We start from the raw sequence: 57,671 nt of genomic DNA, 5'->3' as shown, positions 1-57,671 counted from the left end.
GTCCTCGTTCCTCGGACCCCTCACCGTCGTCGCAGAGCTCCTCCTTGGCGAGCGGGTCATGCGTCCGCTCCGGGTGAGTTAGCCTCCATCTCTTGCGGCGGGCGGTGAGCTACGCACCTCCCAACTCGTCCGAGAGGTGCGTGCGGCACCGCTACCACCGGGTGCCGGCGCACTCAGCCGCTGAGGCGTCGCCTCATGAGCGAGGCGACGGCCGCTCCCGCGAGCGAGACGCCGGCGGCCACTCCGAAGGCGGCCACGGCCTTGCCTGTCGGGGAGCTCAACCGGCCGCGCAGCGCGACGGGCCGAGCGAAGAGCAGGACGGGCCATCCTTCCGCCTCGGCCTGCTCGCGCAGGACCTTGTCGGGATTGACGGCGAAGGGATGGCCGACGATGCGCAGCATCGGGATATCGGTCTCGGAGTCGGAGTAGGCGTAGCAGTCGGCGAGGTCATAGCCCTCGGTCTCGGCGAGATCCTCGATGAGCTCCGCCTTGCCGTCGCCGTAGGCGTAGTGGAGGATCTCACCGGTGTACCGGCCGTCCTCGATGACGAGGTCGGTGGCGATGACCCGGTCGACGCCCAGCATCGCCCCGATGGGCTCGACCACCTCGCGGCCCGATGCCGACACGATGACGACATCGCGGCCGGCGGCGTGATGCTCGGCGATCAGGTCTACCGCCTCGGCGTACACGATCGGCTCGATGGTCTCGTGCAGCGTCTCGGCCACCACCTGGCGGACGGTCTGCACATCCCAGCCGCGGACCATCTCGGTGAGATAGCCGCGCATCGCCTCCATCTGCTCATGGTCGGCGCCGTTCGCGGCGAAGACGAACTGGGCATAGGCGCTGCGCAGCACCGCACGGCGGCTGAGCAGTCCCTCGGCGAACAGCGGACGGCTGAACGCGAGCGTGCTCGACCGGGCGATGATCGTCTTGTCCAGGTCGAAGAAGGCGGCGGTGCGGCCCATGCCACCAGGGTACGGGGTCTGATCGGGAGGCGGTGCCGATGTTGTCCACAACCCCGCGCGAGAGGCCTTGCCGATGTCGGCGGTCGCGGTGACGCTGAGGCCATGTCATCCATCGGGGTCATCAGCCAGAACACGTCGCTCATCGAGCGCGGCCGTCGCTGGGGCGCGGCCGTCGGCGCGGAGGTGGTCGATGCTGCGGAGGCCTCAGCGGTCCGCCGGGTGTGGCGTACAGCCGGTGCGATCGTGGTCGGCGGTGACGAGCTCGCGGCGTTGGCCACCGCGGGGCTCGCGCGTCGCGACCACGTGCTGGTCGTCGAGGAGGCTCCGGCTGAGGGACTGTGGCGCGATGCGGTCACGGTGGGCGCTGTGGGGGTCTTCGCCCCACAGGACGACGATGCCGTCACCGGTGCGCTCACTGCCGCGCTCGACGGTCGTGGAGCGGCGTGTGTCCTGAGCGTCGTCGGGCTCACCGGAGGTATCGGCGCATCCACTCTCGCGGTCGGGTGCGCTCAGCTCGCCGGGCAGAGAGGCATGCGGGCCCTGGCCGTCGACGCCGATGCCGAGGGCCCGGGCCTGCACACCACGGCCGGCAATGAGAACACCCCCGGACTGCGATGGCACGACATCGCCCGGGCCGACGGGCACGTGGCCGCGCGGGCGCTCGCGGAGGCTTTCCCGATGGCCGCGGGATCGGCCGTGCTCTCCTTCGGGCCGGAGGATCGCCCTCCGGTCGCTCCGGGGCCCGTGCTCTCCGCGGTCGAGCGCGGATTCGATGTCGTGATCGCCGATGTGCCGAGGCACGCGGTCTCGACGGAGCTGGGGGCCGACATCATCGCTCGCTCCGTGGCCCTCGTGTTGCTCGTCCCCGAGAACGTGACGGGCGTCAGCGCCGCGCGCCGTTCGGTGGCCCGCTGGCGAGAGCTCAACGATCGGCGCCTGGTGGTCTCCCGTGCCGTGCGCGCCGGCCTCGGGCCCGGTGACGTCGAGCGATCCCTCGGACTTCCGGTGCTCACACGCCTGCGCCGCGATCGCCGTCTCGCCGAGGACGTCGAGGCCGGCCGCGGCCCGGTGCGATCGCGGTCGCTGCGGCGCGTGGCGGGTCGTGTCCTCGATGCGGTGGGAATCGAGGACGCGTCATGACGCCCGACCCGCAGATGGTCGAGACGGTCCGGCGCAGGCTGGCCGCCACGGGCGAGGAGGCCACACCGGCCACGGTGGCGGCGGCGGTCGCGGCCGGACACGGTGTGGTGGGCACGCAGCAACTCCTGGCGGTGGTCGACCTGCTGCGCGCCGAGGCCCTGGGCGCTGGTCCCCTCGAGCCCCTGCTGAGGCTTGAGGGCGTCACCGATGTGCTGGTCAACGGCCCCGACGAGGTGTACCTCGACCGTGGGCGCGGGCTGGAACCACAACGGATCGGCTTCCCCGACGATGCGGCGGTGCGCCGTCTCGCGCAACGTCTGGCCGCGCATGCCGGGCGTCGCCTCGACGAAGCGAGCCCGTGGGTGGACGCGCGGCTCCCGGACGGCACGCGTGTCCATGCCGTGCTCGCGCCGCTCGCACGCCCCGGCACCACGATCTCGCTGCGGATCCCCGCTCGTCGATCGTTCTCCCTGACCGAGCTCGTGCGCACCGGCGCGATCGACGAGGAGGGCGCCGCCCTGCTGCGTGCGCTGGTCGCTGCTCGGGCCGCCTTCGTCGTCACCGGCGGAACGGGCTCGGGCAAGACCACGGTGCTGGCGGCGCTGCTGGGCGAGGTCCCGGCGGACGAGCGTCTCGTGGTGGTGGAGGATGCCAGCGAACTGCGACCCGACCATCCGCACGTGGTGGGTCTGGAGGCGAGGCCACCCAATGTCGAGGGTGCCGGCGCGGTATCCGTGCGCGATCTCGTGCGACAGGCGCTGCGCATGCGACCGGATCGGCTCGTGGTCGGGGAGGTGCGCGGCGGCGAGGTGGTCGATCTGCTCGCGGCGCTCAACACCGGTCACGAGGGCGGCTGCGGCACCGTGCACGCCAACGCACCGGGGGTCGTCCCCGCTCGGTTCGAGGCGCTGGGCGTGGCCGCCGGCTTGGCTCGCGATGCTGTGCACAGCCAGCTCGCCGCTGGGTTGGATGCTGTCGTCCACGTGGGCCGTGCCGCCGGTCGCCGTCATATCGCCGAGATAGCGGGGGTGACCCGCTCGCCGGGCGGCCTCGTCGAGGTCGTGACGGCGTGGTGTGCCCGTCGAGGGCGTGTCTCCGAGGGGTCGGACGTGCTCGGCCAGGTGCTCGCCCGATGACCACCACGGCGATCGTCAGTGCCGTCTGCGCCTCCGGAGCCGTCTGGTGCCGGTTCTCGGCGTTGCGGGCTCGCGTTCAGCGGCCCGAACCACCGCCGCCCGGGGTTCTCGTCCTGCTTACGGGTGCTCCGGCGACCCTGGCGGTGGCGATCGTGATGACACCGGCGCTGGCTCTCCTCGGAGTCGGGAGCGCCGCGGTCGTCGCCACGACCGCGCTGCGTTGGCGCAGGAATCGCCAGCGGGCTCGACGCCAGGCGCGGGCCGGGCAGGTGACCGAGCTGATCCTCGTGCTGGCCGCGTCCCTGCGCGCCGGGCTCCCTGCCCCTGCCGCTCTGGGGCATGCGGCCGAGGACGAGCCGGTCGTCCGTTCGGCGGCGACGGCCGCGCAGCGTGCGGCCGATGTCCCGCGGGCATTGCGCGCGGCACGTCGCGGCCCGGGTGACGACGGCCTCGAGCGGTTGGCGATCGCCTGGCAGGTCGCCGACCGCACCGGCGCGCCCCTTGCCGGGGTGCTCGACCGGCTGAGCGAGGTGGAGCGCCAGGAGCGCGATCTTCGTCGTGAGGTCGCCGCGGGTATCGCTCCGGCGCGTGCGACCGCTGCGCTGATGGCATTGCTGCCGGTCTTCGGGCTGTTGATCGGCTCGGGATTCGGCGGCGATCCTCTCTGGGTGGTGATCACGGCACATCCAGTCGTTGCCTTCTCGGTGGCTGTGGGCGCGGGGTTGGCCTGCGCGGGCGTGTTGTGGATCGATCGGATCGCCGATGGAGCGGAGACCTCGTGATCGCCGCGATCTGTGCGGCGCTGGCGATGTGGTGCGGCATACCGGCACGTCCTCGACACCGCACGCGGGTGCGTCAGGGACGCCGGGTGTCACGGCTGCGCCCCGAACACCTGGCCTGGGCGATCTGCCCGTTGCTCGGCCTGGTGGTCGCCGGCCTCCTCGGCGCCGTGGTCGGTGCGATCGCAGCGCCGTTGGCGGCCCGATGGATCGCCCGGCTGGAACCCGCGGCTCGCCGCCGCGAACGCTTGCGCGTGGCCGAGCAGTTGCCCTTGGCCGTCGAACTGCTGGTCGCCGCCATGGATGCGGGGGTGCCGCTGCGTCGCGCGCTCGAGTCGGTGGCCGCGGCCGTGCCCGAACCGCTTCGCGGCCAGCTCATCGCCGTCACCCGGCGGCTCGCCGTCGCCGGCGACGACACCGCGGTGTGGGCGGAGCACCTTCAGGGGCCGATCGCACCGCTCGCTCGTTCCCTGATACGCGCGGAGCGTCATGGCGTCCCGGCGGGCTCGGTACTGCAGGACAGCGCCCGCGAGCTGCGCCGCGAACGGCACGCCGAGCGCCGTGATGCCGCGCGGCGGGTGGCGGTGCGCACGGCCGCGCCATTGGGGGCATGTTTCCTGCCGGCGTTCTTCCTGGTCGGCATCGTGCCGATGCTGGCGGGAGCGCTGTCGTCGATCTCCTGGTGGTGAGGTTATCCCCAACTCGGCGGATGCCGAGTGTCGTCCCCAGATCGGCGACGACACCGCAGGCAGCGGGCCGCGGGCGTCATCTTCTGGTGTCAGTTGTTCACGACCCATCGGAGGTTGATCATGTTCCGTCTACGTCGCCGCGCCCAGGAGCGCGGCATGTCCACCGCTGAGTACACCGTCGGCACCCTCGGCGCCTGCACCATCGGCGGTGTCTTGGTGAAGGTCGGCCAGAGCGAATGGTTCGGCGATCTCGTCACCGGCCTGCTCGACAAGATCCCGAGCCTTCTCCCGTTCTGACCGCTGTCGGCCGGCGGCGCCCCCGCGCCGTCGGCCGGGAAGGAGTGATCATGCAGCACAGAGGTGTGGGGCAGCGTCGCGAGCGCGGCATGTCTACCGCTGAGTACACCGTCGGCACGCTCGGCGCGGTCTCGATCGCGGGGCTGCTGGTGTCGAACAACCCGATCAGCGATTTCGTCACCACGGTGTTCCGCGAGGCAGTCCGGATCGTGGTCGCCGGGGAGGTCGAGGATGTGCTCACCTTGCCGCGGCTGATCATGCGTGCCGTGGGCGACGTCCTGCCATGGTGAGCCGTGAGCGGGGCATGGTGACGGCCGAGACGATGATGGTCGCGCCCTTCGTCGTCGCGGTCGTGGTCGCCGGGATCTGGCTGGTCTCCTTGGGCGTCACGCACGCCCGGGCCACCGATGCCGCGCGTGAGGCAGCCCGATCGCTCGCGCGCGGCGACTCCCAGGAGGTGGCGGAGCGGCACGCTACGGATGCGGCTGCTCGCGGTTCCCGTATCGAGATCAGCCGGCAGCGCGATGCCGTGGAGGTCACCGTCTCCACCCCCGCGCGGCTCCCGCTCTTCGGTGGGGTCGGCACCACCGTGTCGGGACGAGCGGTGGCGAGCCTGGAATGAGGACAGAACACGGGAGCGCCACCGTGTGGGCGGCCTTCATCGTCACCGGGATCGTGGTCGTCGCCGTGGTCGGGTGGCAGATCGCGCAATTGGTCGGCCTGCGACATCAGGCGAGTGCCGGGGCCGATCTCGCCGCATTGGCGGCCAGCCGGGCGAGTCTGGCCGGCACGGCGCCGTGCGATCGTGCCGAGCAGGTCGCCCGCGACAACGACACGATCCTCGTCCGGTGTCGGATGGACGCCGATGTGGCCACCGTGACCGCACGAGCGGAAAGCCCACGCTGGTGGGGCGGACAGTGGGCCGTCGAGCAGCGAGCTCGTGCGGCGCCCGTCAGCTATCTGCCGCCGTGACGTCCCCAGCGAGCTCGCCGAGGAGGGCGCCGAGCAGGCGGACCGCACCAGTCTTGTCGAGGGGGTGATTGCCATTGCCGCACTTGGGCGACACCACGCAGGAAGGGCATCCGTCACGGCATCCGCACGCCGCGATGGCGTCGCGCGTCATCGTCAGCCATTCCTCGGCGGCGGCATAACCCCGCTCGGCGAACCCGGCCCCGCCGGCATGGCCGTCGTAGACGAAGACGGTGAGGGTGCCAGTCTGCGGATGCAGCGCCGTGGACAGCCCGCCGAGATCCCATCGGTCGCACGTCGCGACGAGCGGCAGCAGCCCGATCGCCGCGTGCTCGGCCGCGTGAGCGGCGCCGGGGATCTGCTCGGGATCCAGGACCTCGGCCACGGCAGCCTCGTCCAGGGTCCACCAGACCGCGGTGGTGGCGAGCCGTCGCTCCGGCAGTTCGAGGGGGTTTTCACCGATCACCCGCCCGGTCTGCCGGTCGCGGACGGCGTAGGAGGTCACCTGATGGGTCACCTCCACATCGCCGAAGCTCAGGGTGGCCGCACCCGCTCGGCGATTCTCACGGGACTGCACGATCGTGACGGTCGTCGCTGCCCGCGCGGAGGTCGAGTAAGGCACATCCCCACGTCGCACCACCGCGATGCCGTGGTCGACGTCGTACTCCTCGACCGTGAACATCTCCTGCTGATGGACGTAGACGGCACCCTCGTGCACCTCGCCGTCGGCGGAGGCTGCGTCGACCGTGCCCACGAGGCGGCCGGTGTCCGCGTCGACGATCTGCACCGGGGAGCCGCCCGAGGACCGCAGGTCCGCCAGGTCGCTGGCGCGATCGCGGGAGGTCCAGTACCAGCCGTTCGCGCGTCGGCGCAGCAGACCGGCTGCCTCCAACGCGGCCACGCCCTCCTCGGCGCGAGGCCCGAAGATCGGCAGGTCCTCAGGGGTGAGGGCGATCTCTTGCGCCGCCGCGGCGAGATGCGGTCCGAGCACGTACGGATTGTCCGGGTCGAAGACCGTCGCCTCCACCGGAGCGCCCAGTACGGCCTCGGGATGGTGCACCAGGTAGGTGTCGATCGGCTCGTCGCGGGCGATGAGCACGTGCAGGCTTCGGTCGTCCACGCCTCCGCGCCCGGCCCTGCCGAACTGCTGGAGCAGGCCGGCGCGAGTCCCCGGGAACCCGACGGTGACGACCGCGTCGAGCCCGGCGATGTCGATCCCCATCTCCAGGGCGTTGGTGCTCGTGAGGGCGAGCAACTGGCCCGACCTCAGCCGCTCCTCCAGCTCGCGGCGCTCCTCGGGCAGGTAACCGCCGCGATAGGTGGCGATCCGCTCGCGCAACTCCGGGGCGACCTCGCCGAGCCGGTCGCGGGCGATCGAGGTCAACTGCTCGGCCCCTCGCCGCGATCGCACGAAACACAGCGTTCGAGTGTCCTCGACGGCCAGATCGGTGACCAGCTCGGCGGCCTCCGTGGTGGCCGACCGGCGGGCCGCCGGACCGTCATCGCGTCCCGGCAGCAGAGGAGGCTCCCAGAAGACGGTGGTACGAGGGCCGCGAGGAGACGCATCGTCGACGACGGCTTCGAGGTCGAGACCGATGAGCCTGCTCGCCGAGTCGGCCGGATCGGCGACCGTCGCCGACGAGGCGATGAACTGCGGCGATGCCCCGTAACGGTCGCAGACGCGCCGCAGCCGGCGCAGCACCTGGGCCACGTGGGCACCGAAGACGCCCCGGTAGTGGTGACACTCGTCGATCACCACGTACTGCAGCCCGGACCAGAACCGCGCCCATCGCTCGTGACCGGGCAGGAGGGTGTGGTGCACGGTGTCGGGATTGGTCAGCACATAGGTCGCATGATCGCGGGCCCACGCCCGTTCCTCTCGTGAGTTGTCGCCGTCGACCGTCGCCGGGCGCAGGCCCTCCGCGTCGTGGGGAAGGCGACGCCACTGGTCGGCGGCGAGCGCCTTCGTGGGAGCGAGGTACAGCACGGTCGGCCGTTTGCCGCCATCGAGGGCGCCGGCGGAACGCCCCCGGGACAATGCCTGCAGTGCGGGAGCCATGAACACCAGCGACTTGCCCGAGGCGGTGCCGGTCGACACGACCACGTGCCGTCCCTGTTCGAGGTGGCGCATGGCCTCGGCCTGATGCGCCCAGAGGACTTCCGCGCCCTCGGCGACGAAGTGCTCGCGCACGGAGGGATCGATCCACTCCGGCCACGGCTCGACGACCGCGGTGCGGACGGGGTCGTCGACGCGGTGCAGGATGCGGTCGGCACGTCGTTGCAGGATCGACGGCGCCAGGGTCTCCACGTCATCGAGTCTGACGCATCGTCGGTGAACGGTGGCCCGAGGCCGACGGGTGGCGCGTGGCATCGCTTGGGTGCGGTGGTCGGCGACGCATGATTGAATAGCCATCGATTCGCGTCGGAGAAGGGATGACATGGAGCTCACGCTCACCGAACGCCCCGCACCGCCCCACCACATCATCGCGGTGGAGGGGGAGATTGACGTCTACACGGCCCCGAAATTCCGGGAGGCCGTGGTCGCCGCCATCGACGCGGGCCATACACGTCTGGTCGTCGACATCGAGAATGTCGCGTTCCTCGATTCGACCGGCCTGGGCGTCCTCGTCGGCGCCCTCAAACGCGTCCGTGCCGAGGACGGATCGCTGGACATCATCTGCACGAGCGATCGTCTGCTGCGGATCTTCAGCATCACGGGCCTGGACAAGGTCTTCGGGCTGCACGAGTCCTATGAGGCGCTCGCCCAAGCCGACTCCGCGTGACCTTCGCCGGCGACGAGCTCACCGACACGCAGGTCGCTGCGCTGCGCGATCGACTCGACGGGTTCACCGTCGATGCCGTTCACGCCGTGCTGGGCGACGACGCCTGGTATGCCCTCGCCCGCGGTGAGACGACCCCCGGCCGGCTGGCCACCGCCGATGGCGGACGGCTCTCCACCCTGATCCGGCTGTTCCAACTGCAGGTCCCGGTCGGCCGTGCGGCCGCCGAGACCGTCTTCGGCGAGCTACTCGGCCCGTTGACGGGCGCGGGCCTCCTCACCGCCTCAGCCGGCGAGATCCGGGCGGCCGTGGATGTGCGCCCCTATGGCGACGAGGACCACGACTGGTGGGTGGTCTGCGACCTGACCCCCGGGCTCGACGGCCGCCTGTCGCCTATGGACCCCGCCTATGTCCTGGGCATCAGCGAGGCGTCCTCGTCGCTGGCTCAGCTGACGAGCCGGGGCGAGATCGACAGCGCCCTCGACCTGGGCACGGGATGCGGGGTCCAGTCCCTCCATCTCTCGTCGCACGCAGCGCGGGTCGTGGCCACCGATGTCAATCCGCGGGCGCTCGCGATGGCGCGCCTCACCGCCCGGCTCAACGAGATCGAACTCGATGTGCGCGACGGCAGCCTCTTCGAGCCGGTGGCGGGGGAGCGCTTCGATCTGATCGCCACCAATCCGCCCTTCGTCGTCTCACCACCGGACGGGGATCGACTCGTCTACCGGGAGACCGCCTTCCCCGGCGACGATGTCGTGCGACATGTGGTGCAGGGGGCCGCCGCACATCTGCGCGATGGCGGCTGGTGCCACGTCCTGGCGGCCTGGATCCATGCCGAAGGCGAGCCGTGGGAGGAACGACTCGCCCGCTGGATCGAGCCGACCGGACTCGACGCGTGGGTCGTGCAGCGCGAGCGGGCCGACCTGGCCACCTATGCCGAGATGTGGCTCGCGGACGGCGGTCACAAGGGTGCGCCTGACTATGTGTCCCGCTACGAGCGCTGGCTGCGCTGGTTCGCCGATCAGGGCGTCGAGGCGATGGGCTTCGGCTGGATCTCGTTGCGCAAGGCCGATCGCGACGTCCCCGCCGTGCGGATCGAGGAGTGGGCCGGCGATGTCGGTCAGCCGATGGGCCCGGCGACGGTGCAGTGGGGCAGCCGTGTGGATGCCCTCGACGTGAGTGACGACGTCCTGGCCGTGCCCTGGCAGCTGGCCGATGACGCCACACAGGTCACCTACGGAGCGGTGGGGGCCGAGGACCCGGCGGCGATCACGGTGCGACTCGAGCACGGGCCGCGGCGCACGGCCCGCCTCGACACGATCGAGGCGGGGTTGCTGAGCGCGTGTGACGGTGAGCTGACCGCCGGGCAGATCCTCGACGCGCTGGCCACACTGCTCGGCCAGGACCGCGCCGAGTTGCGCGCTAGCTATGCGCCGGTCGTGCGCGAGCTCATCGCCGATGGCTTCCTCTACCCCGCGCGCTGACCCCTCGCCACCCAGCCCCAACTCACCCCTCTCCCCTGGATCGCCCCCGGAGCCCACCTCCCACCGTCCCCCTCGCGAGTGGTGCAATTTTGCCCTCTGAATCGCGTTTCCGAGGCGAATGTGCACCACTCGCGGGGCGCGGGGACCCGAGCGAGGAGATGGACGCCTACTCACCGCCCGGGCGACTCGGCCTCAGTCGAGGGAGCGGACGACGTCCTGGCTGCCGAGGCGCTGACCGATGAGGGCGACGACGGCGATCAGCGCCGCCAGCCCACCGCCGACGGCGAATCCGCCCAGCGCACCGTAGTGGTCGATGCACCAGCCGACGACCGGGCCCGCGGTCGCCCCGCCGATCGTGAAGGCCGTGCCCTGCCAGCCCATCGCCACGCCCCGACGGCGCTCGTCGACCAGATGCGTGATCCATTCCGTGGCGGCGGCCAGGGAGGGGGCACACATCAGTCCGGCCGGGAGTGCCGCGAGGGCGAGCAGCCACACCGAGTCGGCGAGGCCGATCGGCATCGTCAGCAGACCCATCGCGAGCAGGAGATAGGTGGGCCGGATGGAACGGTTCTGCGCGCCGTAGAGCAGACCACCGACGAGCGAGGCGGCGCCCCAGACGGCATAGACCACCCCGACGAGTCCGACGGCATCGAACTCGCGCAGCGCCGCGATGATGCCGAGATCGGTCGCCATGAGCGCGAGCATCGTGCCCGCCGAGATCGCGAAGAGATAGCCGACCGTGGGCGTGAACCAGCGCACCGGAGCGGGCGCGGAGTCATCGATCGTCTCGACCTGCGTGCGGGTGGGCGGATCCATGACGAAGAAGATGAGGCCTGCCACAAGGGTCGAGCCGCCGACGACCAACAGCGCGATGAGTGGACTGGCCTGGACCACCAGCACTCCGCCGACCGCCGGACCGACGATGAAGGCACCCTCGGCCACCACGCTGTCGGCCGCGAACGCCGTACGGCGCTGGGTGATCGGTGTGAGGATCCCCAGCGCGAGCCGGGTGATCGTCTGCACCGGGATGAGGAAGACCCCGGCCAGGAAAGCGAGCGGCAGCAGCCCCCAGAAGCCGACGAAGGGCACCATCGGGTAGAGGACGAGCACCGCGACGAGCGAGGGGATCAGCGCGCGACGCACACCGAAACGGTCGATCAGCTTGCCCCTCCACGGGGACCCCACGGCTGCCCCCACGGTCTCGACGGCGGCCAGGATCCCGGCCTCGGCATAGGTGCCGCCGAGACCCTCGACGATGTAGAGGGTGAGGACGAGCGGCAGCGCCAGCATCGGGATACGGGCGAAGAACGAGGCGATGAAGAGGACGCCCACCCGGGGGATCCTCAGCAGCTCTCGATACACCCCTAGGCTCACGGACCGATCCTGCCACGCGGCGCCGACAGTCCGGAGTCGAGGCGTAGGCTGCGCGGGGGCGGTTGACACGGCACGCTACGGTGTGCTGCGTCCCCCTCTATTATCCGCGTGGGATCAGGCAGGAAGTGGCTCGTGACCAAACTCGTCATCGTCGAGTCGCCGAATAAGGTACGCAGCATCCAGGCGTACCTCGGCGACGACTACGTCGTGGACTCCTCAGTGGGCCACATCCGCGACCTCCCGCGGGGCGCCGACCAGGTGCCCGAGAAGTACAAGGGCAAGGCGTGGGCGCGTCTCGGCGTCGACATCGACAATGGCTTCGAGCCCGTCTACGTCGTGTCCGCGGACAAGAAGTCACAGATCACCAAGCTCAAGAAGCTGCTCAAGGATGCCGACGAGCTCGTCCTCGCGACCGATGAGGACCGCGAGGGAGAGGCCATCGCCTGGCACCTGCTCGACGAGCTGAAGCCGAAGGTGCCGGTCAAGCGCATCGTCTTCAACGAGATCACCAAGGAGGCGATCCAGCGCGCGATCGCCCAGCCTCGCGATGTCGACATGGATCTCGTCGATGCCCAGGAGACGCGTCGCATCCTCGATCGTCTCTACGGCTACGAGGTCAGCCCGGTGCTCTGGAAGAAGGTCATGAGCGGCCTGTCGGCCGGGCGCGTGCAGTCGGTGGCGACCCGCCTCGTGGTCGAGCGCGAACGCGAGCGGATGGCCTTCGTCTCGGCCTCCTATTGGGACCTGGAGGCGACCTTCGACGCCGGCGAGGGACATGAGCCGCGTCGCTTCGGGGCCAAGATCGCCTCGGTCGACGGCAAGCGGGTCGCCGGCGGGTCGAACTTCGGCCCGGACGGTCAGCTCAAGGGCAAGGCCGATGTGGTGCACCTCGACGAGGCCGCCGCCGGCGTGCTCGCGACCGCGCTGGAGGGCCGCGACTTCGCGGTCCGCTCGGTCGAGTCCAAGCCCTACACGCGTCGTCCGTACGCCCCGTTCCGCACCACCACGCTCCAGCAGGAGGCCTCGCGCAAGTTCGGCTTCGGCGCGCAGCGCACGATGTCGGTGGCGCAGCGCCTGTACGAGGGCGGCTACATCACCTATATGCGCACCGACTCCGTGACGCTCTCGCAGACCGCGATCAAGGCCGCCCGCGCGCAGGTCAAGGAGCTGTACGGGGATTCCTATCTCCCCGAGAAGCCGCGCGTCTACACCGGCAAGGTCAAGAACGCGCAGGAGGCGCACGAGGCGATCCGCCCGGCGGGCGAGTCCTTCCGTACCCCCAAGCAGACCGGCCTGTCCGGCGACGAGTTCCGCCTGTACGAACTGATCTGGAAGCGCACGGTCGCCTCGCAAATGGCCGACGCCAAGGGCGAATCGGTGACGATCCGCATCGGCACCGAGGCTGCCGACGGTCGCGACGTCGAGTTCTCGACGTCGGGCCGCACCATCACGTTCTACGGCTTCCTCAAGGCCTATGTGGAGTCCAGCGAGGACCCCGATGCGGCCGACGACGACCAGCAGACCAAGCTGCCGGTGCTCGCCGAGGGCGATCGGGTGACGGCCGTCGACCTGGAGGCCGCCGGCCACCAGACCAAGCCGCCTGCGCGCTACACCGAGGCGAGTCTCATCAAGGAGCTCGAGGATCGCGAGATCGGCCGCCCCTCGACCTACGCGTCGATCGTCAACACGATTCAGAACCGCGGATACGTCTACAAGAAGGGCACCGCCCTCGTGCCCGCGTGGATCGCGTTCAGCGTCGTGCGGCTCATGGAGAGCCATTTCGGCCGGCTCATCTCCTATGACTTCACCGCCGAGCTGGAGGACGTCCTCGACGAGGTGTCGCACGGCCGTGAGGATCGCGTCGCGGTGCTGACCTCGTTCTGGGCCGGTGAGGGTGAGGGCAACACGGGACTCAAGCGCCTGGTCGAGAACCTGCCGGAGATCGACGCGCGCGAGATCGCCACCTTCGACCTCGGCGAGGGCATCCATCTGCGGGTCGGCCGGTACGGGCCGTATCTGGAGGGTCCGGAGAAGACCACCGGCAAGGACGGCACGGAGCAGCCGGTGCGCGCCAACGTGCCCGAGGACCTGCCGCCCGACGAGCTGACCATCGAGAAGGCCCGGGAGTTGCTCGCCAATCCCGCGGGCGCTGAACGCGAGCTCGGTGAGCATCCCGAGACCGGTCTGATGATCACGGCCAAGAACGGCCGCTTCGGACCGTTCGTCACCGAGAAGCTGCCCGAGGACGCTCCGAAGGCTGCCAAGCCGCGCACGGCGAGCCTGTTCGCGTCGATGGATCTCGACACGATCAGCCTCGAGGACGCGGTGAAGCTGCTGACCCTGCCGCGGGTCGTGGGCACCGGCGAGGACGGTACGGAGATCACGGCGCAGAACGGCCGGTACGGCCCGTATCTGAAGAAGGGCACGGACTCGCGCTCGTTGGAGTCTGAGGAGCAGCTGTTCACCCTCACCGAGGAGCAGGCCCGCGCGATCTACGCGCAGCCCAAGACCTTCGGGCGCCGGGCCGCCAAGCCGCCGCTCAAGGAGCTCGGTGAGGACCCCACGAGCGGCAAGCCGATCGTGGCCAAGGAAGGCCGCTTCGGCACCTATGTCACCGACGGCGAGTACAACGCCACCCTGCGCAAGGACGACGACATCGAGTCGTTGACCCATGAGCGCGCCGTCGAGCTGCTCGCGGAGCGCCGTGCCAAGGGTCCGGCCAAGAAGGGCGCGAATAAGACCACCAAGAAGTCGACCACCAAGAAGTCCGCCGCGAAGAAGACCACCGCCAAGAAGTCGGCAGCCAAGAAGAGCACGGCGAAGAAGGCCACCAAGAAGTCCTGACGGTCGTGTCGCCCCGGCTGGTGGCGGTACGTCATCAACCCTTCCGTGATGTGTGGCGGTAGCTGGTCAACCCCAAGGCTCTTTCATGAGGTTGACCAGGTACCGCCACCGTCCATGAGGTCCGGATAGGGCCCGGCGAAGGAGTGGGCGGCGGATGTCCCCGCCTCGTCCGGTTGTGGGCGGCGGCCATTAGGCTCGCTGACATGGACACTTCCACCGCCCCGGCGCTCTATACCGAGACGGGTGTCTTCGTCGCCTTCGAGGGTGGTGAGGGGTCCGGCAAGTCCACCCAGACCCGGCTCCTGGCGGGATGGCTGACCGAGCACGGGCGTTCGGTGGAGGTCACTCGTGAGCCGGGAGGCACCGCAGTCGGACAACAGCTGCGGCGCATCCTCCTGGACCCCGCCACCGGCGAGCTGTCCCCGCGGACGGAGGCGCTGGTCTACATCGCCGACAAGGCCGAGCACGTCGACCATGTCGTGCTCCCGGCGCTCGCCGAGGGCAAGGTCGTGGTGACCGATCGCTATGTCGACTCGACCTTGGCCTACCAGGGTGCCGGGCGGGCCCTACGAGCTGCCGAGCTCGAGCCGATCGCGCGCTGGGCCACCTCGGGTCTGCGTCCCCATCTGACGATCGTGCTCGACATCGATCCATCGGTCGGGCTGGGCCGCGCCGGATCGCCCGACCGCATCGAGAGCGAGCCGCTGGAGTTCCACCAGCGGGTGCGCCAGCACTTCCTCGAGCTGGCCGGTGCGGACCCGGCACACTATGTCGTCCTGCCGGCGGATCAGGATCCTGAAGCCGTGCACATCGCCGTCCAACAGGCCATTGCCCCGTGGCTGTCGCAGGTGTCCGCATGACGGTGCTGACGGGGGTGTGGTCCGAGTTGGTGGGCCAGGACGTCGTGGTGGAGTCGCTGCGCGGTGCGGTCGAGGCGAGTGTCGCGACACCCGATCCGGACGCGAGCGCGCACGGCATGACCCACGCCTGGCTGTTCACCGGACCTCCGGGCTCCGGGCGATCCACGGCTGCGGTCGCCTTCGCGGCGGCCCTGCAGTGCGATCGCGGTGGATGCGGCGAGTGTCGCTCGTGCCAGACCGCGCGCGCCGGCAGCCATCCGGACATCACCGTCGTCAACACCGACGGCCTCTCGATCGGGGTCGCGGAGGCGCGGGAGATCGTGCGTACGGCGGCTCTTCATCCGGCCGTCGGTCGCTGGCAGATCCTCATCGTCGAGGATGCCGACCGGCTCACCGATCAAGCCGCCAATGCCCTGCTCAAATCGGTCGAGGAGCCCTCGCCGCGCACGATCTGGATGCTATGTGCGCCGGCGGTCGAGGATGTCATCACCACGATCCGGTCGCGCTGCCGGCCCGTGCTGTTGCGCACTCCGTCGGTCGAGGCGATCACCAGGCTGCTCGTGGAGCGCGATGGCCTGGAGGCGGAGGCGGCGCACGCGGCGGCCGCTGCGTCGCAGGGCCACATCGGACGTGCCCGCGGTCTGGCTCGCAATGCCGAGGCACGCCAGCGCCGGGCTGACATCCTCGCGCTTCCGCGCAGTCTGCGCACGCTCGGCGACTGCCTGCGTGCCGCGCAGCGTATCGACGCCGAGGCGAACGCCCGGGCCGATGCCTATTGCGATGCCGCGGACGAGCGCGAGAAGGCCGATCTGAAGGCGTCGTGGGGCGTCGAAGATCGGGGCAAACGTCCCGCGGGATACGCGGGTGCGCTCTCGAGCCTCACCAAGGAGCAGGAGCGGCGTCGCAAGCGCATGGCCCGCGACAGCATCGACGGGGTCCTCCTCGACCTGCTCTCCTATTTCCGCGATGTCATGGCCGTGCAGCTCGGCTCGACGCAGTATCTGATCAATGCCGATGTCACCGACGATGTCGTGTCCATGGCGCGCGAGCGTTCTCCAGAGTCGATCGTCGGGGCGATCGATGCCGTGGGCGCGTGCCGGGAGGCTCTCGAAGCCAATGCCGCCCCGCTCCTGGCCGTCGAGCACATGATGACGAGGTTCTTGCCGTGAATCGTTCTGCCGCTATCGCCCTGGGCGCAGCCGGGGTCGTCCTCGCCTTGATCGTCGCCGCGGCGGTCTATGTCATCGGCGACTGGGGCGAGGACGATGCCGCCCAGCCCTCCACGCCCACCGGCGAGCAGGCTCCCGAGGGTCTCGATGCCTTCTACGATCAGCAGATCGACTGGACGTCCTGCGACAGCGGCGATGCTCGCTGCGCCACGGCCGAGGTTCCCGTCGACTACGACGACCCGAGCGGTGAGACCCTCGATCTCGCCCTGCTCAAGGTCGAGGCGACGGGGGAGCGGCAGGGCACGATCTTCGTCAATCCCGGTGGTCCGGGAGGCTCGGCCCAGGACTTCGCGTTGATGATGGGTACGCGTTTCCCGTCCTCGGTGCGCGAGGCCTACGACATCGTCGGCGTGGATCCCCGCGGTGTCGGGGAGAGCACGCCGCTGCAATGCCTCGACGATGCTGACTTCGATGCCTTCATCGGGCTCGATCCGGATCCGGAGACTCCCGAGGAGATCGAAGAGTCGCGCGACGGGATCGTCGCGATGGGCGACGCGTGCCGGGAGAACTCCGGGGACCTTGCGGCTCACGTGTCCACCGCGGAGGTCGCCCAGGACCACGATGTCCTCCGGGCCGCGCTGGGTGAGGAGACCTTCAACTGGTTTGGCGCCTCCTACGGCACGCAGCTCGGGGCGCAGTACGCCGAGATGTTCCCGGACCACGTGGGTCGGATGGTGCTCGACGGCGGCCTCGATCCGGCCCTCAGCTCGATCGAGGTCTCGCTCGGGCAGGCGGAGGGATTCCAGCGCGCTCTGGACGCCTATATCGCCGGCTGCGTGGCCGATGGCGACTGCCCGCTGGGCTCGAACGAGGACGAGGCGCTGGACACGGTCGCCGGCTTCATGGCCGATCTCGAGCAGGAACCGCTGGTCTCGGGCGGGGGCCGTGAGCTGACCGAGGGCCTGGCCTTCTACGGCGTGGCGGTGACGCTCTATGCGAAGGAGTCGTGGAGCTATCTGACGGCGGCCTTCGAGGCGGCGCTCGGCGACGACGATCCGGGGGTCTTCCTCCAGCTCGCCGATATCTACTTCGACCGCAACGCGCGGGGTGAGTTCCAGAGCAACTCCGGTCAGGTGATCTATGCGGTCAACTGCCTCGACGGACCGGTCGACGTCACGGTCGACGAGGTCGAGTCGGAGTGGCTGCCGCAGTTCCGCGAGGCGTCGCCGGTCTTCGGCGGGGCGCTGGGCTGGGGTGTCATGGCGTGCGCCGACTGGCCGATCGAGTCGACGAACCCGCAGGAGCCGGTCACGGCCGAGGGCGCCGACCCGATCGTGGTCGTGGGCACCACGCGCGATCCCGCGACGCCCTATGAGTGGTCGCAGTCGCTCGCCAAGGAGCTCGACTCCGGGGTGCTGGTGACGCGCGAGGGTGACGGCCACACCGGTTACGGCATGGGCAGTGCCTGCGTCGACGACGCGATCAACGCCTACCTGGTCGACGGCACGGTGCCCGACGACGGCCTCGTCTGCGGCGAATAGTCCTCGGCAGCGGAGGATCGTGGGCGAACGGGCCCGTGACCGATGACGATGCGCTGTGGCTGCTAGGGCGACCCCGGTGCATCATCACCGGCATTCTTGAAGTCCGCCATCGCTGCGTGACGGGTCAGGCGGTGGTGTCGCGGGCGGCGGCCTCGTGGTGGTGGATGACCTCGTCAATGATGAAGTTCAGGAACTTCTCGGCGAAGGCCGGGTCGAGGTCGGCCTCGAGGGCCTTCTCGCGCAGGCGCCGGATCTGCCGCGCCTCGCGGTCCGGATCGGCTGGCGGGAGCTGGTGCGCGGCCTTGAGCCGGCCGACCCGCTTGGTGCACTTGAAGCGCTCGGCGAGCAGGTGCACCAGGGCGGCGTCGATGTTGTCGATGCTGGCGCGGATCTCGTCGAGTTCGGCGCGGATGTCGTCGTCCACGCCCCGATTCTACGAAGTCACCCCCTCGGTGGAGTGCGGGCGGGGTGGCGGGTAGAGTTGCGGTGGTTCGACGGGCGATCCCTGTCGACCGCGCCGCCTTAGCTCAGTCGGTAGAGCATTTCACTCGTAATGAAAAGGTCGTCGGTTCGATTCCGACAGGCGGCTCCATCAACCGCAGGTCAGACATGGTTCTCGGTCCCTAGCAAGGGAGAGAAGCATGACGAGATGGACGAGAATTGGACGTGCTGGGATTCTCGGTATCGTTCCATGAACAGTCTTGTGACGCCTTGACACCGCTTGCGCATTCGGACCCAAGGGGTCCATGTCGCCTTAATGGCCACCATGAACGATCTGTTGCGTGTCATCATCGGCCTTGAGCTCAAACTATCCTTGACCTCCGCCATGGTGGCCGTGGTCCCCGCAGATTCCGTATCGGGTGGGAGCTGCGCCATCGATTGCCCAAGCCAAGGCATGGTTGGACCGGCTGGAGGCGTCCGACGAAGCCGCCCGAAACCACAACACCAGCCGCGGTACACCTTCGGTTGTCGGTGCCGCGCCGCGCCGCGAAACTGACGTCGGCCGAAGGTACCCGCTAATGAGTGTCACTGGATGCTCACCCAAGCATCCAGTGATGTAAGCCACAGTATGAACATTATAGAAATCCGGGCATCCCCGGGCCGCCATTACGTGCCCCGTTCGTACTCTCGGTCTGCCTGAACTGGCGAGAGACAGGCGAGAATCTGTCTGGATAGATTCGAACTGCGTCCGTAATCACTGGGATCCGAGCACTGAACGCCGCATGGGGAGCGGGGAGTGACGGATCCGGATCAAGGCGCAGGTGAAGCGGAGGACATCGTATCATCTTCAAGTGGTATTGAAGTTTGCTTGTAGTTGTGTTCTTTGCTGAGAAACTCTACTGTGTACTTATCATGAATGGTGCAGCGACTCGTTCCGGCTCGGCCAACGCTCCGTTGGCAGGTGTTCGGATCCTCGACCTCTGCCGAGTGGTCTCTGGACCTTTCGGCTCTCTCCTCCTCGCGGACCTCGGCGCGGAGGTGATACGCATTGAATCGGTGCCGACGGGGGATCCTGCCGCGATCGACCCGAGTCGCTTGAGCGAGGACGAAGCGTTCAATTGGGGGCTGAGCCGCAATAAGCACTCGGTCAGCATCAATCTGAAGTCTGAGCGTGGCCGTGAGCTGTTCTACGGGTTGGTTGCGCAAGCAGACGTGGTGCTCGATAACTTCCGCCCGGGAGTGACCACTCGGCTGGGCATCGACCGCGCGACCTTGGCCGAGCACAATCCGTCGATCGTCACCTGTTCGCTGACCGGATTCGGTGGCGACGGTCCGTGGTCGACCATGCCTGCTTATGACCCGATCGTCCAAGCGATGTGCGGGACGATGAACTATACGCGTCTCGCGCCCGATCAGCCCCCGGTCCGCTGGGGCATTCCTATCGGGGATCTGTATGCAGGCATTTTCAGTGCGATGGGTACGGTGGGCGCCATTATCGAGCGCGACCGAACAGGCGTCGGACAGCACATCGACGTCTCCATGCTCGATGTGATGCTCGCGCTCAATACCTATCGGGTACCTCAAGCGCTGACCTTCGGGGAGGAGCCGCTTCCCGCTCCGTTCGAGGGTGGTCAAGGAACGGTTCCCTTCGGAAACTTCGAGTGTGCCGACGGCTGGGTGGCGATTTGTATCAGCCAACGCATGTGGCCAGCGGCGGCCGAGGTGATGGGAAGACCGGATTTCCTTGCAGATGAACGCTTCAGCACGGGCCCAGCGCGTCACGCTCATCGAGATGCGCTGGTCGCAGAACTCCAGAAGGTGTTCAAGGCACGTTCGGCGGACTGGTGGCAGGAGCACCTCATGGCCGCCGGTGTGGTCTGTGGCAAGGTGACCAGCGTCGCGGATGTCTTCGTGCACCCTCAGGTCCGGGATCGAGGGATGTCGGTCGACATCACCGACGAGTTCGGACGGACGGCGACGGTGGCGGGCGATGCGCTGCGCTTCAGCGACCCGGCTACGTGGCGTGCACCACGACAGGTCGGTGCCGACACGGCACTGGTTCTTCAGAGCCTCCTGGGGTTGGAGCCGAGCCAGCTCGAACAACTGGGATCGGACGGCATCGTCCATGCCGGGGATCCCAACGGCGGCATCCCACTGTGCGACCGGTCAGCTCCTTCAGCGTCAGGCAGGGAGGTGAAAAGCTCCGGTGGGCCTCTCAGAGGCGTGACCGTGCTGGAGATGAACGGTGACGAGCCGAGCAAGGCGTTCGCGGCGCAGCTGCTCGCCGACTTCGGTGCGGACGTCATCCGTGTAGAGAGGCCCTACGGACAGGTGGTGGAGCCCTACCCGGATGAGAGCCGTGAGGCGTCGTTCCGTGCAGGACTCAACCGAGGCAAGCGCAGCGTCATCGCGGACCTCAAGACTCAGGAAGGCCGCGATTTTCTCCTGGGCCTAGCCTCCCACGCTGATGTGGTGCTCGATAATTATCGGCCAGGTGTGCTGGGTCGGCTGGGGCTCGACTACGACTCGCTGCGCGAGGTGAACGAACAACTGATCTCGACGTCGATCACCGGTTTCGGTCACAGCGGACCTTGGAGCTCCTATCCCGCATTCGACAATGCGATCCAGGCCCTCGGGGGCGGTATGAGCGTCAGCGTCGATCACACTCGGCCGGACGTGCCGATTCGGTGGGGTAACCCGATTGGTGGGCTGACGGGAGCGATGTTCGCTGCTCTTGGAACACTGGCGGCACTAAGACTCCGGGACCTGAATGGTCATGGACAGAAACTCGACATCAGTCTGCTGGACTCGCAAGTGGCCCTCCTTTCTTACCGTGCCCCGCAGGCGGTGACCGTAGGTAAGGAGTTCCTCCCCGAGCCGCGGCGTGGAGGGACAGGCTCACTGCCGTTCGGGGTCTTCCGCACAGCTGACGACAGGTGGTTCACGATCTGCATCACGCCGCAGTTCTGGGCGCCCTTCTGTCGAGCCGCAGGGCATCCCGAGTGGATCGACGACCCGAGGTTCGCCACTGAGCCCTTGCGGCGGGCCAATGACGAGGCTCTCTACGAGCTGGTGGAACCGAGCTTCCTTGTGCGCACCGCCCAGGAGTGGGAGGAGCTCTATTACTCTCTCAAACTGCCCGGCGCGATCGTCCTGAATATCGAGGAGGCGTTCTCCCACCCGCAGGCGGTCGCGCGTCGGATGCGGCTCCAGCTGAAGGATCCGGATATCTCCCGTGAGATCGAGGTTGCTGGTGTCGTGCTGAAGCTCAGCGATGCCGCGAGCACGGACAATATTTCGATTCCCGGAGTCGATACCGTTCAGGTCGCGGCGGAGTTCGGTCTGCCGGCTCCGGATGTCGAGATTCGTCGTCCATCGGAGCGTTGGCGCGGGACAGAGCCTAGTGCCGCGGAGGCCGCGATCTAGGTTCTGTCTCCGAAAGACAGCGGTCGGCCCGACGAAGCGTCGCAGGAGAATGTCCATGCACGCGGTTCGTTCGGTGAAGGCCCACGGCGGCCGCCGCTAGCGGCTGCGCGTTCGTTGTGAACCGACGTCATGCGTCGTGATCGACATGGGCCTCGCCACTCCGTCCGACGATTATGCGGCGTGAGGGCGTCGTCTGCCGAGCTTGGCAACGCGCCCCTCCACAGCCGCCGTGACAGAAGCGCAGCTCCCCTCGATCACCCATCGGGGGAGCCGCGCAGTCTCGTCAAGCAGAACCGAGCTCCCCAGAAGATGCCGCTCTGGGAGAGGGCGAAGGGTACAGCTTGAGTCGCTCGGCCGGTACACGATCTCGACACCTGGCCGGCGCAGCCGGTCGGTGTCAGTGCGCTGCTGCCGCGGCGGTAGAGGCTCGCACCGCAGCCACCGCGTCCGACAATGCGTTCTCGCAGCGGTGGGACGTCGCATCGGAAGCGAGGAGAGATGTCAACGCGAGCAACGACATGACGTCGAGCCGGATGGTCTTCGGATCGAGGAGCACGTCTGACTCGAGCGCGACCGGCAAAGAGTTTCCGCTGACCCAGTGGAGTCGTCCCACTGTTGACAGGACGAGCTCTTCCCATGCGAGGTAACCGAATGCATCGTCGACAGCCGGCGCCTCCGGTAGGAGTTCCGCAGCGCGGTGCGCCAGTGCGATCACTCGCTCTTCAATCACGTGTGTCCCCTCGGGGTCGCTGTGTCCGTCGTCACAAAGGTTACGGCCGCTGAAGACGGATAGTCAAGTGACGCCATTGACATATTTCATGCCGCAATGGGGTCGCGCCGAAATGTCTCGGACACAACCGCTGCCTGCGGTTGCCAGCGAGGCTTCCGTGCATGGTGTGCTGGCCCACATCACGCGGAAATTCTTTAGTAGTGTGTTACTATGTTCCAGTAGTCCTGAAATGCCGTATCCGCGAAGCTTGGGTCTCCCTCGGTTTCGGGCGGCAAGGGTCAACATCACGGAGGATCAATGTCCAGGGATCGAACCGCACGCACGCGAATTCGTCAGTATCTGGCTAGTCATGGGCCTATCGTCGAGCCTTCGGGCTACGCCACGGGCGTCTTGAAAGATGCCGTCGGCTACAGCGGCTCATCGGTTGCCTTCATCCAGCTCATCGCGGCCATGGACCGAGAGGGAGAGATCGAACGCGAGATCCGGGGTAAGCGGACGTATCGCATCACAGGTCTGGGCGTCCCGCCGGTGGCCACGGGCGGCGAGTCCGCCAGTAGTCAGACAGGAGCCACGACAACCCTTGCATCCCCAGGTCTCCCGCCGATCGAGCTCGACTACAAGCTGTTGGCACAAGCCCTTGTACAGGAATTGTTGACGGTTACGGCTGCCGCACGTCCCGCGGGGGACTCTGAACAGAGTGCACGGGTCTCCGCGGAGCGTGACGAGTACGCGCGACGTCTGGAGATCGCTCGCCGTCAGATCGACGAGCTGCTCGGCGAGCCGCTGAAGGAAGCGGCACCGGCTGACGGCGCAGTTGGCGGTCGCCGAACCGAATAGCATGACCTCCAACAGCCGCGTGCTTTTGGCGTCGCGTCCGACGGGTTCGCCCTCGCTGAATGACTTCTCCTTCGACAGCCCGCCCTGTCCTAGCCCCGGTCTCGGACAAGTGCTGTTACGTGTGGTCTACCTTTCGTTGGATCCCTATCTGCGGGGTCGTATGGGCAGTTCGGTCTCCCATGCCTCGTCATCGCCGCCAGTACCTCTGGGAACGGTGATGCAGGGCGGCACCGTTGCGGCGGTGGTCGAAAGCAGAAGCTCCGAGTTGGCTGAAGGCGACCTGGTGCTGTCCGCTTCCGGATGGCAGGAATATGCCGTAGCGGACGCGCGACAGGTGCGACGGATCGATCCTGATCGCGCTCCGATCTCGACTGCGCTCGGTGTGCTCGGGATGCCTGGACTCACCGCCTACGGCGGGTTGACGCAGATCGGTAGACCTCAACCGGGTGAGGTGCTCGTGGTCGCGGCTGCCACTGGAACTGTCGGCGCCACCGTCGGACAGCTTGCACGACATCGCGGCGCCCGTGTCGTTGGTATCGCCGGTGGGAAGGCGAAGGTCAGCTGGCTGGAGGACGCCGGCTTCGACGAGGCCATTGATCACCGCGCGCCGGACTTCGAGGACCGATTGGCGGCGGCTACCCCCAACGGCATCGATATCTACTTCGAGAACGTCGGGGGCCGGGTCTGGTCTGCCGTCGAGCACCGTCTGAACCGCTACGCCAGGGTCCCTGTCAGCGGTGTGGCCAGTGCCTATAACAGTGACGAGGCCAGCACGGGTGACATCGCCGCGCTGATGTCAGGCCTGGTGACGCGCAGTATCACGCTGAAAGGATTCGTGTTCACCGATTTCGAAGCGGTGCGTCCGGAGTTCGAGAAAGAGGTCTCCACAGCTATCCGCAATGATCAGCTGGTCTATCACGAGGAGGTCGCTGCCGGACTGGAACAGGCTCCCGCCGCCTTCCTCGCGATGCTCGAAGGGCGGCATCTCGGTAAGCAACTGGTGCAGGTCGCCCCCGACCCCACGGCATCGAGCTGACGAAGACGATGTCACCTCAAAAAGGTGACATCATTGATCACCGCAGCATCGCTTGGATCTCGTTCTCGGCCACTGCGCGTGCTTCGGACTCGCTCATCGGTAGCCCACCTCTCTTGATGACACGAGTGACGCCGCGCCGGATGTCGTCAAGATAGCGGGCATCGATGACACCAAACTCAAGATTCTTGACGTAGATCCGGAGGCGGTCCCGCAAAGCTCCGTTGGTATCGGCAGTCTCGACGACATCAGGCAGCAACTTGGTGGATACCAGCAAGGCATGTGCCACCTTGCGGGCACGTTCATCTCGCAAGCCCAGAAGCACCTCCTGCTGCGAGGAGCGAATGATGTGGTCCTTCCACCAGTCGAAGTTCTCGGCCGAGTCGATGGCGCTCAGCTCGATACTCGGCTGGAGCAGCGTACGAGTCAGTACCTCCACGCTGTGCTCGACGTACCGATGCCTTTCCTGCGCGGAGAGAGCGGCCGTGTACGTGTGCAGATCGCGCCGAGCATCCGTGGTGGAGAAGCAGTAGCGCCGAACCCCGTGGATCGATGGGTCGAGGAGGCCGTACTCGTAGTTGAAGACGCGGAAGGGGTTGACCGCGCTGTCCAAGTCCGCCGGACGTCCCAGCGAAGCCGCTTGGGGGGAGAACGTCCACACGTCGTCGCCCTGCTTGGAACCGGCCATCAGATCGTGCAAGATCGGCGCGCCATAGAAGCGCCGGAGCAGCACGGAGCCGGGCCCCCGCGAGTACGAAATGCTGACGCCTGAAGCCTGCGCTCTGCGCAGGAAACGGTTGTGGTCCAGATAGGTTAACGACGCCGTGAAGCGGGCGAGGGGGGTCGGTCTGAGTTCACTGAGGTGGAACACGGCGTCGAGAAGCCGTGTCACCCATTGATTGCCCCAGACCTCGTGGGCGACCCGCGCGATCTTGTGTCCTACCTCCGCATCCTCGCCGGAGTATTGCGCACCGACGGTGGCGCACCCGAGTAGCGCCAACAGCGCGAGCGCGGGCGAGTCGAATCCGGCGCTTCCGTCGGCGGACCGCACGAGCAGCCTGAGCGACCCGGCGAGTTGGCCGAACGGGGATTCCGCGTCGATGGTCAGGGACGGCTCGAGTCCGGCGAGCAGCTCGAGTCCGTGAGGTGTGAATTCGTGTTGCTGGTCCCCAAGGCCCATGGACGCGACGACGAACTCACCGAGGACCCGGATCTGCTGTGGAGAGTGGCTGTCGTGACTGTCGTCTTCGATTCTCTCTTGGATTTCGGCGGCCAGTGGTGCCGTCGAGCCGGTTTCGATGAGTTTGAGGAACTCGAGGAGTTCTCGCCGGAGACCGCTGGAGAATGGAGTGTCACGGGAGCGACGGTTGGCTGCGATCGCGACCTCCGCCAGGGAGACTTTGGGCCCGTGCCTGTTGTGGTTCTCTGTGGGCGAGTAGGAGCCGATGATTCCATTCCGTACCCACTGGTTGACCGCTTGACGGCTCACCCCCACCGCCCGGGAGGCCTCGGCCTGGGTCACGAGGTCGATCGGGAGCTGCCCTGGGGTGGAGTCGGTCCGCAGGCGTTCGGCGGCACGTTCGAGCGCGCGAACCAGCTCCGGTACGGGTACGGCACCTGAGTCGCCCAGCGTGAGTGCGAGACGTTCGAGTGCGGCGGAGATGGAGTCGGCGCGTGAGTTCTGCATAGCTGCTGAATTCTGTTCTCATTGCTTACGTGGGACAAGTAGCCATGTTGCATTGTTCTGCAACTCCGAGGCTCCTCCAAATCAACGCGCCGTTGCAGCCGCTGGTACCTGATCCTGAAGGGTGGCTAGGGGGTCACGGGGAGGAAGCTGTACTCTTCTTTAAGATATGTTCTAATCCTTTTCAAGGGACGGTAGCATGGAAGAGCAGCCCACAGCGGCGAGAACGGATCTGTTCATCGACGGCGACTGGCGCGCCGGACGCTCAGGTGAGTTCGACGTCCTCGATCCTGCCTCAGGCGCCGTCATCTCACGTATCTCCGATGGTGACGAACTCGACGGCCGTGCGGCCGTCGATGCCGCAGCCGCCGCCTTGCCCGGATGGACAGCAATGGCGCCGCGAGATCGCTCGGAGATCCTGCGGCGGGCTTTCGAGCTCATGATCCGAGACCGTGAGTCGCTTGCCGCGCTTATCAGTAGCGAGAACGGCAAGTCCATCGCGGACGCCCGCGGCGAGGTCACCTACGCCGCCGAGTTCTTTCGCTGGTTCGCGGAGGAAGGAGTGCGGAGTGCGGGTGACTTCGGACGCTCTCCTGGCGGCGATACCCGAACCGTTGTGACACACAAGCCGGTCGGGGTCGTCGCCTTGGTGACGCCGTGGAACTTCCCGGCGGCGATGGCCACCCGAAAGCTCGCACCGGCTCTCGCGGCCGGTTGCACGGCCGTGTTGAAACCGGCCTCGGAGACTCCGTTGACGACGCTGGCGATCACCCGCCTCCTTGTCGAGGCGGGCCTGCCGCGAGGGGTCGTCAACGTGGTCCCGACCAAGAGATCGAGTGCCTTGGTGTCGAGTTGGCTGGACGATCCGCGGATTCGCAAGCTCTCCTTCACCGGCTCGACGGAGGTCGGGCGGGTGCTCTTGAAGCGCTCGGCGGATCGCATCCTCAACACCTCGATGGAACTCGGTGGCAATGCGCCGTTCGTGATCACCGACGACGCAGACCTCGATGTCGCTGTCGAAGCGGCGATGACCGCAAAGTTCCGTGGAAGCGGTCAGGCCTGTACGGCAGCGAATCGATTCTACGTACACGTCGACGTCGCGACGGAGTTCGCTCAACGGTTCGGGGACGCGGTCGAGAAACTCAGCGTGGGCCCGGCCAGCGGTGGCCACGATGTGGGGCCCCTGATTTCCGAGCGTGCGGTCGCCGAGATCGGCGATCTCGTTGACCAGGCCCTCGCTGCCGGCGCGCGGGTGGGCCGTCGGGCGATGGTTCCGCAGGACGGGGGCTTCTATTTCCCGCCGACCGTGCTGGTGGACGTGGCGGCTGACGCCAGAGTGGTGGCCACTGAGGTGTTCGGACCGGTGGCGCCGATCGTGACTTGGAACGATCAGCGCGAACTCCTGCGTATGGTCAACGACACCGAGATGGGGCTCGCCGCCTACGTCATCGCCGGCGATCTGGGTCGGGCTATGCGACTCGCTGAAGGCATCGACGCGGGGATGGTCGGAATCAACCGGGGACTCGTGTCCGATCCCTCGGCGCCGTTCGGTGGGATGAAGCAGAGCGGGATCGGTCGAGAGGGCGCGCGGGCCGGTCTCGATGAGTTCCTGGAGACGCAGTATTTCTCGATTGCCTGGGCCGACTGAGCTGTAGCGGAACTACCTCGGAGGAGGGGCGGATGCCCGACCATGAATTGCGAGACCGACTCGATATCGAGGAGGCGATACGCCGCTATGCTACGGGTCTCGATGAGCGGCGCTGGGACCACTGGGATCTCGCTTTCACGGCCGCCGGGATCATCGATTTCACGGCCATGGGCGGCAAACGAGAGACCCGAGACGAGATGCGTGAGCGACTCAGCCGACCCGACCCGGACTGGTTGTTCGCCCAGCATCCCGTGGTCAACACCGTCATCACGCTGGCCGGCGATCACGCGACAGCCTTCTCTCATTTTCAGATGGAGACCGGACGGCGAAGCGGAAGCGAGGGAGAGATCATTCGGACCTCCGGCGGCGGGGCATACGAAGACGAACTCGTGCGTACCGAAGCAGGCTGGCGGATCGCCGAGCGCCGAGTCTCCCTGAGATGGAAGGAGACTCGGCGGGTGAGAGACGAGATCACCCGCGACTGAGTCCGTCAGGCTGGGCGGGCCATCCCGGCCCAGCCTCACGCATCCTCGGTGATCAGCCGAGCGGCATTCCAAGCGAGCGCATGGGTCGGCGCCGAGGTGTTGCCGGAGGGCTGATGAGGGAAGACCGAGGCGTCGACGATTCTCAGGCCCTCGACCCCGCGCACGCGTAGCCGGGCATCGACCACATCATCGGATTCGGGCCCCATGGCGCAGGTGCCGAGAGGATGGTATCCGGACGCACCGCCCGCCAGTCCGAGATCCTGGAACTGAGTCTCTGTCACGGTCTGCGCGCCAGGCGCACGTTCCTCGTCGAGCAGGTGGGAGACTGCTCCGGATCCGAACAACTCTCGCACCCGGGGTCCCACCTTCCCGATCACCCGAAGGTCCTCTTCCGTGCTGAGGAAGTTCGGGTTGATCACCGGTGGATCATCAGGGTTCGCACCGGTGACGTGGATACTGCCCCGGCTGGTGGGTCGTAGCGGGTAGGCCGCGAGCATGAGGCCCGGTCGGTCGTCGACGGCCAGTGCGTCATTGTGCAGCGTCGGAGCCTTCGTGGAGATCGGGTTGAAGAAGCCGATGGTGTCGGGTCGGTCGGCGCTCTCGTCAGCTTTGAAGTAGACCAGGCAGGTGGCGGAGCCCTGGGCGATGATTCCATCGCGTCTCACGAGGTACTTGGCGCCTTGATACATGCGCTTCGCCGTGGAGTCGACCAGCGAGTTGAAGCCGGCAGCGCCCTTCATGGTGTACATGAACCTCAGGCCGCGGTGTTCGTTGAGCTTCTCCCCGACATTGGGGCTCTCCACGACGAGAGGGATCCTCGCAGCCGCTAGCACGTCGCCGCGACCGATCCCGGAACGCTCGAGCAACAAGGGGGAGTCGAGGGAACCGCCGCAGACGAGGATTTCGCGCCTAGCGCGGATCTCGAGCCGGCGACCTCGGTGACGAACCAGGACACCGGTAGCGCGGTTGCCGTCGAAGAGGATACGGCCGACCTCCGCGTCGGTCAGGATCTCCACATTGCGCCGTCTCAGCGCCGGACGGAGGAATGCCCTGGACGCGCTGACGCGGGTGCCGCGCTTGGTGGAGAACTGGGCGTAGCCCGTGCGCACCTCATCCGATCCGTTGATATCGCCGACTCGTCTCGCGCCGATCGCTGAAGCGGAGTCCATGAAGGCCTCGGAGACCTGTTCTGCGGGAGAACTGACCTCGACGCTGACCGGTCCGTCCACGCCGTGTAGTTCTGAGGAGCCGAGCGGGAAGGACTCCAGGGACTTATAGGCACTGAGAAAGGTCTCCCAACCCCAACCGTCGTTGCCTGCGGTGACGAGGCTGTCGTAGTCGTCCGCCCAGCCACGATTCCAGACCAGGCCGTTGATGGTCGTCGAACCGCCCATGACCCGTCCGCGCCACCAGGAGTCGGTCGCCCCATTGGGGCCGAAGGGGGCGGTCGTGAACTTCTTGGCGTACCGGTCGGAGTGCATGGTGAAGAAGAAGCCCTTCGGTACTCGATGAATCGGGTACCGATCGGATCCCCCAGCCTCGATGACGAGGACCCGTGCCTTCGATCGAGCCGAGAGTTGTTCGGCGAGCACTGAGCCGCCGACACCGGATCCCACGATGACGAAGTCGAAATCCACTGATCTGTCCCCGTTCCCTAGCTCGTCTGAAAAGTCGAAGCACACCACTATAGGCATGTTACTATCTTGTTTTTATCATGTAGCTTCCCTTCCTAAGGAGTCGCTGTGCCGGATACCCATCTCGACACCGACGTGCTCGTCGACCCCGCACCGCTGGTCGGAACGGGTCGCCTGCGCCTCTCAGGCGAGCGCAGTCTTGACCATGTCTATGCCGCCACCGGCCGTACGACGGTGACCGTACCGCTCGCCTCCCCGAGCGATGTGGACTCCGTCGTCACGATTGCTCGGACGGCGTTCGAGGAATGGAGGCGGGTGCCGGTCACAGAACGACGGCGATTGCTGCTTGCCCTCGCAGCGGCCGTCGACTCCGCTACGGAGGAGTTCGCGACGATGCAGGTCATCGAGAACGGCACGCCGTTCGCAGTGGCCTCCAGATTCCCTCAGGTCGCGCGGGACAATCTCGAGTACTTCAGCGGTTGGCCCGACAAGTTGACCGGCGATGTGAATCCCGTCTGGCCGGTGCCGGCGATCGACTACTCCGTACTTGAACCGTATGGCGTCATCGCCGGGATCATCCCCTGGAACAGCCCTACAGCGACGGTCGCGCAGTTCGCCGCCCAGGCGCTCGCTGCGGGCAACTGCATCATCGTCAAGCCTCCGGAGCTGACTCCCTTCACTCCGTTGCGGTTCGCCGAGCTCGCGCTCGAAGTCGGGTTTCCTCCCGGCGTCGTCAATGTGGTCCCGGGCGATGGAGAGCTCGGCGCCGCCCTCGTGTCGCACCCGGGCGTCGACAAGATCCACTTCGTCGGCAGCGGCGCGACCGCGACGAAGATCATCCAGGCTGCCGCGGTGAACCTGACGCCGGTCGCCACCGAGCTGGGCGGGAAGAGTCCCAACGTGATCTTCGCCGATGCCGACCTCGATCAAGCGGTCGAGGTGGCATTGCGCTCATGTATGACCGTTAGCGGTCAAGGGTGCTACAACGGGACTCGGCTGCTGGTCGAGGAGAGCATCCGCAGCGAGGTGCTCGAGCGGATCCGCGCCGGTGTGACGGGCTTTCGCCTCGGGGATCCGATGGAGCCCGATACGGTCCTCGGTCCGGTCATCACGAGCAGTGCCCGAGACCGGATCTTCGGCATGATCGAGCGGGCGAAGGCAGACGGGGCGACGCTGGTGGCCCGGGGGGATCGTCCCGGTGGAGACCTCGCCGACGGATTCTATGTGGAGCCCACCGTCTTCGCCGATGTTGATCCGCGTTCGGAGATCGCTCGAGACGAGGTCTTCGGACCTGTGCTCTCGGTCTTCGGGTTCCGTGACGAGGAAGAAGCTCTACGTCTCGCGAATGACACCGAGTTCGGACTGGCGGCCTATGTGCAGACTGCCGATGTCCGCCGAGCCCACCGGCTCGCCGCCGAACTGGATGTCGGCATGGTCTGGGTGAACGGCATGGGTGGCCTATCTCCCTCGATGCCGTTCGGAGGGGTCAAGAAAAGCGGCACCGGCCGCATCGGCGGCCGCGTCGGTATCGAGGAGTTCAGTCGGCGCAAGAACGTCTGGCTCTCGCTGTAGGAGCGCGGAAGCACGTAGATACCGGCGAGGGACGGACACGCGGGTCCCTTGCCGAGAGGTGATGTGGCCTGGGACACAAATGATCCTTGCTAACTGTGTTTAATTGATCCTATAGTTGTGCTGAAGCTTGATCCGATGTTGTTCGAAGGGAAAGGCCCGAGGATGAGGTCCCTGCGGTATGTAATGCCAGCCACGCTCTCAGCGATGGCGTTGACTCTAGCGGCCTGCGGGGGTGGGGGGACCGGAGGCGGCGGCACCATCGAGGAGATGGAGCCGGTGACGCTCCGCATCAACGAAGAGGTACCCGCGGCGAGCGGTGCCGGAGAAGCCCTCCAGAGCTATCTCGATCGAATCACGGCTGCGACGGATGGCAAGGTGACGTTCGAGACCTTCTTCGCGAACTCGCTACTGACGGAGGCCTATCCAGGGCTGAGCGATGGCGTCGCGGACATGGCGCAGGTGACGGTGTCGCGATACGAGTCCGAGCTCCCGATCTCGGCCTTCACGACCTCATTCTCGGGTTCCGCGCCGCCTCAGTATCCGCTGACGCTCCTGACGATGCGACCGGCTTCGAACGAGTTCTGGCAGACCAACGACACCCTCATCGGCGAACACGAAGAGGCGAATAGTCGCACCGTCTACGCGGGGGCGTCGGGCCACGCTCCGCTGTTGTGCAGTGAGCCGATCACGAATATCGACGATGCGAAGGGCGCCAGGGTGCGCATCGAGGGTGCCTATAGCGCCGCCCAAGTGCGCGCCCTGGGGATGGAACCGGTCGACCTCCCGCCTTCGGAGATCTTCGAAGCGTTGCAGCGGGGCACGATCACCTGCGCGATGGCCGGTGAAGGAGGCGAGAACTTCATGTCGCTCGGCTTGACCGAAGTCGCGAAGCACTTCGTGCCGGTGAATCTCGCCCCGACCACCGGCTTCGGGATGCGAATGAACCTGGATCGGTGGAATGAACTGCCTGAAGAAGCGCGGCAGATCTTTCTGGACGAGTGGGCCGAGTATGAGATCGATCGAAATCGAGCTCGACTCGAAGGCTTCAAGGCCTTCGCTGAGCAGAGCGAGGAGCTCGGCATCGAGTGGAACGACGCCACGTCCTTGAACGAGGTGCTGGACAGCTTCGAGGACGAGTGGCTCGATGGTGCGGTCTCCGGGGCACCGGCGGGGGTTGATGATGCACAGGCCATGGCCGATGACTTCAATGCCGTCATCGGTGACTGGGCGGCCAAGGTGGCACCGATCATCGACGCGGAGACTGACGACGAGCAAGATCTGGACGATCTCCGTGAGGCCTATCTGCAGGGTGCGGACCTGGTGGATTGGGATGCCTACCGCGAGCTTCTCCTGGGATCAGCTCAAGGGCTCGGAGTCGACTGAGCCGCCGCGATGGGAGGCCGATCGACGGTCTAGACGCACCGTCGATCGGCCGGCCCGCCGCCAGTAGGGCCCAAGCAAGATGCGGCGCGAAGAGTCGCACAGTCAGCTGAGAAGAGAAGATGACCATGACCGAACCGGCAATTGCGGCACCGCCGCCAGAAACCCGATCGCGGGTGACCTCACTCGTGACGGTCGTGAGCCGTGCCGCGCAGTACCTGTGTGGCGGTGCGATCCTCCTGATGATGCTGACTGTCGCCGCCGATGTGGTGATGCGACAGCTGGGCAGTTCCCTGCCCTTCGGGACCACCCCGGTGATCACCTACCTGTTCATGCCTTTGGTCTGCTCGCTCGGGCTGGCGATGGCGCAGTTGACCGGAGAGCACGTCCGAGTCGGGCTGCTCATCGAGCATGCAGGACCCAAAGTGGCGCGCATCGTCGAGTCGCTCGCCGACCTGATCGTCGGGGGACTGATGCTCTGGATCGGAGTTCTCGGGCTCCAGGCCGTCGGGGAAGCACGAGAGAAAGGCGAGCATGCAGGGCTGGAGCAATGGCTCGTGCTGTGGCCTATCAAGCTGGTCGTGACCGCCGGAATTCTCTTGTTCATGCTCGCTGCCTTCACGACCATCCTCGAGCGTCTGCTCGGCCGCGGTCGGCACATCTCAACTCAGGAGTCCGCTGATGGTACAGACTGATAGCTTCGCCCCGCCGGTAGAGGAGACACAGGAGAAGCCCGGGGAGAAGAAGGGCGCACTCGCCCTCGGGCTGCTTCTCGGCACAGCGCTGGTGGTTTCCGGCGTGATCATGTTCGGCGATCCGAACGGCACCGTCACGGGCGTGCTGGTGCTAGTTCTCATGCTCGCGCTGATGGGCTTGAATGTGCCGATCGGTGTCGCCATGATCGCAGCGTCGGTAGTAGGTCTCTATCATCTCGGCGGGTCGAGGGTCGTTCAATCGTCGTTGATGAATCAGCCTTTCGAGTCGATGGCATCGTGGAGTCTGAGCATCGTTCCGCTGTTCATCCTCCTCGGTATGGTGATCTGGCGAGGAGGCCTGGCTGACGCTGCCTTCGAATCCGCACGCCAGTGGATCGGCAAGGTGCCGGGAGGACTCGCGGTCGCCACCAACTTTGCCGGTGCCGGACTTGCGGCGGGCAGCGGAAGCACGATCGGCACGTCGTATGCGCTCGGTCGGATGGCATTGCCTCAGATGATCCGCAGCGGGTACAGCATCCCGCTCTCGACGGCGACCGTCGCGATGGCCGGCACCCTCGGCCAGATCATCCCGCCGAGCGTGTTGCTGGTGATTTATGCCGGTGTTGCGGAGACTCCGGTGGGCGCGCAGCTGATGGCCGGCATGGTGCCCGGATTCCTCCTGGCCTTCGCCTTCGGTGCTCTCATCATCGTGCGGGTCCTGATCAAGCCTTCGCTCGCTCCGAAGCTCGACATGAAGGATGTCACCTGGTCCAGCAGGTTCCGGTCCCTCGGCGGCCTACTGCCGTTGGTCGCAGTGGTGCTGATTGTCATCGGTGGACTCTTCTTCGGCTTCTTCACGGCGACGGAATCGGCCTCCTTCGGAGTGTTGGCGGGAATCCTCGTCTGCTGGCGTCCGTGGAGCAGGCGGCGGATGTCGCTGAGGCAACTCGGCTCCACTGTCGGTTCCAGCGTCGCCGAGGCGGCAGTCGCCGTGGCCTCTATCGCCGTGATCATCATCGGCGCGCACGTCCTCAAGCGCGTTCTCGCCTTGAGCGGCGTGACGCGTGATCTCACCGACTTCCTGGTGGGCCTCGACCTCAGCCGCGTGTACTTCCTTCTGATCCTGATCGTCTTCTTCGTCCTACTTGGCATGTTCTTGGATCCGTTGCCGCTGATCCTGCTCACCGTGCCGCTATTGCACGAGCCGCTGCTCGCGGTGGGCGTCGACATGATCTGGTTCGGTGTTTTCATCGTCGTCCTAGCCGAGATCGGCATGGTCACGCCACCCGTCGGGATTCTCGGCTACGTCGTACATCGACTCGCCCAGAACCCGACGGTCAATCTCGGTCACCGGGTCACGCTCAGCAACGTCTTCGTCGGAGTCCTGCCGTTCATCGCTGTGGCGATCGGGATCCTGATCTTGATGATCTTCGTGCCGACGATAGCCACGTGGTTGCCGAGCATGACGAGCGGATAGCACCACGTGGCGAAGGAGACGAGCGACAGGAGTATCGCGGGGGGCGACATCCTCGACGCCGTCATCGTCGGCGCGGGGATCACCGGGATCTATCAGCTCCACCGCTTGCGTGAGCTGGGAATGCGCGTGCGCATTCTCGAAGCGGGCGACGGAGTAGGCGGCACGTGGTTCTGGAATAGGTATCCGGGATGCCGGTTCGACTCCGAGAGCTACTCCTACGGCTATTTCTTCTCAAAGCTCCTACGGGACGAATGGGCATGGAGCGAGGAGTTCGCGGGTCAGCCCGAGACGGAGCGGTACCTCAACTTCGCCGTCGATCGCCTCGATCTCCGCCCGTTCATCGAGTTGAACGCACGGGTGGTGTCGGCCGAGTATGAGGCGACCACGGGCACCTACATCGTCAGCACCGCCGACGGGAGGGCGTTCCGTGCTCGCTTCTTGATCACCGCGGTCGGCATTCTCTCGGCGCCGGTCTTTCCTGCCGCCCCGGGACTCGAGACCTTCGCGGGTGAATGGCACCACACCGCGCGGTGGCCGCGGAGAGAGGTCGACTTCCGGGGCAAGCGAGTCGCGGTCGTCGGAACGGGATCGAGCGGTGTCCAGATCATTCCGTTCGTCGCTCAGGAAGCCGCGCACCTGACGGTATTCCAGCGAACGGCGAACTGGTGCACGCCCTTGAACAACGCTCCCATCACGCCGGAGAAGATGACGTGGGTGCGCGAGAACTTCGAGCTGATCCACCAAAGGTGTCTCTCGACACCGGGTGGCTTCATTCACCGGCCGCGGACGGAAGGCGCGATGGAGGTGGACAGGGCCGAGCGGGAGATCTACCTGGAGAGCCTCTATCAACGGCCGGGACTGACGCTCCTGCTCAACAACTTCCGCGACATCTCGACGAACAGGGAGTCGAACGAGGTCGTCACGGACTTCATCGCCCGGAAGATCCGTTCTCGGGTCGATGATCCTCGTGTCGCTCAGATGTTGACGCCTGACGACCACACCTTCGGCATGAAGCGTCCACCGCTGGAGAACGGCTATTACGAGGTCTTCAACCAGGAGAACGTCGACCTCGTGTCTCTGAAGGACGAACCGATCGAGCGATTCACGCCCACCGGAATCAGGACCGCTCATCGCGAGCTCCCGTTCGACGTGATCGTCCTTGCCACTGGTTTCGAAGCGGCGACCGGATCGCTCTTGCGCATGGACATCAGAGGCCAGGACGGTCTGCGGCTCACTGATCATTGGACACAGGGTCCGCTCACCTATCTGGGTCTGCAAACGCCGGGTTTTCCCAATCTGTTCATCGTTGGCGGACCGCAAAGCACCACGGGGAACATCCCGCGCTCGTCGGAGGTCGAAGTGGATCTGGTCACCCGGCTCCTCGGCCACATGGCGAGCAAGGGCTATGCCGCTGTCAGGGCGTCAGCTGCCGCCAGCAACGCATGGGGTGAAGAAGTCGCCTCCACGGTTCGGGGCACTGTGCTGGAGAACGCGCGCTCATGGGCGTTCGGGTCCAATATCGAGGGCAAGCCTCGTACCTATCTGTTGTGGGCGGGCGGAGTGCCCGGATACCGGGAACGATGTGAGGCAGCCTTCGATGACGACTATCGGGGCTTCGAGTTCGCCTGAGCGCGATCGATCCGCGAGGCGGTGATCACGGGAGCCGACCCTCAGCCTCGTCACTGCGCGTCGAGTACCAGCGTCGCGAGACGGTCCAGCTGTTGAGTCGTCGTGCCCAGCGTGAGCCCGTCAGCGGTCGCGCGCTTGAAGTACAAGTGGGGCGAGGCTTCCCACGTGAAACCGAGGCCGCCGTGCAGCTGGATGGCGCCCGCGCAGACGGCGAGATAAGACTCGTTCGCGACCGCCAGCGCCAGGCTGGCAGCGAGCTGGGCATCATCGATCGAGTCGTCTCCTTGCGCCCAGACCCCGTGATATGCGGCGGAACGTGCTGTCTCGACGTAGATCAGCATATTGGCGCAGCGATGTTTGACCGCCTGGAAGGCCCCGATGGCCTGGCCGAACTGCTTGCGGCTGCTGACGTGTGCGACCGTCGCGTCCAACATGCGCTGACTCCCGCCCACCTGCTCGACGGACAAGAGGACCGAGGCGACGTGAATCGACCGTTCCAACGCCGCGCGGGCTGCGTCGCCTGAAGCGAGAAGCTGGGCACGCGCGCGGTCGAAGGACAGAGCTGTCTGGTCGCGAGTGAGATCGAGTGTGGTCAGAGATGTCCTGTTCACGCCCTCGGCGGTGCCGTCAACTCCGAGCAGCGCCAGTCCGTCGGGCGTGCGCGCGATCACCAGCAAGAGGTCTGCTGCGCCACCGTCGATGCACTGAGCGACGTTGCCTGTGATGAGCCATCGATCCCCCTCGCGTGCGGCCTCGAGCGTGACCGCGGACTCCTCGAAGGCTCCGGTGAACAGGGGAGCCACGACCGTGGCAGTGCGAGTGCCGGCACACAGATCAGGTAGCAGTCTCTGTTTGACTGCGTCGTCCTCCAAGGCGACCAGCGCAGGCATCGCCAGACCCACGGTCCCGAAGACCGGACCGCACAGGAGGGCTGCGCCGAGCTCCTCGACGACGACGGCTTGGGCGACCAGCCCGGCACCGCCACCCCCGTACTCCTCTGGCACCGCCAGTCCGAGAACGCCGAGCTCGGAGCCCAGCCGTTGCCACAGCGACGGATCGAAGCCATCGCCTTCCATCGTCTCGCGGACCACCGACTCGGGAGAGTAGGCAGCGCAGAACTGACGGACGATCGAGCGGAGTTCAGCGATCTCCTCGCTGAACTCGAACTCTGGAGTGGTAGCGGTCATCGTGGAACGTCCTTCCAGGGGATGCCCTTATCGGCGCGTAGCTCTTGGGGGAGCTTGAGAACACGTTCGCCGATCACATTGCGCATGATCTCCGAGGTCCCGCCCTCGAGGGTGGTGGCACGTGATCTCAGGTACTTACGTTGGATCGCGGCCGGACCCGATTCATCGTCGAGTGCGTCCAGCGAGTAGGTATCGATCAGCATGCCTTCCGGTCCCAGCAGTTCCATGCAGAACTCGTGGACGGCCTGGGCGAGCTCGGAGTTCAGCAGCTTGATGATGGCGCTCTCCGGGCCGACTACGCCGGCACGCGCCGCCACCCGGGCACGATCACCGGTCAGACGCTGACCCTCCGCGCGCACCCACAGCCTGGTCAGTCGGTCACGTAGAGCTGGAGTATGTCGTTCAGGGTGCGCGGCCCAGAGGGACAGTGCATCGCCGATCACGCCACTGCCACGGGCGGAGACGCGATCGCCGAGGGAAGTCCGCTCATCACCAAGCGTGCTGTTGGCGACGATCCACCCCTCGCCGACCGCTCCCAGCCGCTGGCTGTCGGGGATATGAAGATCATCGAGGAAGACCTCATTGAAAGCCGCGCGGCCGGTGATCTGCCGCAACGGCCGTACCTCGACTCCGGGTGCGGCCATATCGACGATGAAGAACGTCAGTCCCTTGTGCTTCGGCACATCCGGATCAGTGCGAGCCAAGAGGATCGCCCAGCGGGCGATGTGAGCGTGGCTGTTCCATACCTTCTGACCGTTGACACGCCAACCGTCGCCGTCCCGCACGGCACGAGTAGCCAGCCCCGCGAGATCGGAGCCGGCACCGGGTTCGCTGAACAACTGGCACCACTTCTCGTCGCCCGTCGCCAGTGGCCGAAGCAGCCGAGCCGCCAGTTCAGGTGACGCGTATCGACGCAGAGTTCCCGCGACGATCCCGTAGCCGATGCTGTTCACCGTCCTCGGCTCAGGCCCGCCAGCGTCTCGCAACACTCGATTGACCGTCGGCTGCAGGGAACGCGGTGCGTCCGATCCGCCCAGCCCGACGGGAAAGTGGACCCACGTCAACCCCGCGTCGTACCAGGCTCCCATCAGCTCTGCCGTCGGTGTCACCTCCGGGGGGTGTTTCTCGACGACACCGCGGGCGGCATCCACGACCGCCCCGGGATCGGCGGAGTTGGTGGTCATCGGCATTCCTCCCACATGGTCGCTAAGTTGAGCTAGAGTCTAGCAACAACATCACTAGGGCCGTGAAGGCGGTGGCGAATCTGCCCATGCACTTCCTCTGTATTAAAGAAAAAATGGACGTACTGCATCTTCTTCACCCTCTTTTCCCTTTATGCTTTTCGTAGTAGTGTTTCAGGAAATCTCGCGCTTACAGGAGGATCGATGGCAACCACGAAACCGCGGGGAGGCTACCGCACGCTCAACCCCGCGACGGGTGAACTGCTGCGTGATTACCCGTCGGTCGATGACGTCGAGCTGGAACGCCAGTTGGAGACCGCGCACCAGGCCTACCTGTCGTGGCGTGACGTACCGATCGCGGAGCGTGTCGCCCTCTTCAGCAAGGTCGCTGACATCATCGAGGCCGAGTTGCCTGATCTGGCGCATCAGGTGTCGTTGGAGATGGGAAAGATCGTCCCCTTCTCGCTGGGTGAGGGCTCGGGCGCGGTACGGATGTTTCGTTACTACGCGGAGCATGGCCCGGAGCTGTTGGCCGATGAGGTCGTCGAGGTACCGGGATTCTCCCGAGTCGTCGTCCGGAGAGACCCAGTGGGAGTGGTCCTCGGCGTGGAGCCGTGGAACGCGCCGCTCTTCCAGGCGATGAGGGCGACGGCGCCGAACCTGATGCTCGGCAACACGGTGCTGTTGAAGCCCGCGGAGATCTGCGCGGGCTCCACCCTGATGTTCGATCAGATCTTCCGCGAGGCGGGTTTCCCCGAGGGTTGCTATCAGACACTCCTCGCGACCACCGATCAGGTCTCGAGTCTGATCGCCGATGATCGGGTGCGTGCGGTGACACTCACTGGGTCCGATCGAGCCGGTTCGGCGGTCGGGGAGCAGGCGAGCCGGAACATCAAGCCCGTGGTACTCGAGCTCGGGGGTTCCGATGCCTTCATCGTCCTCGACTCGGCAGATGTGGACGCCGCGGCGACCACGGCGTCGACCTGTCGGCTCCTCCTGGGAGGCCAGGCCTGCGCTCTGCCCAAGAGGGTCATCGTGACCGATGGCATCGCCGAAGAGTTCACGGAGAAATATGTGGCAGCGTTCTCCGAACAAGTCGTGGGAGACCCCTTCGACGACAAGACCACCGTCGGTCCGATGTCCAGTCAGGAGGCGGCCGACCTGCTCCAGGAGCAGCTCGACGATGCCGTCGCTCACGGTGCGACCGTGCTCCTGGAGGGGGGCAAGGTCGATGGGCCGGGAGCCTTCTTCCGCCCTACGGTCATCACCGATGTCACTCCGCAGATGCGGGTCTACCGCGAGGAGCCCTTCGGTCCCCTCGGCATGGTCTTCCGTGTAGCTGACGCGGAGGCCGCTATCGCCTTGGCCAATGACAACCCCTACGGATTGGGCGGCGCCGTCTTCGGGGAACCCGATGAGGCGATGAGGATCGCCCGAGCCCTGGATACTGGCGGCGTGGGCATCAACGGCTTCCTGGGGTCGCCGGTGGAGATTCCCTTCGGGGGCACGAAACGATCAGGGGTGGGACGAGAGCTCGGCCGCACCGGCATGGATCAGTTCGCCAATATCAAGACCTACGCTGTGAACGGTTGATCTGCGGACGCGGGCCTCGTTCGCCCCACGTGCAGGCCTCGCGCGTTCTATCCCCGACCATGAATGGAGAGTCCCATCGCTATGCCACACGCCGTCTCGCCCCGGCGCCGCTATTCCAAGGAAGAGCTCGACGCGATGGCACGTCGCTATCGAACGTGGGGGCAATGGGGCCCGCGTGACGAGGCCGGATCTCTCAACTACATCACACCGGACAAGGTTAAGGCGGCGGCTGGTCTCATCCGTCGAGGCACGATGTTCTCACTCGCTATACCGCTGGATCGCGAAGGTCCGATGCCCGGACACTCGGCACGTGTGAATCCGCAGCATGTCATGTACAAGCACGGCGGAGACATGCTCGCGGACTGGGAGAACGCCAGCTCCGGGATGCAGTCGACGGATGACGGCGTCTACATGCCGCTCCAGTCGGCCACGCAGTGGGACGCCTTCTGTCACGTCTTCTATGACGGAGTGACCTATAACGGCCATGGTCCGGAGTCGGTGACCAGCCAGGGAGCCGTCCACAACAGCGTCTCGATGCTCGCCGACCGGGTGGCCGGGCGTGGCGTGCTCCTGGACTTCCCCCGTTTCTACGGAGTCGACTGGCTCGAGCCCGAGGACGCGATCCAGGACATCGACATCGACGCATGCGCCCGACATCAAGGGGTGGAGATCGGCGAGGGCGACTTCGTCCTGGTCCGTACCGGCCACATGCTCCGTCGCCGTGGCGAGGACGGAGGGGGCTGGGGTGACTATGCAGCCGGTCCGGCACCTGGCTTGGGGCTGAGCGCAGCCGACTACCTCCTCCCGCGCAAGGTCGCGGGGGTGGCCTCGGACACGTGGGGGCTCGAGTCGGTCCCCAGCGAGTCTCTGCCCGAGGCGAAGTATGGATTGCACGTGATCTTCCTGGTCAACGCAGGCGTACTGATCGGCGAGATCTGGGATGTGGAGGAGCTCGCTGCGGACTGTGCTAACGACGGCGTCTACGAGTTCTTTCTCGCAGCGCAGCCGCTCACGGTCACCGGGGCCGTGGGGTCACCCATCAACCCGATCGCCATCAAATGAGTTTTCTCCCCGTCGGTGTCTTCAGCACTGGGCGGGTCGAAGGGACATGTTCGGATCGCGATCGCTGAGAGGAAGCCGATGTCGGACTATCGATTCATCACCTACGAGCTGCTCGATGACGGCGTGATCGCACGGATCATGCTCAATCGTCCGCGCTATCGCAACGCGCAGAACCGGGGTCTCCTCGTCGAGCTGGACGAGGCGATGCTGCGGGCTGAGGCGGACGACGACGTGCGGGTCGTGGTCCTCGGGGGCGAGGGCATGTCGTTCTCCTCAGGGCACGACATGGGGACCCCGGAGAGAACGGTAGAGCGTGCCGAGGGGCCGGACCAGCATCCGACGTTCCGCGATCATGGGGCTACCCGGCTGAGCGCGGAACGGCGGATGACCCAGGAATGGCACTTCTACTATCAGAACTCCCTCCGCTGGCGCAACCTCCGCAAGATCACCATCGCCCAATGCCAGGGCCCGGTCCACGCCGCGGGTCTGACGTTCGCATGGTCCTGTGACCTCATCGTCGGGGCGCAAGGCACGACCTTCGCCGACCCCGTCGGCACCAGGCTGGGGATGTGCGGCGTTGAGTACTTCGCCCATCCCTGGGAGTTCGGCGCCCGTAGGACGAAGGAACTGATGCTGACAGGCGGTGAGGTCAGCATCGAAGAAGCTCACAGCATCGGCATGGTGAGTCAGATATTCCCCGCAGAGCAGCTCGGCGAACTGACGCTCGACTATGCCCGGGAGATCGCGCGGCGTCCGACGATGACGGCCCTCATGATCAAGGAAGCGGTCAACCAGACCCAGGACAACCAGGGCTTCTACAACTCCTTGCAGGCGTGTTTCAGTCTTCACCAGATCAATCACGCTCATTGGGCGGAGATCCACGGTGGGGCGGTCGCGCACGCCACGGTCGAGGATGGCGCTGTCGAGTGGCGTCCTCGACCCGCAGCCCGAGAGGCATCCGGCGAGTGAGCCGATCCTCATCGGATCTCTGACGGGGCAGGGGGTCAAGATCTCCGGCCCCTACCCCGTCATCGAGAAGCGGTTCGGACCGCTCGACGTCCTATCCGTGCGCGGTCGGTCGGACCAGCTCATCCAGGCCGTGCTGTCCGATGATCTCGCGTTTGATGATCTTGCCGCTGGGGGTCCGAGGGAGCTCCTCGTCGACGAGTGCGAATCTGACCGGTACCTTGAACGCAGCGAGCCGCGCTGCGGCGAACTCACGAAGCCGGGATTCGTCGAGCGAGCTGCCGGGGGCCTTTCGCACGACGGCGACGAGCTCCTCACCGAGGGTGCGATGGGGCGCCCCGAGGGCCGCCGATTCGATCACCTCGGGATGCTCGTTGAGCGCAGACTCCACTTCCGCGCAGTTGATGTTCTCACCACCGCGGATCACGACATCCTTGAGACGGCCCACGATGTAGAGCAGGCCCTCGTCATCGAACTTCCCCAGATCGCCGGTGCGGAACCATCCGTCCTGGAACTCCTCCGCTTCATCGAGGTCCAGGTAGCCGCGCACGACCTGCGGAGCGCGGACGGCGATCTCTCCCTCGCGGCCGGGATCGAGACGCTCGCCCTTCTCGCCCAGGATCGCGATATCGACCGTGGGCAGTGGGCGACCGACACTGTCGGGGTGACGTCGAAAATCATCCGCGGAGATGGAGACGACGCCAGACGTCGTCTCGGTGAGGCCGTACCCGGTCCGTGGGGTGACCTGCTCGCCGAATTGTCTGCTCAGCTGGGCGATCAGCTCCTTGGGCGCGGATGCGCCGCCCAGGCCCATGACCCGTAAGGAGCTCAGGTCCCACGGGCTGTCGACGGCGGCGTCCAGGAAGGTCTGCACCACGAAGGGCGGCCCGGCGAGTTCGTTGACTCCCTCTGTCTCGACGAGGCTCAGTGCCTCCTCGGCATTCCATTTGTACATCAGCACCAAGGTGTGTCCCGAGTACGCGGCGGTGTACAGCGTATTCATGCCGGCGATGTGGAAGAAGGGGAATGTCACGAGTTTCACCGACGGCACCGGAGGCAGCACCCGCAGCGGCGTCGAACTGTTCGGCGGGGTCACCCTGACTGCTCTGATGAACTTGTTCAATAGTGACGCGCTGTGATTGCGATGGCTGTGTTCGACACCTTTGGGGCGCGCGGTCGTCCCCGAGGTGAACATGATGGTCGCGACATCTTCGGTCTCGATGGCGACGGTTGGAGGCTCGTCGATCTGACCTCGACGAGTGAGAAGTTCTTTGAAATCTATGACGCCGCCGGGCAGCGTCTCGCAGCGGACACCGACGATGGTGCCGACTCCGCTGTCGGACCGGTTTCCTGACGTCAGCAGGGAGATCCGTTCCTGGTCGGCGACCAGCACCGCCGGACGGGCACGGGCGACCAGCTCGGTCAGTTCTTGCTGTTTGAGCCACCCGTTGAAAGGGACCACCACCGCACCGAGAAGTTGAGCGGCCCAGAAGGTGAAGATGAACTCCGGGTAGTTACGCATCGCCAGCCCGAGCCGGTCGCCCTGTCTGAGCCCCAGGTCGTCGCGCAGGCCGTGGGCCAGGGCGATCACCAGGCTCCACTGGTCGGTATAGGTCCACCGCTCGTCGCGGTACGCGACGGCCAGGCGATCGCCGTGGGACCGCGTGGCGAGAAAGGCATCGCGGAGGGTGCGTGGTTCTCGATCGAAGGTCTCCAGCAATTGGCCGTCTACGATGAGCTCCGATAGCGGGAAGCCGCCATCGGGCCCCGTCAACAGCTTGAGTCGGGCTCGCTCGTTCAGCGTCATCGGCCTGTCCGTCCTTACTGTCTCGCATGTGCAGCGTCGAACACTGGACTCACATGAACGGAAGCCGGACGAGGCCAGCCCGCAGTGATCTTGTCTTCAATGTTCCAGTAATGTTTGATGATAGCAACAGGCAAGAGAGTCGTAGAGAGGTGTATGACCATGGACGTCACGATCGCCCAAGGGGCCTTCCGCGGGGCTCCCATCGACGGCACCAGCGAAGGTCGGACGTTCAAGGGGATTCCCTACGCCTCAGCGCCGATCGGTGACCTGCGTTGGGCGGAACCTCGGCCACCACAACAGCACGACGGCACCGCAGACGCCACACGCTACGGTCCGACTGTCTCGACGCCGCCGCAGCGTTCGCAGGTGCTCGATGAGCTGATCCCCGATCCGTCGCGTCCAGGGGAGAATGGGCTCAATCTCAACATCTGGAGCCCCGATATCAGCGCGAGCGCACCTGTGTTCGTCTGGATTCACGGGGGAGGCTTCGCCACGGGTGCGGGCTCTACCTCAGCTTTCGACGGGTCGGCCTTCGCCCGTGATGGTGTGGTGGCGGTGACCATCAACTACCGGCTTGCGGCGGAAGGGTTCTTGCACCTCCCCGGAGCGCCCGGCAACCGCGGCCTCCTCGACATGGTGGCAGCGCTCGAATGGGTGAGAGACAATATCGCCGCTTTCGGCGGCGACCCTGACCGGGTGACGATCGCCGGAGAGTCCGCCGGGGCGATGGCGGTGTGCACCTTGCTCGCTGTGCCGCGCGCCCGAGGTCTGTTCCATCGGGCGATCGTCCAGAGCGGGTCGGCGCACCATGTCCATCCGCTCGAGCGCGCCGAACTGGTTGCTCCCGAACTCGCGGCCGAACTGGGCGTCGAGGCGACAGTGGCTGGCTTCTCTGCTGTCCCTGTTGAGGAGCTGCACGCGGCGACCAACACGGTGATCGGCCGGTTGACCTCAGGACAGGACCCACGGTTCGCTGAATTCCGGCGGCTCGCCTTCCAGCCGGTGATCGACGGGGACGTGCTTCCCGAACATCCGATCGACGCCATCGCTGCCGGGGCAGGAGCCGGCGTCGATCTCCTGATCGGGACCAATGCCGATGAGTATGGCCTGTTCGTCGGCCCGACCGGGATGGCGGACAAGCTGACCGAGGAGATGCTCGTCGAGACGACGCGGCGGCTGGTCGACGATCCCGCCGACCTCGTCGACATGTACCGTGCGGAGCGTCCCGGAGCTACACCAGCGGAGCTGTTCGTCGCGCTGCAGTCGGATTGGTTCTGCGTCGCGCCGGCGGACCGTCTGCTCGGGGTGCTGCGTGCGGCGGGGCGCCCGGTCCATTCCTTCCAGTTCGCGTGGAACCCGCCGACCTACGAGGGCATGCTCGGCGCCTGCCATACGCTGGAGATCCCGTTCGTCTTCGACACCCTCCGCGATCCATGGGGACGTGCGTTGCGAGGCGCCGATGCTCCGCAGTCCCTGGCGGACGAGATGCATGCGGCGTGGGTAGCCTTCGTCCGCGACGGCGACCCTGGTTGGCCTGAGTACGGCGATCGACGGAGGGTGCGTCGTCTCGACGTCAGCAGCACCACCGTCGAGGATCCGTTGGCGTTGACGCGGCAGATCTGGGACGGACGGCCTTTGTGACATCCGCAGAATCGTCTCCAGAGCTTGGGCGAGAGGGCATGACGTCCAGGCCGATCCACGTGATCGACGCCCAGATCCATGTCTGGAAGGCATCCACGCCCGATCGCCCATGGCCTCATGACGCGATAGAGCCGCAGCGCGCCGAGCCTCTGGAGATCCCCGAGGTGCGCAGGAGAATGGCCGACGCGGGGGTGGCCGGAGCTCTGCTTCTCGGACCCACCTGGGAAGGCTCGCGGAACGACTACGTGCTTCAAGCTGCTGCTGAAGACCCGGCTGTCTTCGGCGCCATATGCCGCTATGCCACCGGCGACCCGGCGGCCGTCGAGCGCCTCGCCGACTGGCGGACGACGACCGGGATGCGAGCCATCCGGATGTCTTTGAACCGCGGAGACGTGGCTGGGACACTCGGTGCTGCTCATGAGAGCGGCTTCTTCTCGGTCGCGGAGCGCCATGGCATCCCACTCAGCATCTATGCGCCTGGACGTTACCGCCTCTATCGCGAGTTGGCCGAGCGGTATCCGGCCTTGAAGATCACGGTCGACCATGCCGCATTGGACTCGATCGAGACATCCTTGTCCGATGCGGTCGCGCCTCTGAAGGCACTCGCCGTGTATCCGGGAATCACCGTGAAAGCATCGGCATTGCCGTGCTTCGTCGACGAAGAGTATCCCTATCGGTCGATCAGCGAAGCGGTCTACCGTCTGGTGGAGGCGTTCGGAGCCGAGCGAGTGTTCTTCGGTTCGGACCTGTCACGCCTGCCGGTGCCTTACGGAAAGCTGGTCGATGTCTTCGTCGATCACGTGCCTGAACTCTCCGAGGACGAACGTGTCTTGGTGGCGGGAGGGGCGCTCACAGCCTGGCTCGGCTGGACGGAACCGTTCCGTGGGTGAAGCCTGGGGCAGATCGGAGCTGGTGAGAGCCGAGACACGAGGAGCGGTTCTCGTGGTGACGCTCGACCGGCCGGAGAAGCGCAATGCCATCAATGAGGAGATGACGTGTGCGCTCGATGCCATCTTCAACCGGGCTGAGAGGGACGATGCTGTACGGGCGTACGTGTTGGCGGCTCGAGGAGATGTCTTCTGTGCCGGCACTGATCTGATCACCGGCGCGGGGCCACACACCTCAGCGGGCGGCCAGTACGGCCTGGTCCGGCGTGCTCGCACCAAGCCTCTGATCGTCGCCGTGGATGGTCCCGCGCTGGGCGGCGGCTTCGAGCTGGTGCTGTCCGCCGATATGGTCGTCGCCTCACGACGCGCGTGGTTCGCGCTGCCAGAGACGACGCGGGGGCGGGTCCCGGCCGCCGGGGGGTTGCACCGCGCGCCGGACCGGCTTCCACGGAATCTCGCGATCGAGATGATGCTCACCAATGCCCGTCTCGGGGCGGATCGAGCGCGGGCGGTCGGCCTTGTCAACCGCCTCGCCGCACCCGGTGAGGCGCTGTCCATGGCGATGGAGCTCGCGATGGAGACGTGCCGAAGCTCTCCAGAAGCGGTGACCCACGTTCTTGGCGGTGTGCGGGTCATCGACGAGGTGACAGAGGCGACTGGCTGGGCTGTCACGTCGGCAGCCAAACTGGCGATGCTGGATTCCCCCGATCACGCGGAGGGCGATGCAGCCTTCATCGAGCATCGTCTGCCCGCCTGGACGCCTCCTGAGACATCGGCGTAAGCGCGCCTGCGGGTCGCTGAGAGCGCCACTCGGGCGATCGGAGACTCGATGCCACCAGCGTCTCGACGCGGGAAGCTCTCCGGGATACGCTAATAATCATAATTGAAACTAAATTGCAAAAGGAGTACGTATGGGTGTGGCACCGGACGTGGACGCAGTGGCGGACAAGCTGGCTCTCACCGAGCTCGTCGCGCGGCTCGAGCAGGCGGTCGACCGGATGGATCGTCAGGGAATCCTCGACTGCTACTCGGAGAAGTCCTTCGACGACCATGGACGATTCCGCGGTAGCCGCGAGGAATTCGCCGAGTTCATCTGCAACAATCCTGGATTCACCTCGGCGTCGAAGTTCATCTACCATCTCATGGGCCAGTCGATCTTCGAGATCGAGGGCGACGAGGCGTACGGTGAATCGTATTTCGCCTACTGGATGCAGACCTCGGAGGACCGGCTCTATCAGTCCATCGGCCGCTATCTCGACTATTTCGAGCGCGCCGAGGACGGATGGCGAGTCACGTATCGTCGAGTGGTGATGGAGTGGGATGGCACGCTGCCTTGTGAGAACGCTGTTCCCGGTGGTCATTTCCGGGGGACGAGGGATACGAGCGACCCGCTCTACAAGCGGTTGAAGTGGCCGGAAAACCCGGACTCGCCGACCTCGGCCGGTTGAGTCGAGCAGGACGGTCCCGGCACGTTCCACTGCGGTGCAGCGTGCCGGGACTGTCGTGTTTCCGGAGCGAGAGGTGGCCGGCGATGTGAGATTCTCAGATCGAGAGGCCGCCGTCGGCCACGATGATCTGACCGGTCACGAATGACGCGTCATCGGAGAGGAGAAAAGCCACCACGCCGGCTACTTCAGCTGGATCGGCGATTCGGCCCATGGGAATCCGGGCACGAAGTCGAGCTTCGCCCTCGGGATCCAGCAGACGGTCGATCATCGGGGTGCGCATGTGACCGGGCCCCACCGCGTTGACACGGACCCCTTGAGCAGCGTGGTCGCGCGCCGCCGCCCGGGTGAGCCCGAGCAGGCCATGTTTCGCGGCTGCGTAGGAGGCGATCCCTGGGGTCTGAACAGTCGTGCTGGCATAGGAGGCGACATTCACGATCGCCCCGTTCCCGGTGGGGACCATCGCCGCGAGCTCGGCACGCATCGAGCGAAAGACCGCCGTGAGGTTGAGGTCCAGCGTCGATCGCCACACATCCTCGGAATAGGTCATAGACGGCTGAGGGGCGGGACTGACCCCGGCATTGTTGACCGCACCGTCCAAGCGCCCGAACGCGTCGACCGCTCCGCGGACGAGCTCCTCGGCGTGACCGGGCGAGGTGATATCGCCGGGCAGTGAGAGAGCTTGGACGCCGAGCTTCTCGACCGCGGCAGCGACCTCATCACAGCGGTCGGTTCGCCGGCCGGTCAGGATCAGATGAGCGCCTTCTTCCGCCAGCCGAAGGGCACAGGCCTCGCCGAGCCCACTGGTGGCGCCGGTGACCAGCATGACCCGGCCGGCGAGTCGCCGTGCTCGCGGGCGCAGGACATCGTCTTCGCCGATATTGCTCACTGTCATACGCGGTTCTCTCATTCGGTCTCGCTGATCGCCTGCATCGGACACATGTCGATCGCCATGGCTATGCCACGTGACTCGGCCTCGGGCAGAGGATCGGAAACGAATTCCCGCGTGGCTTCCTGGCGAAGCGCTAGAAGGCCGGTGTCGTCGAGGGAGAAGAGATCGGGAGCCGCGAAGGCGCACTGACCATGGTTCTCGCACTGTTCTAGGTCGACACGGAATCTCATCGGGATCTCCTTCTTGGTCTGATGCATCGGCGTCCGAGGGTGGAATAGGTGAGAGCTCGTTCGGGGGTGAGTGGACTCAGACGACTGCGGGTGTGGGCTTCTTGTTCACGGCGGCAACCTCAGCGTCGGCTATGCCCGGCATGATCAGGGCGACGGAGGCCGCTACCAGGTACGCGATGCCGAGCATCGTGAATCCGAGGGTGTAGCCGGTTTCGACGGGATGCCCCGAGGATGTGTGATGGGCTGTGACCAAGGCCGTCATGGCCGCAGTTCCGATCGCTCCGCCGATCGAGCGGATGTTGGAGACCATGCCGTTCGCCACGCCGGCCTGCCAGGGGGGAACAGACGCGACGACGGTGACGGTCAAGCAGGCGAGAACTATCCCCGAACCGGCGCCTTGGATCGCCGTCCAGAGATAGATCATCCAAGGCTGGTCGTGGGCCGTGCCCATCCCGATGAAGGCCGCGGAGCCCAAGAGCATCGCTACGCAGGCCACTCCGCGCACCGGAAGGCGCTCCAGGATGCGGTGCGCGAATATACCTCCTAGAAATGACGTCAAAGCCCAGGGGAGCATGAAGATCCCGGTCTCGGCGATGGACGCTCCCAGACCGTAGCCCGCGGCGCGCGGAGTCTGCAGCAGCTGAGGAAGAAAGCCGAACGCACCGAACATCCCGAAGCCGCTGAGGAACACCACGAGGTTGCTGGTCCAGACACCGCGAGCGCGCATCATGCCGAGGTCGATCAACGGAATACGGCTACGTCGTTCTGCGATGATCCACGCTGCGAAGAGGAACGGCGTCGAACCGGCCAGGCCGATCACGACGGGGGAGGACCATCCCCAGCCGGCGCCCCTGCTGACGACGAGGAGGAGTGCCACCAACCAGCCGGTGAGCAGGATCGCCGGAGCGAGACTGGGCAACGCGAGTGTCGTGGGTGGTGATGACGGCACGACGATGCACGCGCCGACCAGGATGGCCAACGTGACGGTCATCGGCAGCCAGAAGAGCCCCCGGATACCGACGAGGGAGACGATGGGGCCACCGATCACCAGTCCGAGCGCGAACCCTACCGCGGTCAGTGATGAGATCAGACCGATGCTCCGCGTGAGCCTCGTGGGCGGGCTCGTATCGCGCAGGATTCCAAAGGATATCGGCAGAAGCGCTCCGCCCGCTCCCTGCAGTAGTCGGGCGACGATGAGCCAGCCGATATCGGGCGCGAGGGATGCCACAGCACCCCCGAATGTCAGTACGCTCAGTGCGGCGATCAGCGTCCGTTGCTTGCCGATCGAGTCACCGAGCCGACCGAGAAGGGGTGCGACGATGGATGCTGCCAGCAGATAGCCTGTCAGCAGCCAGGTGGTCGAGCTCTGGTCGCTGTCGAAATGTTCCTGGATCTGCGGCAGGACGGGGACCACGAGAGACTGCTGCATGGTGAAGGTGCCGACGGCTCCGCAGAGGACCACCAACGTGAGTCGATGGCGTCGGACTGGATCGTTCATGTGGGTACCTCGTCGTCAGGCTCAGGCTCGTTTTCCTCGTGACGGTCACCGCGCTCTACAGCGTGTGCGACCAGGCAAGCCAGTCAGCCGGAATGGGGTGATCGCGATGCCGCGCGACAGCCTCTAGTTCTCGAAGTCGGTCACGACGATCCGCGCGACAGACGGATCGGAGAGGCTCTTGTACGCCTCATCGATCTCACTGAGGCGAATCGTCTGGGTGACGAGGTCGTCGAGGTTGAACCGGTCTTGCTGGTACAGGTCCACATACATCGGGATGTCCGATTTCGGGTTGGTCGAACCCATATAGGCGCCTTCGATGCGGTACTTGCCCATGAGCATCTCGAAACTGGAGAGTTCGAGCCCTGCGGTTCCGGTGCCGACCCCGACGAGGTAGAGTCGGCCGCCGCCGGCCGTCGTCAGCATGTCAAGGCCTTGTCGCTGCAGTCCGGCTGCCCCCACGCAGTCGATGACGTAGTCGGCTCCGTCCGTGATCTCCCGCACGCGCCTGACGCTGTCCTCTTCGGCCGAGTTGACGACATGCGTGGCCCCGAAGGCCTGGGCCCGGTCGAGCTTCCCCTCGGAGATGTCCACCGCGATGATCGTGGTGGCGCCAGCAACGCGTGCGCCGCTGATGGCGCTGAGGCCGACTCCGCCGGCGCCGAGAATGACTACTGACGATCCGGCCTCGACTCGTGCCGTGTTCAGCACGGTCCCGGCGCCTGTCACGACCCCACAGCCGATCAGCGCGGCTTGTGCCCAGGGCATGTCCTTGGGAAGCTGGACCAGCTGAGCCTCGTGAACGAGCATCTGTTGGGCGAAGCCGCCGAGCGCCATCCCCTGGTAGACGGCGTCGCCGTCGACACTGAGGCGCGGTGGCTCGGAGTCTGCGCGCAGTGTCGCCTCGGTGCTCTGACATTCGGTGACTCGTCCCCCGAGGCAGCGTCGGCACCGTCCGCAATACTGGATCAGGCAGCCGACGACGTGGTCGCCCACCGAGAACTCAGTGACCTGCGGCCCGACGGCGGTGACGATGCCGGCTGGCTCGTGGCCGTAGAGAGCTGGAAACGGATGATGGCCCGAGTGAGCGGAGAAGAGGTCGGAGTGACATAGCCCGGCGGCGCGTAGCTCCACCAGCACCTCGCGGCCGATCGGGTCGGCGATCTGCACCTCTTCGATGCGGAACGGAGAACCGGGCTCGCGTACCAAGGCTGCTCTCATAGGGATGATCTCCTCTCGACAGGTCGTCGCCGTCGGCTCGAACGCACCTGCGCCGTGACGGCTGTTCTCGTGGGCGTGGCCGCGCGAGCCGAGCGCGACGAATAATCATTCGATATTAAGTTAGACACGACAAAAGGACAATTGACAAGATCATTGCTCGGATCGCTGCCTGCTGACCACGGTGATGGGGTCGAAGGGCTCGCCTGGCTGGTATACCCCGTGGAAGACATCGGCTCCTTCTGCTGTCAGCCGCACCTCCGTGACCGTGCGGATGCGAGTCTCCCGCAGTGCTGATCGTGCCGTGATCCCCGATAGCCGAACGAAGCTCAGACGCTCTCCGGATTCGTCGCGCGGATTCCGGATGCTCAGGATCCCCCCTCCATCGGGCCCGAAGGTGAGCCACGGATCGGCGACCCGGACGTCGAGTAGTCCGCGATGGCCGCTGTAGCGCACGTCGCCGCGAAAACACATCGTTACTCCCTCGGGGGCGTCGTCATCGACGGCTGCGAGCGGATAGATGAGCTCGTTGTCGGAGTTCGCGTGGACGCCGTCACCCAGCCACGCGCGTCCATCAGGCAGTCCTGCAACGTATCGGGCAAAGCTCAGTTTGATTCGCCAGCGCAAGCCGGGGACAAGATCAGCGAAATCCGTGGTGGGGACGGTTGGCGTGACCGACATGAATTGATCCTCGTCCGATCCTGGTGATCTGTTCGACGACTCCGTAGGTCTCGTCTCTACACCCGTGAAAGAAACCAGGAGAGCCTCCCGCCCAGCGTCGAAGAGGCTCTCCTGGTGCAGTCCGGTCCGGTGGATCAGCCGGCGAGATCCTTGAAGTAGGAGCCTAGTTCTTGGCTGAGCCCTTCGAAGTCGATGGACTCATCCGCGTTGCGGTAGGCCTCTTTCATCGTCTCGGGGTCGGCATCAGCGGCCAGCGGTTCAGCGGTCAAAAAGTCCTGGATCGTCTCGAGCCAGGTGGCTAACGCTTCCTCATACTCGTTGATGAGGGTGTCAGGATCGCTGACGGCATTGGGCGGATCGGCGTAGATCTCCTCGACATTCTTCTCTTGCGCCTCGCGAAGGGTCCGGTTCAGATCGGAGGCATCGAGCCATTCGATACCTCTCTCATCGATGAGATCCACCATCTCGCCGTAGCCTTCGAGATTGCCTCGGAGGCGGTCGGCCGCGTAGCCGCCAAGCTCCTCCAGCAGAATCTTCTGCGCTTCCTCGGGCAAGCCCGTCCAGGAGTCGAGATTCATCTGGTAGCTGGTACCGCCAGTCGGCGAGAGCTTCAGCGGCAGGTAATACTCGGCGACGTCCAGCAGTCCGAGAGCGATGAAATTATGGCCTCCGTCGGATGCGGTGGCGCAGTCGATGACACCGCGTTGCAGTGCCTCGAAGATCTCGCTCGAACTGGTCTGGACCGGTTCCATTCCAAGCGCTCGCGCCTCCTGCGCGTGCAGTTCACCGACCACGCGGATGCGCACGCCCTTGGCGTCATCGAGGTTGCGCACAGGCTTGCTGCATACCGCTGGGCTGAAACCGCCGGAGAGCCCGGCAAGGAGCATTTTCACGTTCTGATCGTCGAGCTCGTTCGTGACATCGGCGTTGTCGGAGAATACCTGCGTCTCCGCGGGCAGCGCCTGCATCTGCGATAGGGGGAACTCGGGAGAGAGGGTACTGGAGCCGGCGGAAATCCAGTTCATCACCGGGAGCTGCTCAGCGGATTGGCTGATAGCTACGGTGGCGATATCTGCGACGCCATCGCCGAGAGCGGGGAAGATGGCATTGGACTCGAGTAGAGAGTTAGCGAAGAAGAACTCGATCTTCACCTTGCCGTCGGTGCGTTCAGCTACGCGCTCCGCGTAGGCGGTCAACGCCTGCCCCGCGGCGCTGTTCGGTCCGCTGCTCTCGCCGAACTTCAGGGTCACCGGTTCCATAGACTCGAGGGTCTCATCAGATGACTCACTGCCTGAGCCGGAACCAGCACATCCTGCGGCGAGCATGGCAGAGGCGGCTGTCGCTACCGCCACTGTGGTCTTCCATGGTCGTTTCTTCGAGATCGTCACTGCCGTTGCCTCCGGGCTTCTGTCAACCGCTCGACCCATCTGTGGTCGACCCAATGTGATCTATATCATGTTGGTGTTATTATGTGCTTGTCAACATCGAGTGAGGCTTCGTGGAGGTAGGTCGGACGACCACGACGCCATATGCGTTGGTAAACGAGCGAATAGTTGGTCTCTGTGAGGCTCCGGCAGATGTCCTTCCGGTCCTGGCAACAAGTATTGGAATCTCTAGAACACGATTGGGTCAGCGGCATGACGTATGTGATCACCAAGAACTGCTGCAGTGACGCGTCGTGCGTAGCGGTTTGCCCTGTGCAGTGCATCCGGCCCCGGCCGGGTGATGCCGACTTCCTGACGGTCGAGCAACTGTACGTGGACCCGGTGTCGTGCATCGACTGTGGAGCCTGCGCCGACGCCTGCCCGGTCGATGCGGCTCTCGACGCGACGATGTTGACGCCGGAGAGCAGCCGTTACCTAGAGATCAATGCGGACTACTTCACGGAGAATCCGATCGAGGACAACCTCATGGTCGGCGACCCCGTGCGCCGCCTTCCGCGAGACCGGCCGCTGCTCAAGGTGGCCATCGTCGGCTCCGGACCCGCGGCCTGTTACACGGCTGAAGCGCTCACCGATATCAGGGGAGTGCACATCAGCGTCTTCGACAAGCTTCCGCTGCCCTTCGGGCTGGCGCGCACCGGTATCGCGCCCGACCACGCGGACACCCGGCGGATCATGGAGCGATTCCACGACGTGCTGATGCGTCCGAACGTCGACTGCTATTTCAACGTCGAGGTGGGTCGCGACATCACGGTGGAAGATCTCCTGGGATTCCATCACGCCGTCGTCGCAGCCACCGGGGCGGCGGGGGACCGCGTGCTCGCCCTGGCAGGCGACGAACCGATGATCACTCGACCGGCACGCGAGTTCGTGGGTTGGTACAACGGACACCCGGACCATTCGAGTGCGCAGTTCGATCTGACCGGCGACCGAGTGGTGGTGATCGGCAATGGCAATGTCGCCCTGGATCTGGCCCGCACATTGGTGCGTGACCCGAGGCAGCTCGAGAGCACTGACATGGCGTCCCACGCGGTAGAGGCACTTCACGACAGTCGCGTACGTGAGGTGATGGTCACGGGTCGCCGCGATTCATCGGAGGCGGCGTTCTCGACCGGCGAGCTCATGGAACTGGAACAACTGGACGGCGTCGACCTGGTGGTCGACCCGGCTGAGCTGGCCGGATCGGAGGAGCCACGGTGGCGCCGGGAAACTCTGGCGCGTGCTGCCACAAGGGAGATCGACGACGCTCGACGACGTGTGGTCCTCCGTTTCGGGCTTACCCCGTTGTCAGTGGATGAGGACGACGGCGTTCTCAACGTGACATTCGGGAAAGCTGACGGCGCTACCGAGGTGGTGCGGGCGTCGCTGATTCTGCGCGCCGTGGGATATCGCGGTGTGCCGCTGGACGGTGTGCCCTTCGACGACGAGCGAGGCACCGTGATTCACGATCATGGCAGGGTCCTGCGATCCGGATCGAGCGAGCAGATGAGCGGCGTCTACTGCGTCGGATGGATCAAACGCGGCGCTATCGGTGGGATCGGTGCCAACCGGTTCGATGCCAACGAGACCGTCGAGAGCCTGATCGCTGATTTCGCGAGCGGGGACCTGGCTGATCCGGCTTGTCACGACTTGGAAGAGCTGTCGGCGTTGATCACGGCCAGACAGCCGAGGGTCGTGGACAAGGCCGGTTGGCGACGCATCGAAGATGCCGAGGCCGGACGAGGCGATCTCGAGGGCAGGACCCGGGTGCGATTCGTCACCATCGAGACGATGCTCGCCGCCAGTGGTGAACCGCCCGGTTAGTGGTTCTCCGAACTCCACCACGGCGGACGGCAGCGGTCGCCGAGACATTCTCATCGCCGACGACGAACACGAGATAGAGAGGGATGTCGATGAAGATCGATCTGCTAGATCCAGAACAGTTCAAGGGCGGACAGCCATATGACACGTTTCGCTGGTTGCGCGAGAACGACCCTGTGCATTGGCACGAGGAGCCTGAGGGCGCGGGGTTCTGGGTGCTGACACGACACGCGGATATCAAAGCTGTCGAGAACGACTGGGAGACTTTCTCGTCGGAGCCCACGACGGTGATCGACGACACCCGTGTGGTGGCGGATGAGACCCACTGGCACCTGCTGATGTCCGACCCCCCTCACCACACCGCACATCGCAAGTTTCTCGCCCCGGAGCTGAGCTTGCCGAGCGTCCGAGCGCGGCAGCACGAGCTGGAAGATCTGGTGAACGCGGTCATCGATGAAGTCATCGAGGAGGGAGAGTGTGACCTGGTCGAGGACATCGCGGGCCGAATGGCGAGCTACGTGATCGCCGACCTGATGGGGTTGCCCCGCGAGGAGTCGCTGACGCTCTTTCACGCCGCCAATGTGCTCGTACGGGGTGGAAGCGTTCAGACCGGTGAGGGCAAAGATGCCCTGGCGATGATGTACAGCCATGGGAAGGAGGCATGGGAGCGCTTCAGCAATGCCGAACCGGGTGATAGCGGTCTGTCGAGGATCGCGCACGGTGAGGTTCTGGGACGCAAGGAGGACATGCGTCAGTTCCAGATCGATTTCCATCTGCTCGTGTCGGCCGGCTCGGATACGTCTCGCAATGTCCTCACCACCGGAATGATCGCCCTATTGGAGCATCCCGAGCAGTTTCAGATGCTGGTCGAGGACACGTCTCTCGTGCCGCGAGCTGTGGAGGAGATGCTGCGATGGCATGCTCCGATCGTGTACCAGCGGCGTACCGCCACCAAGGATGCGGAGATCGGCGGACAGCAGATCGCGAAGGGACAGAAGGTGGTGTCCTACTACGGCGCCGGCAACCGGGATCCTGAGGTTTTCGACGACCCCGAGGTCTTCGATGTGACGCGCACGTCGAATCCGCATCTCACCTTCGGTTCAGGTCGGCACTTCTGTCTCGGCTCCCATCTGGCACGTGCTGAGCTGACGACCATGTTCACGGCGTTGCTGGAGCGCATGCCTGACCTCCGGGCCGCCGGGCCGGTCACCTGGTACGACATCGAAGAGATCCCCGCGGTTGCTGGGCCTCACTCGTTCCCGATCTCCTTCACGCCAGGCCCCAGGCTCACCGACGTCATGGCCGATGCTGTGTCATAAGGACGGGTCCGGGGCGCGTCATAGCAGCCCATGATCATGAGCACGACGATGAGGTGGTGTCGAGCGAGGCGCGTCACCACCACAACGTTTACCGCTGGAGGTAGATGCTCTGCCAACGGCCGGCGAC

The 57,671-nt window shown here is 65.8% G+C and carries 49 protein-coding genes and 1 tRNA gene; 34 read left to right on the top strand and 16 right to left on the bottom strand.

The window, feature by feature from the left end:
* Positions 1-173: 173 nt before the first annotated feature.
* On the bottom strand, positions 174-965 hold the full coding sequence (locus JL108_RS11725; protein WP_205198460.1) for an HAD family phosphatase: 792 nt from the start codon (positions 963-965) through the stop codon (positions 174-176).
* Positions 966-1,067: 102 nt separating this feature from the next.
* On the opposite strand from JL108_RS11725, the gene ssd reads away from it, so the two are divergent.
* The 8 genes from ssd (at position 1,068) to JL108_RS11685 (ending at position 5,978) form a co-directional block, all read left to right on the top strand.
* Positions 1,068-2,105 carry a septum site-determining protein Ssd gene (ssd, locus tag JL108_RS11720; protein ID WP_205198459.1) on the top strand — a complete coding sequence of 346 codons (1,038 nt, stop codon included), beginning with the start codon at positions 1,068-1,070 and terminating at the stop codon, positions 2,103-2,105.
* Entirely contained in the window at positions 2,102-3,241 is a 1,140-nt protein-coding gene (locus JL108_RS11715; protein ID WP_205198458.1) for a TadA family conjugal transfer-associated ATPase, read from the top strand. The genes ssd and JL108_RS11715 overlap by 4 nt, the downstream gene beginning before the upstream one ends.
* Positions 3,238-4,023 carry a type II secretion system F family protein gene (locus tag JL108_RS11710; RefSeq protein WP_205198457.1) on the top strand — a complete coding sequence of 262 codons (786 nt, stop codon included), beginning with the start codon at positions 3,238-3,240 and terminating at the stop codon, positions 4,021-4,023. Before JL108_RS11715 ends, JL108_RS11710 begins: the two co-directional genes overlap by 4 nt.
* The gene (locus JL108_RS20250; RefSeq protein WP_205198456.1) at positions 4,020-4,709 is read left to right on the top strand and encodes a type II secretion system F family protein; all 690 of its coding nucleotides are present in this window, start codon (positions 4,020-4,022) and stop codon (positions 4,707-4,709) included. The genes JL108_RS11710 and JL108_RS20250 overlap by 4 nt, the downstream gene beginning before the upstream one ends.
* A gap of 120 nt (positions 4,710-4,829) precedes the next feature.
* Positions 4,830-5,006: a DUF4244 domain-containing protein gene (locus JL108_RS11700; RefSeq protein ID WP_087624055.1), complete on the top strand. Its 177-nt coding sequence runs from the start codon at positions 4,830-4,832 to the stop codon at positions 5,004-5,006.
* A gap of 50 nt (positions 5,007-5,056) precedes the next feature.
* On the top strand, positions 5,057-5,296 hold the full coding sequence (locus tag JL108_RS11695; RefSeq protein WP_205198455.1) for a DUF4244 domain-containing protein: 240 nt from the start codon (positions 5,057-5,059) through the stop codon (positions 5,294-5,296).
* Positions 5,290-5,628, top strand: coding sequence for a TadE family type IV pilus minor pilin (locus JL108_RS11690; protein WP_205198454.1), 339 nt, complete (start codon positions 5,290-5,292; stop codon positions 5,626-5,628). Before JL108_RS11695 ends, JL108_RS11690 begins: the two co-directional genes overlap by 7 nt.
* Entirely contained in the window at positions 5,625-5,978 is a 354-nt protein-coding gene (locus JL108_RS11685) for an Rv3654c family TadE-like protein (RefSeq protein WP_205198453.1), read from the top strand. Before JL108_RS11690 ends, JL108_RS11685 begins: the two co-directional genes overlap by 4 nt.
* Here the strand turns inward: JL108_RS11685 and JL108_RS11680 are convergent.
* Positions 5,959-8,283 carry a DEAD/DEAH box helicase gene (locus JL108_RS11680; protein WP_307837248.1) on the bottom strand — a complete coding sequence of 775 codons (2,325 nt, stop codon included), beginning with the start codon at positions 8,281-8,283 and terminating at the stop codon, positions 5,959-5,961. The two genes, JL108_RS11685 and JL108_RS11680, sit on opposite strands and share 20 nt — an antisense overlap.
* Positions 8,284-8,413: 130 nt before the next feature.
* Between JL108_RS11680 and JL108_RS11675 the strand changes: the two genes are divergently transcribed.
* Both JL108_RS11675 and JL108_RS11670 read left to right on the top strand, forming a co-directional pair.
* Entirely contained in the window at positions 8,414-8,758 is a 345-nt protein-coding gene (locus JL108_RS11675; protein WP_087624060.1) for an STAS domain-containing protein, read from the top strand.
* Positions 8,755-10,239, top strand: coding sequence for a methyltransferase (locus tag JL108_RS11670; protein WP_205198451.1), 1,485 nt, complete (start codon positions 8,755-8,757; stop codon positions 10,237-10,239). Before JL108_RS11675 ends, JL108_RS11670 begins: the two co-directional genes overlap by 4 nt.
* A 192-nt stretch (positions 10,240-10,431) precedes the next feature.
* Here the strand turns inward: JL108_RS11670 and JL108_RS11665 are convergent, their stop codons facing one another.
* Positions 10,432-11,613 (bottom strand): MFS transporter, encoded by a 1,182-nt coding sequence (locus JL108_RS11665; RefSeq protein WP_205198450.1) that lies wholly within the window; start codon positions 11,611-11,613, stop codon positions 10,432-10,434.
* Between the two features lie 132 nt (positions 11,614-11,745).
* Between JL108_RS11665 and topA the strand changes: the two genes are divergently transcribed.
* The 4 genes from topA to JL108_RS11645 all read left to right on the top strand — a co-directional run bounded on the left by topA (position 11,746) and on the right by JL108_RS11645 (position 18,027).
* Positions 11,746-14,457 (top strand): type I DNA topoisomerase, encoded by a 2,712-nt coding sequence (topA, locus tag JL108_RS11660; RefSeq protein ID WP_205198449.1) that lies wholly within the window; start codon positions 11,746-11,748, stop codon positions 14,455-14,457.
* 203 nt (positions 14,458-14,660) lie between these two features.
* The gene (tmk, locus tag JL108_RS11655) at positions 14,661-15,317 is read left to right on the top strand and encodes a dTMP kinase (protein WP_205198448.1); all 657 of its coding nucleotides are present in this window, start codon (positions 14,661-14,663) and stop codon (positions 15,315-15,317) included.
* Positions 15,314-16,486: a DNA polymerase III subunit delta' gene (locus JL108_RS11650; protein WP_205198447.1), complete on the top strand. Its 1,173-nt coding sequence runs from the start codon at positions 15,314-15,316 to the stop codon at positions 16,484-16,486. The genes tmk and JL108_RS11650 overlap by 4 nt, the downstream gene beginning before the upstream one ends.
* Positions 16,483-18,027 carry an alpha/beta hydrolase gene (locus JL108_RS11645; RefSeq protein WP_205198446.1) on the top strand — a complete coding sequence of 515 codons (1,545 nt, stop codon included), beginning with the start codon at positions 16,483-16,485 and terminating at the stop codon, positions 18,025-18,027. The genes JL108_RS11650 and JL108_RS11645 overlap by 4 nt, the downstream gene beginning before the upstream one ends.
* Positions 18,028-18,151: 124 nt before the next feature.
* On the opposite strand, the gene JL108_RS11640 is transcribed toward JL108_RS11645, so the two are convergent.
* Positions 18,152-18,451, bottom strand: coding sequence for a chorismate mutase (locus JL108_RS11640; protein WP_143912641.1), 300 nt, complete (start codon positions 18,449-18,451; stop codon positions 18,152-18,154).
* A 92-nt stretch (positions 18,452-18,543) separates the two neighbouring features.
* On the opposite strand from JL108_RS11640, the gene JL108_RS11635 reads away from it, so the two are divergent.
* Together JL108_RS11635 and JL108_RS11630 are read left to right on the top strand one after the other, a co-directional pair.
* A tRNA-Thr gene (locus tag JL108_RS11635) sits at positions 18,544-18,619 on the top strand.
* Positions 18,620-19,380: 761 nt separating this feature from the next.
* Complete coding sequence (locus tag JL108_RS11630; RefSeq protein ID WP_205198445.1) at positions 19,381-21,894, top strand: CaiB/BaiF CoA-transferase family protein; 2,514 nt, start codon at positions 19,381-19,383, stop codon at positions 21,892-21,894.
* 397 nt (positions 21,895-22,291) lie between these two features.
* Here JL108_RS11630 and JL108_RS11625 read toward each other — a convergent pair whose 3' ends face one another.
* On the bottom strand, positions 22,292-22,624 hold the full coding sequence (locus JL108_RS11625; protein ID WP_205198444.1) for a hypothetical protein: 333 nt from the start codon (positions 22,622-22,624) through the stop codon (positions 22,292-22,294).
* A gap of 297 nt (positions 22,625-22,921) precedes the next feature.
* On the opposite strand from JL108_RS11625, the gene JL108_RS11620 reads away from it, so the two are divergent.
* A complete protein-coding gene (locus JL108_RS11620; RefSeq protein ID WP_205198443.1) occupies positions 22,922-23,461 on the top strand; it encodes a hypothetical protein in 540 nt (179 codons plus the stop codon).
* Position 23,462: 1 nt separating this feature from the next.
* Positions 23,463-24,497, top strand: a complete 1,035-nt coding sequence (locus JL108_RS11615) for an NADP-dependent oxidoreductase (RefSeq protein WP_205198442.1) — start codon at positions 23,463-23,465, stop codon at positions 24,495-24,497.
* A gap of 37 nt (positions 24,498-24,534) precedes the next feature.
* Here the strand turns inward: JL108_RS11615 and JL108_RS11610 are convergent, their stop codons facing one another.
* Complete coding sequence (locus JL108_RS11610) at positions 24,535-26,181, bottom strand: hypothetical protein (RefSeq protein ID WP_205198441.1); 1,647 nt, start codon at positions 26,179-26,181, stop codon at positions 24,535-24,537.
* Between the two features lie 196 nt (positions 26,182-26,377).
* Here JL108_RS11610 and JL108_RS11605 point away from each other — a divergent pair, with 196 nt between their 5' ends.
* Positions 26,378-27,826, top strand: coding sequence for an NAD-dependent succinate-semialdehyde dehydrogenase (locus JL108_RS11605; protein ID WP_205198440.1), 1,449 nt, complete (start codon positions 26,378-26,380; stop codon positions 27,824-27,826).
* Positions 27,827-27,858: 32 nt separating this feature from the next.
* On the top strand, positions 27,859-28,311 hold the full coding sequence (locus tag JL108_RS11600; RefSeq protein ID WP_205198439.1) for a nuclear transport factor 2 family protein: 453 nt from the start codon (positions 27,859-27,861) through the stop codon (positions 28,309-28,311).
* Between the two features lie 35 nt (positions 28,312-28,346).
* Here the strand turns inward: JL108_RS11600 and JL108_RS11595 are convergent, their stop codons facing one another.
* Complete coding sequence (locus JL108_RS11595) at positions 28,347-29,948, bottom strand: GMC family oxidoreductase (protein WP_205198438.1); 1,602 nt, start codon at positions 29,946-29,948, stop codon at positions 28,347-28,349.
* 105 nt (positions 29,949-30,053) lie between these two features.
* Between JL108_RS11595 and JL108_RS11590 the strand changes: the two genes are divergently transcribed.
* The 5 genes from JL108_RS11590 (at position 30,054) to JL108_RS11570 (ending at position 36,698) form a co-directional block, all read left to right on the top strand.
* Positions 30,054-31,517, top strand: a complete 1,464-nt coding sequence (locus tag JL108_RS11590) for an aldehyde dehydrogenase (RefSeq protein ID WP_205198437.1) — start codon at positions 30,054-30,056, stop codon at positions 31,515-31,517.
* Between the two features lie 204 nt (positions 31,518-31,721).
* Complete coding sequence (dctP, locus tag JL108_RS11585; RefSeq protein WP_205198436.1) at positions 31,722-32,900, top strand: TRAP transporter substrate-binding protein DctP; 1,179 nt, start codon at positions 31,722-31,724, stop codon at positions 32,898-32,900.
* 119 nt (positions 32,901-33,019) lie between these two features.
* The gene (locus tag JL108_RS11580; protein ID WP_205198435.1) at positions 33,020-33,592 is read left to right on the top strand and encodes a TRAP transporter small permease; all 573 of its coding nucleotides are present in this window, start codon (positions 33,020-33,022) and stop codon (positions 33,590-33,592) included.
* Positions 33,579-35,069 carry a TRAP transporter large permease gene (locus JL108_RS11575; protein ID WP_205198434.1) on the top strand — a complete coding sequence of 497 codons (1,491 nt, stop codon included), beginning with the start codon at positions 33,579-33,581 and terminating at the stop codon, positions 35,067-35,069. Before JL108_RS11580 ends, JL108_RS11575 begins: the two co-directional genes overlap by 14 nt.
* Before the next feature lie 6 nt (positions 35,070-35,075).
* Positions 35,076-36,698 (top strand): NAD(P)/FAD-dependent oxidoreductase, encoded by a 1,623-nt coding sequence (locus tag JL108_RS11570; RefSeq protein ID WP_205198433.1) that lies wholly within the window; start codon positions 35,076-35,078, stop codon positions 36,696-36,698.
* Positions 36,699-36,748: 50 nt separating this feature from the next.
* Here JL108_RS11570 and JL108_RS11565 read toward each other — a convergent pair whose 3' ends face one another.
* Together JL108_RS11565 and JL108_RS11560 are read right to left on the bottom strand one after the other, a co-directional pair.
* Entirely contained in the window at positions 36,749-37,885 is a 1,137-nt protein-coding gene (locus JL108_RS11565) for an acyl-CoA dehydrogenase family protein (RefSeq protein WP_205198432.1), read from the bottom strand.
* The gene (locus JL108_RS11560) at positions 37,882-39,069 is read right to left on the bottom strand and encodes an acyl-CoA dehydrogenase family protein (RefSeq protein WP_205198431.1); all 1,188 of its coding nucleotides are present in this window, start codon (positions 39,067-39,069) and stop codon (positions 37,882-37,884) included. The genes JL108_RS11565 and JL108_RS11560 overlap by 4 nt, the downstream gene beginning before the upstream one ends.
* Before the next feature lie 201 nt (positions 39,070-39,270).
* On the opposite strand from JL108_RS11560, the gene JL108_RS11555 reads away from it, so the two are divergent.
* From JL108_RS11555 to JL108_RS11545, 3 genes are all read left to right on the top strand, one after another.
* The gene (locus JL108_RS11555) at positions 39,271-40,659 is read left to right on the top strand and encodes an aldehyde dehydrogenase family protein (protein ID WP_205198430.1); all 1,389 of its coding nucleotides are present in this window, start codon (positions 39,271-39,273) and stop codon (positions 40,657-40,659) included.
* Between the two features lie 312 nt (positions 40,660-40,971).
* The gene (locus JL108_RS11550; protein ID WP_205198429.1) at positions 40,972-41,721 is read left to right on the top strand and encodes a cyclase family protein; all 750 of its coding nucleotides are present in this window, start codon (positions 40,972-40,974) and stop codon (positions 41,719-41,721) included.
* A 78-nt stretch (positions 41,722-41,799) separates the two neighbouring features.
* Positions 41,800-42,690: an enoyl-CoA hydratase gene (locus JL108_RS11545; RefSeq protein ID WP_205198428.1), complete on the top strand. Its 891-nt coding sequence runs from the start codon at positions 41,800-41,802 to the stop codon at positions 42,688-42,690.
* Positions 42,691-42,781: 91 nt separating this feature from the next.
* Here the strand turns inward: JL108_RS11545 and JL108_RS11540 are convergent, their stop codons facing one another.
* Entirely contained in the window at positions 42,782-44,494 is a 1,713-nt protein-coding gene (locus JL108_RS11540) for a class I adenylate-forming enzyme family protein (RefSeq protein ID WP_205198427.1), read from the bottom strand.
* A 159-nt stretch (positions 44,495-44,653) separates the two neighbouring features.
* Here JL108_RS11540 and JL108_RS11535 point away from each other — a divergent pair, with 159 nt between their 5' ends.
* The 4 genes from JL108_RS11535 to JL108_RS11520 all read left to right on the top strand — a co-directional run bounded on the left by JL108_RS11535 (position 44,654) and on the right by JL108_RS11520 (position 48,470).
* Entirely contained in the window at positions 44,654-46,135 is a 1,482-nt protein-coding gene (locus JL108_RS11535) for a carboxylesterase/lipase family protein (RefSeq protein ID WP_205198426.1), read from the top strand.
* 38 nt (positions 46,136-46,173) lie between these two features.
* Entirely contained in the window at positions 46,174-47,025 is an 852-nt protein-coding gene (locus JL108_RS11530; RefSeq protein WP_205198425.1) for an amidohydrolase, read from the top strand.
* Positions 46,919-47,803, top strand: coding sequence for an enoyl-CoA hydratase-related protein (locus JL108_RS11525; RefSeq protein ID WP_240190974.1), 885 nt, complete (start codon positions 46,919-46,921; stop codon positions 47,801-47,803). The genes JL108_RS11530 and JL108_RS11525 overlap by 107 nt, the downstream gene beginning before the upstream one ends.
* A gap of 130 nt (positions 47,804-47,933) precedes the next feature.
* Complete coding sequence (locus JL108_RS11520) at positions 47,934-48,470, top strand: nuclear transport factor 2 family protein (RefSeq protein ID WP_205198423.1); 537 nt, start codon at positions 47,934-47,936, stop codon at positions 48,468-48,470.
* 94 nt (positions 48,471-48,564) lie between these two features.
* Here JL108_RS11520 and JL108_RS11515 read toward each other — a convergent pair whose 3' ends face one another.
* From JL108_RS11515 to dctP (JL108_RS11490), 6 genes are all read right to left on the bottom strand, one after another.
* Positions 48,565-49,377, bottom strand: coding sequence for an SDR family NAD(P)-dependent oxidoreductase (locus JL108_RS11515; protein WP_205198422.1), 813 nt, complete (start codon positions 49,375-49,377; stop codon positions 48,565-48,567).
* On the bottom strand, positions 49,374-49,589 hold the full coding sequence (locus tag JL108_RS11510) for a ferredoxin (RefSeq protein ID WP_205198421.1): 216 nt from the start codon (positions 49,587-49,589) through the stop codon (positions 49,374-49,376). Before JL108_RS11510 ends, JL108_RS11515 begins: the two co-directional genes overlap by 4 nt.
* A 76-nt stretch (positions 49,590-49,665) precedes the next feature.
* A complete protein-coding gene (locus tag JL108_RS11505; RefSeq protein ID WP_205198420.1) occupies positions 49,666-51,087 on the bottom strand; it encodes an MFS transporter in 1,422 nt (473 codons plus the stop codon).
* A gap of 123 nt (positions 51,088-51,210) precedes the next feature.
* The gene (locus JL108_RS11500; protein ID WP_205198419.1) at positions 51,211-52,305 is read right to left on the bottom strand and encodes a zinc-binding dehydrogenase; all 1,095 of its coding nucleotides are present in this window, start codon (positions 52,303-52,305) and stop codon (positions 51,211-51,213) included.
* A gap of 150 nt (positions 52,306-52,455) precedes the next feature.
* Positions 52,456-52,983, bottom strand: a complete 528-nt coding sequence (locus JL108_RS11495; protein WP_205198418.1) for an HtaA domain-containing protein — start codon at positions 52,981-52,983, stop codon at positions 52,456-52,458.
* A gap of 134 nt (positions 52,984-53,117) precedes the next feature.
* The gene (gene dctP / locus JL108_RS11490; RefSeq protein WP_205198417.1) at positions 53,118-54,242 is read right to left on the bottom strand and encodes a TRAP transporter substrate-binding protein DctP; all 1,125 of its coding nucleotides are present in this window, start codon (positions 54,240-54,242) and stop codon (positions 53,118-53,120) included.
* Positions 54,243-54,620: 378 nt separating this feature from the next.
* Between dctP (JL108_RS11490) and JL108_RS11485 the strand changes: the two genes are divergently transcribed.
* Both JL108_RS11485 and JL108_RS20490 read left to right on the top strand, forming a co-directional pair.
* On the top strand, positions 54,621-56,228 hold the full coding sequence (locus JL108_RS11485) for an FAD-dependent oxidoreductase (protein ID WP_205198416.1): 1,608 nt from the start codon (positions 54,621-54,623) through the stop codon (positions 56,226-56,228).
* Positions 56,229-56,401: 173 nt separating this feature from the next.
* Positions 56,402-57,544, top strand: a complete 1,143-nt coding sequence (locus JL108_RS20490; protein ID WP_205198415.1) for a cytochrome P450 — start codon at positions 56,402-56,404, stop codon at positions 57,542-57,544.
* Positions 57,545-57,671: the final 127 nt, after the last annotated feature.

The organism is Aeromicrobium sp. YIM 150415, assembly GCF_016918125.1.
Lineage (GTDB): Bacteria > Actinomycetota > Actinomycetes > Propionibacteriales > Nocardioidaceae > Aeromicrobium > Aeromicrobium piscarium.
This window is presented reverse-complemented; position numbering and strand designations above follow the sequence as displayed.

What these genes read in the sequence shown, in the direction of transcription:
- JL108_RS11725 (WP_205198460.1), bottom strand. Translation starts at nt 965, where the DNA reads ATGGGCCGCACCGCCGCCTTCTTCGACCTGGACAAGACGATCATCGCC.
- ssd (WP_205198459.1), top strand. Translation starts at nt 1,068, where the DNA reads ATGTCATCCATCGGGGTCATCAGCCAGAACACGTCGCTCATCGAGCGC.
- JL108_RS11715 (WP_205198458.1), top strand. Translation starts at nt 2,102, where the DNA reads ATGACGCCCGACCCGCAGATGGTCGAGACGGTCCGGCGCAGGCTGGCC.
- JL108_RS11710 (WP_205198457.1), top strand. Translation starts at nt 3,238, where the DNA reads ATGACCACCACGGCGATCGTCAGTGCCGTCTGCGCCTCCGGAGCCGTC.
- JL108_RS11700 (WP_087624055.1), top strand. Translation starts at nt 4,830, where the DNA reads ATGTTCCGTCTACGTCGCCGCGCCCAGGAGCGCGGCATGTCCACCGCT.
- JL108_RS11695 (WP_205198455.1), top strand. Translation starts at nt 5,057, where the DNA reads ATGCAGCACAGAGGTGTGGGGCAGCGTCGCGAGCGCGGCATGTCTACC.
- JL108_RS11690 (WP_205198454.1), top strand. Translation starts at nt 5,290, where the DNA reads ATGGTGAGCCGTGAGCGGGGCATGGTGACGGCCGAGACGATGATGGTC.
- JL108_RS11685 (WP_205198453.1), top strand. Translation starts at nt 5,625, where the DNA reads ATGAGGACAGAACACGGGAGCGCCACCGTGTGGGCGGCCTTCATCGTC.
- JL108_RS11675 (WP_087624060.1), top strand. Translation starts at nt 8,414, where the DNA reads ATGGAGCTCACGCTCACCGAACGCCCCGCACCGCCCCACCACATCATC.
- tmk (WP_205198448.1), top strand. Translation starts at nt 14,661, where the DNA reads ATGGACACTTCCACCGCCCCGGCGCTCTATACCGAGACGGGTGTCTTC.
- JL108_RS11650 (WP_205198447.1), top strand. Translation starts at nt 15,314, where the DNA reads ATGACGGTGCTGACGGGGGTGTGGTCCGAGTTGGTGGGCCAGGACGTC.
- JL108_RS11630 (WP_205198445.1), top strand. Translation starts at nt 19,381, where the DNA reads ATGAATGGTGCAGCGACTCGTTCCGGCTCGGCCAACGCTCCGTTGGCA.
- JL108_RS11620 (WP_205198443.1), top strand. Translation starts at nt 22,922, where the DNA reads ATGTCCAGGGATCGAACCGCACGCACGCGAATTCGTCAGTATCTGGCT.
- JL108_RS11615 (WP_205198442.1), top strand. Translation starts at nt 23,463, where the DNA reads ATGACCTCCAACAGCCGCGTGCTTTTGGCGTCGCGTCCGACGGGTTCG.
- JL108_RS11610 (WP_205198441.1), bottom strand. Translation starts at nt 26,181, where the DNA reads ATGCAGAACTCACGCGCCGACTCCATCTCCGCCGCACTCGAACGTCTC.
- JL108_RS11605 (WP_205198440.1), top strand. Translation starts at nt 26,378, where the DNA reads ATGGAAGAGCAGCCCACAGCGGCGAGAACGGATCTGTTCATCGACGGC.
- JL108_RS11600 (WP_205198439.1), top strand. Translation starts at nt 27,859, where the DNA reads ATGCCCGACCATGAATTGCGAGACCGACTCGATATCGAGGAGGCGATA.
- dctP (WP_205198436.1), top strand. Translation starts at nt 31,722, where the DNA reads ATGGCGTTGACTCTAGCGGCCTGCGGGGGTGGGGGGACCGGAGGCGGC.
- JL108_RS11580 (WP_205198435.1), top strand. Translation starts at nt 33,020, where the DNA reads ATGACCATGACCGAACCGGCAATTGCGGCACCGCCGCCAGAAACCCGA.
- JL108_RS11575 (WP_205198434.1), top strand. Translation starts at nt 33,579, where the DNA reads ATGGTACAGACTGATAGCTTCGCCCCGCCGGTAGAGGAGACACAGGAG.
- JL108_RS11565 (WP_205198432.1), bottom strand. Translation starts at nt 37,885, where the DNA reads ATGACCGCTACCACTCCAGAGTTCGAGTTCAGCGAGGAGATCGCTGAA.
- JL108_RS11560 (WP_205198431.1), bottom strand. Translation starts at nt 39,069, where the DNA reads ATGACCACCAACTCCGCCGATCCCGGGGCGGTCGTGGATGCCGCCCGC.
- JL108_RS11555 (WP_205198430.1), top strand. Translation starts at nt 39,271, where the DNA reads ATGGCAACCACGAAACCGCGGGGAGGCTACCGCACGCTCAACCCCGCG.
- JL108_RS11545 (WP_205198428.1), top strand. Translation starts at nt 41,800, where the DNA reads ATGTCGGACTATCGATTCATCACCTACGAGCTGCTCGATGACGGCGTG.
- JL108_RS11540 (WP_205198427.1), bottom strand. Translation starts at nt 44,494, where the DNA reads ATGACGCTGAACGAGCGAGCCCGACTCAAGCTGTTGACGGGGCCCGAT.
- JL108_RS11535 (WP_205198426.1), top strand. Translation starts at nt 44,654, where the DNA reads ATGGACGTCACGATCGCCCAAGGGGCCTTCCGCGGGGCTCCCATCGAC.
- JL108_RS11530 (WP_205198425.1), top strand. Translation starts at nt 46,174, where the DNA reads ATGACGTCCAGGCCGATCCACGTGATCGACGCCCAGATCCATGTCTGG.
- JL108_RS11525 (WP_240190974.1), top strand. Translation starts at nt 46,919, where the DNA reads ATGTCTTCGTCGATCACGTGCCTGAACTCTCCGAGGACGAACGTGTCT.
- JL108_RS11520 (WP_205198423.1), top strand. Translation starts at nt 47,934, where the DNA reads ATGGGTGTGGCACCGGACGTGGACGCAGTGGCGGACAAGCTGGCTCTC.
- JL108_RS11515 (WP_205198422.1), bottom strand. Translation starts at nt 49,377, where the DNA reads ATGAGAGAACCGCGTATGACAGTGAGCAATATCGGCGAAGACGATGTC.
- JL108_RS11510 (WP_205198421.1), bottom strand. Translation starts at nt 49,589, where the DNA reads ATGAGATTCCGTGTCGACCTAGAACAGTGCGAGAACCATGGTCAGTGC.
- JL108_RS11505 (WP_205198420.1), bottom strand. Translation starts at nt 51,087, where the DNA reads ATGAACGATCCAGTCCGACGCCATCGACTCACGTTGGTGGTCCTCTGC.
- JL108_RS11500 (WP_205198419.1), bottom strand. Translation starts at nt 52,305, where the DNA reads ATGAGAGCAGCCTTGGTACGCGAGCCCGGTTCTCCGTTCCGCATCGAA.
- JL108_RS11495 (WP_205198418.1), bottom strand. Translation starts at nt 52,983, where the DNA reads ATGTCGGTCACGCCAACCGTCCCCACCACGGATTTCGCTGATCTTGTC.
- dctP (WP_205198417.1), bottom strand. Translation starts at nt 54,242, where the DNA reads ATGGAACCGGTGACCCTGAAGTTCGGCGAGAGCAGCGGACCGAACAGC.
- JL108_RS11485 (WP_205198416.1), top strand. Translation starts at nt 54,621, where the DNA reads ATGACGTATGTGATCACCAAGAACTGCTGCAGTGACGCGTCGTGCGTA.